The organism is Nonomuraea sp. NPDC049400 (assembly GCF_044466425.1).
Classification (GTDB): domain Bacteria; phylum Actinomycetota; class Actinomycetes; order Streptosporangiales; family Streptosporangiaceae; genus Nonomuraea.
Genome location: NZ_JBITMP010000065.1, coordinates 1 through 57671, shown reverse-complemented (window position 1 = coordinate 57671; position 57671 = coordinate 1). Strand labels below are relative to the sequence as shown.

Sequence of the window (57671 nt, the reverse complement as noted above, 5' to 3'; positions counted from 1 at the left end):
GTCGCGGGCGAGGTCGAGATCACGCTCCGCTGCACCAGCGTGCGCGGCGCCGCACCGGTGAACAGCGGCGTCCCGGAGCCCAGCACGACGGGCGCGAGGCGCAGCGTCAGCGCGTCGACCAGCCCGGCGTCGATGGCTGAGGCGATCGTGGCGCCGCCGCCCATCGGGACGACGCCGAGATCCTGGCCGTGCCAGGGGGGCGGAACGAGGTTGCTCAGCCCACCCTCTCCAGCCCCGGCGAGGTCCTGGTCGGTTGCGCCCTTCTGCTGTATTCGCCAATCTCCGGCCGGCCGAATTCAGCGCCGGACGCCCATGCGGTGCCGCCAGACGAGGGCGATCAAGGCCGCGAGGGCGACGAGCGGCACCAGGACGATGATGCCCATCTTGAGGGGAGTCCCCATCGCACCTTGGTCGTCCATCACGGTCGCCGGCGCGGCGGTCTTGTTCCGCGCGGGCGCCGTCGCCTGGCCTGTTGCGGGGGCGGTCGCCGCCACGGGTGAGGCGGCGATGACGCCCGCCTTCACCTTCACCGTCGCTTTCGCCTTGGAGGGCTCGGTCGCGGTCACGGTGACCCGCCATTCGCCGCTCGGCAGCGGCTCGGCGGAGTGGTAGAGGTTCTGGCCCTCGGGCCCCGACCTGAGCGGCACCGGCCCGAAGGAACGGCCGTCTGCCGAGGTCGCCTTCAGCGTGGCCTCGACGATCTCCGTTACGGGATGGCCGTCCTTCTTGTACGTGACCAGCACGTTGACGTTGTCGGCGCCGTCTCCCGTCACCTCCAGCTTGATCGGCCCCCCGTGGGCGGAGGCCGCCGGTGCGCCGAGCACCAGCGTGAGCCCGGCCAGCAGGACGGTGAGGACGTATGCCGGTGCCTTGTTCACGAGTCGTGACTCCCCTCGGGTTCGGTGTCGGGGGTGAGCGCCCCTTCGCCGGGTGATGTCGGTAGGAACACGTGCTGGTGGCCGTAGCCCGCGTCGATGTTCACGGCGTCGAGAGCGGTCGCTCCGATCGACCAGGTGAAGAGCGCGTCGGCGCGTTGCCGTACGGCCAGTTCCATGGCGGCGGCGCGGGCCGGTCCTGGCAGACCCCGCGCGGCCGCGTAGGTGTCGACGGTCGTGGCGAGCTGCCGTACGGCGGAGGCGAGACTCGACCGCGCCACGTTGGTGGCGGTCTCACCGGACGGCGGGTCGGCGAAGCCTTGGACCGCCGCGGCGGCCGCCTGCTGCCAGGACTCGACGTCGGCGGCGGTCACCGCGGCGGGTCCCGTGGTGGCGTCGGCCGGCATGGCCCGGCTCAGCCCGTCGAGCACGGGGAGGAGCCGGGCCCGCGTGCTGCGGGCCAGCTCGGTCAGGGTCTTGATCTGCGTTCTGTCGCGGAGGGCGGACTCGGCACGGAGGCGGTCGGCCGTCTGCTCGATCGAGTCCGGCCGGGTCAGCGTGAACACCACACCGCCGGCGAGGATCGCGCCGAGCGCGAACGCGACCGCGAGGGCGAGCACGCGGGCCCACGTCGCACCCTGTGCGGGGGCCGGTTGCCTTGGTCGGTTGATGGTCGCCACCTCCTGAGGGCGGATGTCGATGGCGCTCACGCCTCCTGAGGCGTGCCTTTGCCGTGGAGCATGATCAGCTTCTTGATGCGCCTGCGGCGCCAGGCGGCGACCAGCCGGATGGCGAAGGGGGCGAGGACGAGGAGGACGAGGAGGGCGAGCTGCGGCCACGGCAGGGCCCAGACCGTGGTGTCGATGGCCGTCCGCTGGGCGGTGACGCCCGGGATCGGCTTGCCCGCGGGGGAGGGGATCACCGTGACCGTCGTGCCGACGGGACCCAGCGGCCAGGCGCCGGGCACCCGTGCGACGAACGTGCGGCTGCCGCCCGGCATGAGCTCCCTGGCCTTGGCCGCGGACGGGTCACTCCAGTTGTTCTCGCCCACGAACGTGGACGTCAGGACCCGGTTGTCCGCGACCAGCCGGACGTTGCCGACGTTGGTCACGGTGTAGGTCACCTCGACGGATCCGGCGGCGAAGGGATTCCACGATCCCGTGTACTCGGCTTGCACGTCGGTTACTGCCACCTTGGCCACATAGTCGCCGGTGACGCGGATGTTCAGGCGGACGCCCACCCGGTTCTGGACCCGTACCTGGCCGGAGACGGTCTCCAGGGACGCGGTCACACCTGCGGGGTGATCGCCAGGCGTCGCGTTCTGGGGGATCGACACCGTCACCGGCACGACGGAGGTGGCGCCGGCGGCGATGGTCACCTTCTCGGGAACCGCTATCCAGGAGCCGCCGTCGGTCGGTTTCGCGTCCGAAGGCCGCATGTCGAAGTAGCCCTTGGCGGTCAGGTAGCCGTCGTTGGCGTCGATGGCGAAGTCGACCGGCTGAGTGGAGCGGTTGATGACCGCCACATGCTCGACCACCTGCTGTCCGCCGGCGAGTTCGAGGTCGATGGCGCTGCGGCCGTCAGGACCCTCGGCGTTGGCCGGAACGACCGACCAGGTGGTGTCGGCGTCGGACGGGGTCGCGAACGCGACCGTGGTGCCCAGGACGGCGACCAGCAGGGCAACGCCGACAGCGGGTAAGGCGGCGAGGCGGGCGAGGGCGCCTCGCGAACGGCTTGTGGTCAACAGAGGTGTCTCCAGTCTCATCGTGGTCGTCCGGGACCTGCGCCAGGCCGGCGCAGGTCCCGGGCGCCCACAGCGGGCGATGGCGTCCTGCCTCCGGTTCAGGACTGGTTGAAGAGGGAAAGCGTCAGAGTCGTGTGGTACTCGCCGGCGGCGACGTCGGCGGGAGTGCGCAGCGCGAGGTCGGCGTTGACCTGCCAGGTGCCGATCTCGTCGGCGGAGTTCGCCGTCGAGACCAGCAGCTCCTGCCCCTGCAGGCCGACGGTGGGCGCTCCCGAGCCGTCTGAGATGACGCTGGAGACGGGCTCACCGGCCGCCACCGCCCCGGAGGAGGAGTCGCTCAGCAGGCGCGGCCGCCAGCCCAGGTACTGCGGGCCGATGGGCGGCGCCGAGCCGCTCGTCGCGGTGAATTCGCCGGCCTGGCCGACGACCGCCCAGAAGTCACCGGCGGGGATGTCCTCGGGACGGCGGGTGTCGGTCACCGTGACCGTCGGCAGGGTGCCGACGAACTGGCGGGCGGCGGCGTTGGAGCCGTTCTCCTGCAAGGCCACTCCGCCGTTGTCGGCGACGGTCATGGACACCTGGCCGGGAGTGGTGTTGGGTTCGATCGTCACCGACACGTCGATGCCGTTGTCGGGGTCGTCGTCCGCCGCCGCGGGACCGGCCACGCCGACGCCTGCGGCGAGCGCGACACCGAGCATCGCCGCGGCGAGTATCGGCGTAGTCCTGTTCATTTTCATGTGTTCGCTCCATCGAGGGGGGTGGGGCCGGTCGGCTGCTCGGCCGGCCGGCCCCGGTTCTGCTGTCGGCGGTCAGCGGCAGCTGATCGCCGGGTAGGCGGCGTCGTAGGACGAGGTGACCTGCTCGCCGCCGATCGTCGCGGTCCCCTTCACGGTCACCGTGCCCGCGTCGATCTGCCCGGCCCGGCTGTTGAAGGACTGGTACGCCTGCTTGCCCGGGGCCACGTCGGCCACGGTCTTCGAACCGAACGGGGTGGTCAGCGTCACCGTCGCCGGCACGTCCGAGCCGTTGACGGCCGTGACCGCCACGTACGCCGAGGTGCCGATGCAGCGGGACGAGGCGGAGACCGTCAGCTTGACCTGCGGCGCGGACGCCGAGATCGTCAGCGTCAGCGTCTTGGCCTCTTCGAGGTTGCCCGCCTTGTCGGCCGAGCGGTACTTCAGCTCGTGCTGCCCGTCGCCGGTCACGGTGACCGGTGCGGTGTAGGCGGTCCAGTCGCCGCCGTCGAGCTGGTACTCGGTCTTGTCGACCCCGCTGCCGCCCTCCTCGTCGGTGGCCTTCAGCGTGACCGACACCGGACCGGTGAACGTGCCGCCCGCCGGCTGCTCCGGATCGGTCGTCGCCGTCGTCACCGGCGCGGTCTTGTCCTGGTCCGAGCCTGCCTTGGTCAGGTGGAAGTAGTCGAACGTGACCGTCTTCGACGCCGACTGGTTGGTGCCGATGGCGTACACGCCGACCTTCGCGCCGGTGGCCACCGCAGTGTTCGCCACCGTCGCGGAGAGATCCGTCCAGGTCTGGCCGTCGGAGGAGTAGGAGCCGGTGAAGGTGGTGCCCGCCTTCTTCAGCCGCAGCCACCACACGCCGCTGGTGAGGTTGTTCACCTGCGGCTGCGGGTTCTGCACGGTGCCGCCGACCTCGCTGCGCAGTTCGATGCTCCGCGCCACCGTCGAGCCTGCCGCGTTGGTGGTGAGGAAGTCGAGCTTCACGTAGTCGTCGTCGCCGGTGTACACCATCAGGCCGCCCTGCTGGTACTGCTCGTTGAGCGCAGAGGCGTCCACCTTGGTCTCCAGCGTCCAGTCGCCGCCCGGCGCCGTCTGCAGGATGAAGTTCTTCGGGCCGCTGTTGCCGGTCCCGTAGATGTCACCGGTCGTGGTGTCGAGCTCCAGCTTGCCGTCGCCGACACGCGCCGCCGTGGCGTCGGGGCGCACGACCGCGTTCCAGCGGCAGGAGTCGAGCGCGGTGCCGTCGAACTCGTCGTCCGGGTCCGGCACCGTCGCCTTGTCGTCCGGCGTGATGTGGAACCAGTCGAAGGACGCGTCCACCACCGGGTGGTTGGCCCCGGCCAGCGAGATCAGGCCGATCTTGGGGTTGGCGATCCCGGCGAGCGGCTTGGTCTGCGGCATCGCGGTGAACGTGGTGCCGTCCGAGGAGTAGTGGGCGGTGATGTTGGTGCCGTCGCTGACGAACCGCACGTACACCGTGTCGGGGTAGGAGTCCCCGAGGTTGGCCGTGTTGCTCTGCGACACCTCGTTCGGGCTGCCGTTCTCCTCTCTGATGAACTGGAAGATGCGGCTGGCGTGGTTGGGACCCGAGGTCGACCGCGCCTGGAGCACCATCTTGGCGTAGTTGTCGTCGTCGCCGTAGATGATCAGGCCCGCCTGCTGGTACGCGTCACGCGCGTCCAGCGTGAGCTTGGCGGTGGCGGTCCAGGCACCAGACGGCGCCGGCTGCAGGACGATGTTCGGCGTGTTGCCGCCCGTGCTGTAGATGTCGGTGGTCGAGGTCGGGATCACGAGCTTGCCGTCCGCGACCTTGAGGTCCTGGTTCTCCCGGATGACCGACCAGCGGTCACGGTCGAGCTGGCTGCCCAGGAAGTTGTCGGAACGGCCGGTGAAGCACACCGTGGCCGCCGCGTCCACCTTGACCGGGACCTGCGCGGTGGCCGACGCGCCCTTGGCGTCGGTCGCGGTCACCACGGCCGTGTAGCTGCCCGGCGCGGTGTAGGTGTAGCTCGCCTCGGCCGTGGTGGGCTCCGGCGCGCCGGTCACCCCGAAGTTCCACTTGTAGGTGACCGCGTCGCCTTCGGGGTCGGTGGCGGTCGCCTTGAAGTCGACCTTCAGCGGAGCGACGCCCGTCGCCGGGGTCGCCGTCGCCGTCACGGCCGGATGCTCGTTGTCCGTGGCGCCCTTGCCGACGAAGTCGACCCAGTTGAAGTTGGCCAGGTAGGCGTTGTCGGCCGCGCTCGCCGGCTTGCGCACGACGAAGTACAGCGGTCCGCTCTCGGTCGGTGGGCTGGTCAGGTCGAGTGTGACGTCGGTGAACGTCTGCCAGCCGCCGGTGGGCGTCACGTCGACCGAGCCGACCAGCGTGCCGGTCTCGGGGTTGCCCGCCCGGACCTGCACGGTCCCGCCGGCGCCGCCCGAGGAGGCCCGGAGCCGGATCGCGGTGACGTTCGTCAGGCTCACCGGGTCGAACGACCACCAGTCGCCGTCCTGGACGAACCCGATGTGCTGGTTGCCGCCCTGGGTGTCGGTCGTGGTCTCCGCCTGGACACCTGCAGCGTCGGTGCCCTTGCCGTCGGGCACCCGGCCGGTCTGCGAGAAGTGCTCGGCCTGCTTGCGCTTGGGCTGCAGGAGGACCTGGCCCCGCCCGGTCAGCGGCTTGGCGCCGCCGGCGCCGCCGTCGGTGTAGCTGGCCTCGATGGCGTAGAAGAGGTTGTCGTACTCGCCGTGGCCCACCAGCTGGGTCTGCAGGGTGCCCTCACAGCCCTTGAGCTGGTCGAGCGGGTGGGGGTGGCTGTCGTGACCGAGGATCGCCTGGATCTGGACCTTGTCGCAGTCGATCGTGCCGTCCTCGGGGTCGGTGACGGTGACCTTGAACTTCACCTGGTCGCCGAACTCGAAGAAGGCGCCGTTCGGCGGGACGTTCACCGAGACGGTGGGACGGGTGTTGCCCGCGCTGATCGCCACGCTGGCGTTGGCGGTCTTGCCGTCGGGGGTCTTGACGGTCAGGACCACGCTGTAATCGCCCCCCTGCTCGTAGGTGAAGGTGGGGTTGGGGTCGGTGGAGTCGGTGTCACCGTCACCGTCGAGGTCCCAGGCGTAGGTGAGCGTCTTGCCGTCCGGGTCCCGGCTGCCCTCGCTGGAGAACTTGACCGCCAGCGGCAGGGGCCCGTCGGTCTTGTCGGCCGTGGCACGGGCGATCGGCGGGCGGGTGCCCTTGGCGTACTCGATGCGGTAGATGCCGGAGTCGGCGTTGTCGCCGCCGAAGCCGGAGCCCCACTCGATCATGTACAGCGCGCCATCCGGGCCGAACTTCATGTCCATCGGCTTCTTGAACTGCAGCGAGCCGAGGATCGGGTTCATCTCGACGAGCTTGGTGCCGGTCTCGTCGAGCTGGAACGACCACACCTTGTCGTTGTTCCACTCACCGAAGACGGCCTTGCCGTCCCAGTACGCCGGCCACTTCACGTCCGACTGCAGGTTCGGGTCGGAGCGGTAGACCGGGCCGCCCATCGGCGCGCCGCCGCTCAGCTCCGGGAAGTTCTGCGGGTCGGCCGCGTAGTGGTACCAGATCGTCGCCGGGATCACCGGCGGCAGGCTGGTCAGGCCGTCGTTGTTGGGCGAGTCGTTGACCGGCGCGGCACAGTTGAACGGCGACCCCGACTGCTTGGTGGCGAAGTTGTAGTCGACGTACGGGGTGTTGTTGCCGACGCAGTACGGCCAGCCCAAGTTGCCCGGCTTCGAGACGAGGTTCCACTCGACCGTGTTCTGGGGGCCCCGGGTGGGGCTCGCCGAGCTGGCGTCGGGACCGTACTCGCCGAGCATGATGTTGCCGGTCTTGGGGTCGAGACCGATGCGGAAGGGGTTGCGCAGGCCCATGCCGTAGATCTCCGGCTTGGTCTTCGCCGTGCCCGGCGCGAACAGGTTGCCGGACGGGATGGTGTAGGTGCCGTCGGCCTCGGGGTGGATCCGCAGCAGCTTGCCGCTGAGGCTGTTGGTGTTGCCCGAGGTGCGCTGGGCGTCCCAGCTGGAGCGGCCCGACTGCTCGTCGATCGGCGTGTAGCCGTCGGAGGCGAACGGGTTGGTGTTGTCGCCCGTGCCCAGCCACAGATTGCCGGTCTTGGGGTCCATCACCATGCCGCCGCCGTGGTGGCAGCATTCGGCCCGCTGCACCGGGACGTCGAGGATCTTCTTCTCGCTCGTCAGGTCCACGGTGTCACCGGTGACGGTGAACCTGCTCAGCCGGTCGACGTTCGTGCCGGTGGGGGAGTAGTAGAGATACACCCAGTGGTTGGAGTCGAAGCCGGGGTCGAGCGCCAGCCCGAGCAGGCCGCTCTCGTTGGCGGTGAAGACGTTCAGCTTCGCCGCCGTCACCGTGCCGCCTGCAGGCTTGATGATCTTGACCTCGCCGAGCCGGTCGATGTAGAAGACCCGGCCGTCCTTGGCGACGTCCACCATCATCGGGTTCGACGTGTTGTCGTCGAGGGTGACCTTCTCGAAGCTCCCGCTCTGCGAGGCCGAGCAGTCGGCCTTGACCGCGCCGGCGGCGGTCTGGATGCCGCCGAGCAGCAGCTTCAGGAAGTTCGGCTCACTGTAGTTCTCCTTGAGGTGGCCGAGCCCGGTGTACCACGAACGGCCGCCGTCGTAGTCCTGACACCACGTGTTCGGGTGATCGGCGCCCATCGTGGCGCCGGTGTAGGACTTCTCGTCCATCGACGTCAGCACGTGGACCGTGCTGCGCGGGTTCGCCTGATAGTCGTACCACTCGTCGGTACGGGTCCAGGTCGTCGGGAGATCCTTGGTCGCCGGGTGGGCCGGGTCCTCGACCTTGACCGTGGCCTGCTGGATCGCCGGGTGCTGCTTGAAGTACGCCCCGACCAGCTTGCCGTACCAGGCCCAGTTGTAGCCGCTGTCGGCGGCGGCGTGGACGCCCACGAAGCCGCCGCCGCCCTGGATGTAGCGCTGGAAGGCGTCCTTCTGGGCCTGCGTGCCCAGCGGGTCACCGGTCGTGGACATGAAGACCACGGCCTGGTACTGCGCCAGGTTCTGGTCGGTGAACAGGGCGCTGTCCTCGGTCGTGTCGACCGCGAAGTTGTTCTCCTGGCCGAGCTTCTGCACGGCCGCGATGCCCTCGGGGATCGAGTCGTGCCGGAAGCCGGTCGTCTTCGAGAAGACGAGCACCTTGAAGGCGGGCTCCGCCGCCGTGGCGGCCTCGGCGCTCACGGGCGCCGCAAGGAGCGTGAGGAAAGGGGCGACGAGGGCTAAGGCCATCGTGGTAGCGGTTTGACGTCTCGGGCGTCGTCCGCTTTCTGGCAGGACCGCGTTGAGCAGCCCCACCGCCTGCGCCCATATTCGAGGACGTGGTGACATGGAAAACCCTTCCTGACCGGGGGGACGTCAGGCAAGGCGCGCGCCGCCGCGCTTGTTGCCACTTAGGTGGTAGCGGATGTTGCGGGTTGCTGGAGGGTGCCGTCTCCAGGTCTGTGGGGCCGTCAGTGAAGTGCCGGCCTGGGGAGCGAATCCATGATCGTCGTCGGGTCGTCGATGAGGTGGTTCACCACCATGCTCGCGGCGCCGCGGGAGGCGGCACCGAAACCGAGCGTGGAGGCGACGAATCGGCACTGGGCGGCGGGAGCGGCCACCACGAGCCGTTGCAGCTGATCTTGCGCGTGCGGTAGCAGCCACTGGGCCAGAGAGGCGAAGTAGCCGCCGATGACGATCACTCGCGGGTTGAACAGGTTGGCCAGGATCGAGCCGCCGAGCCCGAGCCACTCGCCGACCTGCGCCACCGCCATCATCATCCGCCGGTCTCCCGAGGCCAGGCCCCTGGCGATGTCGGCCACCCGTTCGCCGGGATCGGGGACCGGCATGCCGGGCAACCCGTACGCCTGCTCGGGCATGGCCGCGCGGACAAGTGCGGCCAGGCCGACCTTGGTCTCCCAGCAGCCGATGCGGCCACAGCCGCACTGGTCGCCGTTCGGGTCGACCCGCAGATGTCCGACCTCGCCGGAGAATCCGTCCGCTCCGCGCAGCAGTTCGCCGCCGGAGATGATGCCGCCGCCGACGCCCACCTCTCCAGTGAGATAGACGAGGTGGGGCGTGCCGGCGGCGACGCCGGAGGTGTATTCGGCCAGGGCGGCGAGGTTCGCGTCGTTGTCCACCCGTACCGGCACGCGCGGCCGGCCGAGTATGGCGCCCAGCCGCTCGGCCAGGGGCAGGTCGCGCCAGTGGAGGTTCGGTGCGAGTGTCACGACGCCGCGTGTCACGTCCACGAGTCCGGGGACGGCCACCGCGATGCCGGTCGGGACTGCTCCGGCCCGCCGCATCGCCTCCACGGCCTCCTTGGCCACGAGCCCGAGTCGGCGCACGGCGCTGTCCGGGCCACTGCCCATCGCGTCGTGGACCACCCGGCGCTCGACCAGGCTCCGGCCGCTCAGGTCGGTGCCGTGGACCGCGATGTAGTCGACGTTGATCTCCATGCCCAGGGCGCCGACGTGCGCGCCGTGCAGCGCCACCGCCCGTCTGGGACGCCCGATCGCGCCCACGTGCTCGACACCGACCTCCCGCACCAGCCGCCGTTCCAGGAGCTCGGCCATGAGGTTGGAGACGGTGGCCCGGTGCAGCCCGGTCGCCTGCGCGATCTCGGCACGGGACAGGGACCTGTGGTCGCGCAGCTCGCGCAGCACCAGCGAGAGGTTCGCCCGGCGCAGCGTGGCAGGACCCGTCGGCGCGGCGCCGCCCGGGGCGCGGGAGCGGGACGCCCTGTACGTCACCGGCACCACCTGCCCCTTTGTTTGTCTCTGAGATCAATTAATCAGGGTTGTAACACGGCGATGTCGGACCACGCACCCCTCAGGTTCGTAACGAGTTGGCATCGCTCACTTCCGTGCACTTCAGCCACGTTTCGCACCCCAGTTATCGGAACGTTACGCAAAATGCGAACGATTTAATACTTGTGCCCGCAGGAAGTCGTGCCTTTAATTCGGCTAGCCATCCGAACTAATCGAGGAGGAGCGTGGACCACAGCCGGTCCGACGGCCACGCGACCGACTCGATGAGTCGCGGCGGATCCGCGGGAGTTCCCGCGGATCAGGCCACCGTGCGCCGTTCCAACCTCGCCCTCGTGCTGCGTCACGTCAGCGCGCGCGGCCCGTGCACCCGGTCGGCCGTCGCCGCGGCGACCGGGCTGAACAAGGCCACCGTCACCAGTCTGGTGAGCGAGTTGCAGGCGCGCGGGCTGGTCATGGAGATGGGGCCGCAGCACGCCGGCTCCGTCGGCCGCCCGGGTGTCGCGCTCACCCTGGACGGCTCCCGGGTCGGCGCCCTCGGCATGGAAGTCAACGTCGACTACATCGCCGCGATCGCCACTGACCTGGCCGGCAGGGTGATCATCGACCGGCGAATCGGTTTCGACGCCATGGGCTCCGGCCTGGAACGCTCACTAAGCGAGCTCGCCCGCATGGCCGAGAGGACCGTCGCCGACCTGGACCGGCTCGGGATCACGCCGGCCGGGATCACCGTGGCCGTCCCCGGCCTGATCGACACCACCACCGGCACCGTCGTCGTCGCCCCGAACCTCGGCTGGCGCGGGGTGGCGGTCGCGGAGCGGCTGTCCCGCGCGAACATCGCCGCGGACATCCCCGTCGCGGTGGACAACGACGCCAACCTCGCCGCTCTCGCCGAGTACACCTCGGGCGTCGCAGCGGGCACCTCCGACCTGGTCTACCTCACAGGCGAGGTGGGCATCGGCGGCGGCGTCATCGCCGGCGGCCGGCTGCTGGGCGGAGCGGACGGATTCGCGGGGGAGGTCGGCCACGTCATGATCGATCCCTCCGGCGAGTCGTGCCGCTGCGGCCGGGTCGGCTGCTGGGAGACCAAAGTCGGGCTGGCCGCGCTGGTCCGCATGGCCACACCTGACCGCGCGTACGGTACCGGCCCGCAGGTCGTCCGCGACCCGGAGGAGCGGCTGGCCGAGATCGAGCAGCGACGGGCCGAAGGAGATCCCCGCGTCGACGCCGCCGCCGCGGAGGTGGGCCGGTGGCTCGGAATCGGGGCGGCCATGCTGGTCAACCTCTTCAACCCACGGGTGATCGTGCTGGGCGGGTACTTCGCGCGACTCGCCGACCTGCTCATCCCCGCGGCGCAGCAGGCGTTGGCACGCCTGGGCATGAGCGACGCCGTCGAGCGCTGCCGGTTCGTCGCCTCCGACCTCGGCTTCGGCGCCGCCTCACGCGGAGCGGCCGGAGTCGTCGTCGAGCGAGCACTGTCCGACCCCACAAGCATCTCGATCCGAACGTCTCCAACCATCGGGGTCATCGAGGGAACCCCGATGGCCTGATCGCCACAGTCAGCCTGACCCGCGTGTCCGCCACGCGGTCCCGATCTACCGCCCGCTACCTGAACCTCCCGTCCGCCTGACCGTCCTGTTCCGCACCGCCTCGGCACATCCCGCCCATCTCGCGTGCCGCGGCCATGGGGCATGCGGTCAGGCGGACGGGAAACCCCGTGCCCCTTTTCCCGTGCCCTTTCCCCACTCAGAACGTCCCGCCCGCCTGATCGGTCGCCCGGAGCCGCACCGGCACCGTTGACGCCGACCTCGGTGCCGTCGCGGCGGTGCCAACCGGCGCCGTCAGGCGGGCGGGGCAACCAGGCGGGCACGGCCACACCGTAACCAAGGGAGGCCCCTGTGCCGCGGTCACCATCCGACTCGTCATCGCTGCTCGTGATGCGAGGAATCGTCAAGCAGTTCCCGGGCGTGCGCGCCTTGGACGGTGTGAACCTTGAGGTCAGAGCCGGAGAGGTGCACTGCCTGCTCGGCCAGAACGGCGCCGGGAAGTCCACGCTCATCAAGATCCTGTCCGGTGCCCACGAACCCGACGAGGGCGAAGTGCTGCTCGACGGCTCGCCCGTACGGCTGGCGCCGCCGACCGCGGCGATGGGTCACGGGATCGCTACCATCTACCAGGAGCTCGACCTTGTGGATGGGTTGAGCGTGACGGAGAACATCTTCCTCGGTCACGAGCCGGCGACCTTCGGCTTCTCCCGCCGGGCCGAGGGCGACCGGGCGACGGCTGAGCTGCTCGAGCGGCTGGGGCACGGCGAGATCCGCCCTCGGACCGAGGTGGGCCGGCTGTCGCCGGCTCACAAGCAGATCGTCAGCATGGCCAGGGCGCTGTCACACTCGGCCCGGCTGATCATCATGGACGAGCCGTCGGCCGCGCTGGACCACGACGAGGTCGGCAACCTGTTCCGGGTGATCCGCGACCTCACCTCCCAGAGGGTGGCGGTGATCTACATCTCCCACCGGCTGGAGGAGATCCGCGAGATCGGCGACCGGGTCACCGTGCTGAAGGACGGGCGCACGGTCGCGGTGGGGCTGGCGGCCAAGGACACCCCGACCTCGAAGATCGTGGCGCTGATGACCGGCCGCAACGTCGAGTACGTCTTCCCGCCCCGGCCCCGCAGGACCGCCCCCGAGGAGCGGACCGAGGTGCTGCGGGTGGAGAACCTGACGCTGCCCGGCCGGTTCGCGGACGTCTCGTTCAGCATCAGAGCCGGGGAGATCGTCGGCCTGGCCGGCCTGGTCGGCTCCGGTCGCAGCGAGATCATCGAGGCGATCTACGGCGCGCGGCGGGCCCGCGGCCGGGTCGTGCTCGACGGGCGGACGGTGCGGCCGGGCAGCACGACCCGCGCGGTGCGGATGGGCATGGGCCTGGCCCCCGAGGAGCGCAAGGCGCAGGCGTTGCTGCTGGACCACCCCGTCGCGCAGAACATCACGCTGGCGAGCCTGAGCCGCTACACCAGGCCGCGGTGGCTGGGCTGGCTCGACCGCCGGACCGAGTTCGCCGAGGCCGAACGGCTGTCGCAGGCGCTGGACATCCGTCCGCCCGATCCGCGCCGGCCGATCAGGACCCTGTCGGGCGGCAACCAGCAGAAGGCGGTGCTGGGACGCTGGCTGGCCGAGGACCGCAAGCTGCTGCTGCTGGACGAGCCCACACGGGGTGTGGACGTCGGCGCCCGGGCCGAGCTGTACGTGCTGGTGCGCAAGCTCGCCGACGACGGCATCGGCGTGCTGCTGGTGTCCAGCGAGGTGCCCGAGGTGCTGGGCCTGGCCGACCGGGTGCTGGTCATCCGCGAGGGCCGGATCGTCCATGAGGCACCGGCCGAGGACCTGGACGAGCACCGGGTGCTCGACCTGGTGATGGTCTCCGCAGGACAGAGGCCCGGATCCGATGTGGCGAATCCCCCCACCGAAGGAGCATCGCATGACCGAGGTTGATCGGGCCGCGCCGACAGGTCCGCGATTGAAGGCGGCGGGACCGGGCGGGCGGTTCGGCCGGCTGGGTGAGGTCCGGCATCTGGGACTGGTCGCGGCGTTGATACTGCTGGCGATCGTGGGATTGGTGACGAAGCCGGAGAACTTCGCCACCTCCTCCAACGTGGTGAGCATCCTGGCGCTGGCCTCGACCATCGGGGTGATCACTGTTGGCATGACGTTCGTGATTATCGGTGGTGGCATCGATCTGTCGGTGGGCGCGCTGATGGCGTTGGCGTCGGTGTGGGCGACCACGCTGGCGACCCAGTCCTACGGGCCGGTCGTGATGATCGTGTGCGCGGTGCTGGTGGGCACCGGCGCGGGAGTGGTGAACGGCATCTTGATCGCCTACGGCCGGATGGTGCCGTTCATCGCGACGCTGGCGATGATGGTGGCCGCGCGCGGTCTGGCGCAGCGGATGTCCAACCAGCGCACACAGCTCGTGCAGCAGGACAACTCGATGATCGTGAGCCTGTCGACCACCCGGGTGCTCGGGCTGCCGCTGCTGGTGTACGTGTTCGCGCTGGTGGTGCTGCTCGGCTGGCTGGTGCTCAACCGCACGACGTTCGGCCGGCGCACCTACGCGGTGGGCGGCAACCCCGAGGCCGCCCGCCTGGCCGGCATCGACGTGCGCAAACACACGCTGCTGCTGTACGCCCTGTCGGGGTTGTGCTGCGGGATCGCCGCGGTGCTGATCATGGCCAGGACCACGACCGGATCGTCCACGCACGGCGACCTGTACGAGCTGGACGCGATCGCCGCAGTGATCATCGGCGGGACGCTGCTGAGCGGCGGCCGGGGCACGATCATCGGATCGATCCTCGGTCTGCTGATCTTCACTGTGATCACCAACCTGTTCATCCTGAACGGCCTGAACACCGCCGACCAGCTCATCGCCAAAGGCGCGATCATCGTCGCCGCCGTGCTGCTGCAGCGGCGAAGCCTCAGAACGCACACCTGACACCAGGGCCGGATCGCAAGCCTTCCGGCTTCAGCAAGGAGAGCAGACATGGACAAGAACGTCGCCCGGCGCGGCTTCCTCTTCAGCGGCGCCGCCCTCGGCGCGGGTGCCCTCATCAGCGCCTGCACCAGCAACGAGCCGGTCGCCAACCAGCAGGCGAGCGCGCCAGCCGCCGCTCCCGCGGCCAAGGAAGGCAACGACGCCCCCGGCGAGAAGGTCGTCATCGGCTTCTCGGCCCCGGCCGCCGACCACGGCTGGATCGCCGCCATCAGCAAGAACGCGGCGGACGCGGCCAAGCAGTACACCGACGTCGAGTTCAAGCCGGTCGAGCCGACCAACGACATCAACCAGCAGATCTCGGCGGTGGAGTCGCTGATCCAGGCGAAGGTCAACGTGCTGGTGATCCTGCCGAACGACGGCCAGCAGCTCAACCAGGTCGCCCGGCAGGCCATGGACGCGGGCATCCCGGTGGTCAACGTGGACCGCGTCTTCCCGGACAAGCTGTCGTACCGGGCCTGGATCGGAGGGGACAACTACGGCATGGGTGTGGCCGCCGGACACCACATCGGCAAGACGCTGAAGGACAAGGGCGTCTCCAACCCGGTCATCCTGGAGATCCAGGGCATCGCCACGCTGCCGCTGACCCAGGACCGCAGCAAGGGCTTCGCCGACGCGCTGAAGACGTACGGCTTCAAGGTGACCGCCCAACAGGACGCCAAGTTCACGGTGGAGTCCGGAACGCAGGTGGCCGCCAACCTGCTCCAGGCGCACAAGAAGATCGACGCGATCTGGAACCACGACGACGACCAGGGCATCGGCGTGCTGGCGGCGATCAAGGAGGCCGGTCGCAACGAGTTCTTCATGGTCGGCGGCGCGGGCTCGGCCAACGCGATGCGTGACATCCAGGCCGGCAGCGGCGTGCTGAAGGCCACCGTCACCTATCCCCCCACCATGGCCGCCTCGGCGATCAAGATTGCCCGGTTGATCGCCCAGGGCAAGGGCATGAGCGATCTGCTGGAGCAGCAGGTGCCGCAGTCGATCACACTGGCTTCGGAGACCATCACCAAGGACAACGCCGCCCAGTACCTGCCTCTCGGGTTCGAGTCATGAGGCCCGTCATCGGGATCGGCATGGTCGGCTACGCGTTCATGGGCCGTACCCACTCCCAGGCGTGGCGCAGCGTGGACGCGTTCTTCGACCTGCCGTTCAGGCCCTCGATGGTGGCCGTGGCCGGCAGATCCGCCGAGGCGACCGCGCAGGCCGCCGAGAAGCTGGGGTGGGCCGGCGCGGAGACCGACTGGAAGCGCCTCCTCGATCGCGACGACGTGCAGATCGTCGACATCTGCACGCCCGGCGACTCGCACGCCGAGATCGCCGTCGCGGCGCTGGCGGCAGGCAAGCACGTGATCTGCGAGAAGCCGCTCGCCAACACCGTCGCCGAGGCCGCGGCCATGGCCGTGGCGGCGAAGGAGGCGGCGGCGCGCGGTGTGCGCAGCATGGTCGCCTTCAACTACCGCCGCGTGCCCGCCGTCGCGCTGGCCCGGCGGTTCGTCGAAGAGGGCATGCTCGGCGATATCCGGCACGTGCGGGCGCAGTATCTGCAGGACTGGATCGTCGACCCGGAATTCCCCCTGGTCTGGCGGCTCCAGAAGGACAAGGCCGGCTCTGGGGCCCTCGGCGACATCGGCGCCCACATCGTCGACGTCGCCGAGTTCATCACCGGTGAGTGGCTGACCGGGGTGGCGGCGCTGACCGAGACCTTCGTCAAGGAGCGTCCCCTGGCGGCCAGTTCGGCCGGGCTCTCGGCCGGCGGCGGAACCGGGAGGGGCGCGGTCACCGTGGACGACGCGGCGCTGTTCATCGGACGGCTCAGCGGCGGCGGGCTGGCCTCCTTCGAGGCCACCCGCTTCGCGACCGGTCGCAAGAACGCGCTGCGCATCGAGATCAACGGCGCCCTGGGCAGCCTGGCCTTCGACTTCGAGTCGATGAACGACCTGTGGTTCCACGACCACACCATCGACAGCGCCGAGCACGGATTCCGGCGGGTGCAGGTCACCGAGCCGGACCACCCGTACGCCGGGGCGTGGTGGCCGCCTGGTCACGGCCTCGGGTACGAGCACGCCTTCGTCCACGAGATGAAGGACTTCCTGGAGGCGATCGCCGCCGGCACCGACCCCGCACCGTCCTTCGAGGACGGCCTGCGGGTGCAGCGGGTGCTGGCGGCTGTCGAGCAGAGCGCGGCTGAGGACAGCCGCTTCATCACTGTGGAGGGTTCATGACGAGGCCGGTCACGTTGTTCACCGGGCAGTGGGCGGACCTGCCGTTCGAGGAGGTCTGCCGGCTGGCGTCGGAGTGGGGCTACGACGGCCTGGAGATCGCCTGCTGGGGCGACCACTTCGAGGTCGACAAGGCCCTCGCGGACGACTCCTACATCGAACGCAAGAAGGAGACCCTGGCCAAGTACAACCTCGGGGTGTGGACGATCTCCAACCACCTGGTCGGCCAGGCGGTTTGCGACCACCCCATCGACGATCGCCACAAGGGCATCGTGCCCGCCCGCATCTGGGGCGACGGTGAACCCGAAGGCGTACGGCGGCGCGCCGCCGAAGAGATCAAGAACACCGCCCGCGCGGCGGCCGCGCTCGGCGTCACGACCGTCGTCGGCTTCACCGGCTCGTCCATCTGGCACACGCTGGCGATGTTCCCGCCGGTGCCCCCGTCGATGATCGAGGCGGGCTACGCTGACTTCGCCGACCGGTGGAACCCGATCCTCGACGTCTTCGACGAGGTCGGGGTGCGCTTCGCCCATGAGGTGCACCCGAGCGAGATCGCCTACGACTACCACACCACGGTCCGGACGCTGGAGGCCATCGGGCACCGGCCCGCCTTCGGGCTGAACTGGGACCCCTCGCACATGGTGTGGCAGGACCTGGACCCGGCGAACTTCATCCTCGACTTCGCCGACCGGATCTACCACGTGGACTGCAAGGACGCCCGGGTGGCCACCCGCGACGGCCGGCGCGGCCGCCTGTCCTCCCACCTGGCCTGGGCCGACCCCCGGCGTGGCTGGGACTTCGTGTCCACCGGCCGGGGCGACGTGCCGTGGGAGGCGTGCTTCCGCGCGCTCAACCACATCGGCTACGACGGCCCGATCTCCATCGAGTGGGAGGACGCGGGCATGGACCGGCTGCACGGCGCGCCGGAATCCCTCGCCTACATCCGCTCGCTCAACGCCATCACTCCACCGGCCGCCGCTTTCGACGCCGCCTTCTCCTCCGAATGACCCATCACGCCGGGCGGCGGCCGCACAGTGGCCGCCGCCCACCGTCCCGGTGAACGATCGCGAGAGGAGACAGGAGAGAACCGGAGTATGGCTGATCGGAGCATGAGGATCGGTCGCGGTCAGCAGCATGCTGGGGGCATTGGCGGTGCGGGCGGGCCTGGCCGACCCGCCCCGCTGGCCGGGGCCGTGCGCGACGCGCTACTGGAGGGCGGGTGGCGCGACGGAGTGGCGCACCACGAGGTGGGTGCCGAATACGGTGTGCTGCTCCGAGCCGCTGCTCGCCCGCCCCTCCTTCAGCTCCAATGCCAGGCGCACGGCGCTGCGGCCCAGCTCCTCGTACGGCACGCGCACGGTCGTCAGCTGCGGCCGCAGGTCCGTCGCCAGCGGTATGTCGTCGTAGCCCACGAGCGAGATGTCCTCGGGCACGCTCAGACCCGACTCGAAGACCGCGGCCATCGCGCCGCCCGCGACGATGTCCGTCTCGGCGAAGATCGCGGTGAACGGCGGCCCCGAGCTCAGCCACCGCCGCGTGTGCTCATAGCCGGACGCCCGGCTGAACTGCACCTTCGTCTCGATCAGCTCGGGGTCGACGGGCACTCCATTGTCCTCCAGCGCCCGCCGGTACCCCGCCAGCCGGCCCGCGGTCGTGGTGAACCCCGGCGGCCCGCCGCCCAGGAAAAGGATCCGCCGATGCCCGCGGGACAGCAGGTGAGCTGTCGCGGCGTAGGCGCCGGCCTCGTTGTCGTACTCCACGACCGTGACCGGCATGTCGTTGCCGATCGGCGGCCTGCCGCACAGGACCAGCCGCGACCCCGCCGCGTCCAGCGAGCGTGCGATCTCGGCCATGCGCGCGTGGTAGGCAGGCCCGTCGACCGTCCCGCCGATGAGGATCACCGCCGACGCGCGCTGCTCGCGCATGAGGTGGATGGCGGTCAGCTCCCGCTCGGGATCGCCCTCGGTCGTGCACACCAGGCACAGCCGCCCGCGGCGCGCGGCCTCGTGCTCGGCTCCGTGCACGGCGGTGGCGAAGGCGGGCCCGCGCACGTCGTTGACGATGAACGCCACCGTCTGGGTGCTGCCCGCCACCAGCGCGCGGGCGTGGGTGTTGGCGACGTAGTTGAGCTCCTTGATCGCCCGCTGCACCCGCTGCCTGGTGGCCTGCGCCACCGGGTAGTCCCCGGCCATCACCCTGGACACCGTGGAGACGGACACGTCGGCCCGCGCCGCGACGTCCCGGATCGTGTTCGGGCGGTGCTCGTCTCTCCTGGCCATGATCCCGCAGTATAGACAACGTTTTCCAACAACCCTCTATTTGAGGCTGCCCAAGGTGACGCCGGAGCGCCAGTAGCGCTGCATGGACACCATCAAAGCCACCATGGGGATCAGCGAGACGATCGAGCCGACCACGACCAGCCCGGTCAGGTCCGTGGAGTTGTCCACCTTGACCTTGAGCCACGAGTAGAGGCCCAGCATGACCGTCCACTTGTCCTGGCTGCGCAGGTAGACCAGAGGGCCGAAGAAGGAGTTCCACGACCCCACGAAGCCGAGCAAGAAGATCGTCGCCGCGCCCGTGGACATCAGCCGCGCCCCGATGACGAAGAAGATGCGGTACTCGCCGGCCCCGTCGATCCTGGCCGCTTCCAGCAACTCGTGCGGGATGGCGCCCTCGGCGTAGACCTTCGCCAGGTATACCGAGAAGGCGCTGAAGAAGCTCGGCACGATGATCGCCCAGGGCGTGTCGATCATCCGCAGGTCCGTGTAGAGCAGGAAGGACGGGATGGTGAGCAGCGCGTGCGGCACCAGGAAAGAGCCGATGATGCAGCCCATCATCACGCCGCGGCCCCGGAAGCGGTACATCGCCAGTCCGTAGCCGCAGGCGACGCAGATCAGCGTCATTCCCGCGGTCCCGGCGAGGCTGTAGACCACGGTGTTCCACATCCACGTCAGGAAGATGCCGTCCTGGTAGGTGAACAACTGCCGGAAGTTGTCCAGCAGCCGGAACTCGGCAAACCACAGCCCGTTGGTCGTGTAGAGGTCGCTCTGCCCCTTCGTCGCGGCCACGATCAGCCACCACACGGGCGCCACGGAGTACACGGTGAAGGCGATCAGCCCGAACAGCACCGTCGCCTTCGTACGTTTGCTGTGCGGCACCACCGGTTGCCGCGGGGCGGAGTCGGTGACGGTACGGCGGTCGAGCGTCGTGGTCATGAGGTCGGCGCCTTGTTCGTGAACCGGTAGAAGATCGCCGACGCCAGGCCGACGACGAGGGCCAGGATGATGGAAAGGGCGGCGGCGTAGTTGAAGTCACCCTGTGCGAAGGCCCAGTCGTAAATGCCCATGATCGGCGTGAAGTCGCGAGTGACGGTCTCCGGCGCCATCGACCGGAAGAGCATCGGGTCGCTGAAGATCTGCAGCGTGCCGATGATGCTGAGCACAGTCGTCAGCACCAACGATCGCCGGATCAACGGCACCTTGATCGACCAGGCGATCCGCAGCTCCGAAGCCCCGTCCACGCGGGCGCCCTCGAAGATCTCCCGAGGCACGGCCTGCAGCGCGGCGTACACGATGAGCATGTTGAACCCGATGCCGCCCCACGCCATCAGATTGCCGATCGACACCCAGATCAGCTCGCCGCTGTAGAAGTCGGCGTCCACCCCGAACAGCGCGAAGAACGGCGTCAGCGGCCCGACGTCGGGGCTGTAGAGGTAGATCCAGATGAGCGTCGCCACGATCCCCGGGATCATGTACGGGATCAGCAGCGCCAGCCGGAACCGCGCCGCCACCTTCCGGGTGGCGGCGTCGAGCAGCAGCGCCACGGCGACGCTCGCGACCTGGATGAGCGGGATGCTGATGGCCGCGAACAGCGCCACCCGCCCCATCCCCGCCCAGAACCGCTCGTCGCCCATGCCCTTCAGCAGGTTGGCGAGCCCCGAGAACTCGATGGTCTTCTCGCCGAACCCAAGCCCGGAGCTCTTGGTCGTGTACATGCTCTCGCGCAGCGCCAGGACGATCGGCACCGCCGTGAACAGCACGAACCCGAGGAAGAACGGGACGGTGAAGGAGGCGCCCTTGATCGCCGCGATCCGCCGCCAGGTCATGACGGCGGGCGAGGCCATGCTGTCAGCCCTGGACATTGATGTTCTTGGCCTTGAGGTCGTCGACCGTGAACTTCTGCATGTGCTCCAGCGCCTCGCGCACCGTGATCTTCTTGGTGACGATCTGCGCCCACTGGTCCTGGAGCTCGGTGAACACGCCGGTGTAGTTGGGGCCGACCACCCAGGGGTCCTGGGCGCTCTTGACCGCCTTGAGGATGACGTCCTTGGCCTCGGCGCGGCGCTCGCCGAACAACTTCGCCGGCACCGCGGAGTCGACCCAGGGGCTTGGGTCGGGGATGGCGCCCGGCCAGGCGTACTGCTTGGTGTCCTCCTGGTAGCTGGCGTCGACGGCTTCCTTGCTCGTCGTCATCCAGACGGCCGCCTCGACCGCCTCCTTCACGTTCTGGCAGCCCTTCGGCACCAGGATGGCGCTGCCGTGCGCGTTCGTGACGAACGTCGGGGCGTCGGCGAACTGCGGAAGGTCGATGGGCTGCCAGTCGCCCAGCGACTTCTTGTAGTTGAGCTCGTAGTTGCCGAGTTGCCAGGTGGAGGTGGGCAGGGACACCATCTTGCCGGAGTCGAAGTAGGCGATGAGCGCCGGTCGGTCCTGGTAGGTCTGGTTCGCCACCAGATCGTTGTCCACCAGCTGCTGGACGACCTCAGCGGCCTTGAGTGACTCGGGCGAAAGGAAGTCCACCTTCCATGTGTCGCCCTCGACCTTGTACCAGGTGCCGCCGGCCTGCTGGGTCAGGTTGACCAGCGTGGAGGGGTCCTCGCCGGCGAGGTTCATCACGTAGACGCCGCGCTTCTTCAGCTCCTTGCCTGCCGCGATCAGCTCGTCCCAGGTCTTGGGCGGCGCGATGCCGTACTTGTCGTAGACGGCCCGGTTGATGATCATGAACGACGGGTTGAACCCCGACGGGACGCCGTAGTAGCGGCCGCCGGCCTGCGCGCCGGCGTGGGCCGGCTCGTTGTACAGGCCCTTCTTGGTGTACGGCTCGAACTCCTCCGTGACGTCCTCCAGCAGCCCTTCACCGGCCAGTCCTGGCACCTCGCCGAAGTTCTTGACCAGGCAGGGCACGTCCTGCTTCGCGGCCACGGCATTGCGCAGGTTCGCCGCGGTGCCCGGAAGGTCGGCCTGCTTGACCACCTTGAGCTTGATGTGGTCGTGGGTGGCGTTGAACTTCTCGACGATCGGGTCGAGGAACTTGTTCTCGTCCCAGGACCACCAGGTGACGGTGACCGGTCCCTTGCTCTGGGGCGCGGCGGGTTGCTCGCCGCCGCAGCCGGCCAGGGTGACGGACGTCGCGATGATGGTCACAGCTGCGGCTTTCAGCTGCTTACGGGTCATGAGGACACCTCTCCGTAAGGGGGAACGCGCCGCGCGCGTCGGCGGGGACGGGGAGTAGGCGGATAGAAAACGGTCTCTACGGAAGTTAGAACCTGGCGATGCCCCGATGCAAGATGTCACCCGCATAAATCTGATGTTTCGGGGACTTTGCCGGACTCATGCAGACAGATCGATTCAGACAACGTTTCCTAGATCCCAGGCGGTTCACACCAGCGAGGTCAGGCAGTGAGAAGGGGCTTGACGGGGGTGGCCATCCGATCAGATGTTCTCAGTCATCGGTTGTATCGCCTTGCTGGCATCCTTCCGACCGACGGTCAGATCGAGGCTTGGGCGCGGCACGCGTTGAGCTGCGCGGTGCGGTCCGCGCCCTCCGCTCCTCATCCAGTCCCGCTCGGATCCGAGCGACCTCCTTTCGTATTGGTGGGCGCTCGCCCTGGTGACGTCGTCGGTCGTGCGCGCCTTTGAGCCGAACTATGCGTCGTACTTGATGTCGCCGTAGAGTTCGACCTCGGAGAGGTCGCCGTACCAGCTTGTGGCGTTGTAGATCCGCAGGTACCGGTAATGCTCTTCGCCCGAGGTGGGCTGGTCGCTCCAGCCGTTTGCGACGGCGCCGGTGAGTGGCATGGTGAGGTCAGTCCAGGTCTGGCCGTCGTTCGACCCCTGCACGACGGTGCCGTTGGCCCGCTGGGGGTGGCTGGCCCGCGGCAGGATCAGGACCTCGTCGGGCCGCACGGTCGCGTGAGCGCCGAAGTCGATGTCGTAGTACGCGCCTGGTCCGGTGTTCAGGTCGCCGTACGTGTCGGGCTTGCGGTCGAAGAGCAGGTAGCCGACCTCGTCGGCGCCCAGTCCGTTGCCCGGCCACTGTTTGTCGGAGGCGGTGACGGTGGCCAGCTTGGCCACGTCGATGAAGTGCGCGGGGTCGCCCGCGATGTAGAGCTTCGATCCGTCGGTGGTGCCGTAGGCGGTCGGCCCGGGCTTGCCGTCGGCGTCGAGGTAGTCGACCGCGACCTGGATGTCGCCGGGGGCCACGTCGTCGAGTTTGACCGAGGCGGTCCAGTTGACGCCGTCGTCGGAGTTCGCCTTCCCCGTCACACCTTGGACGGTGACGGTGACCTGTTGGATCGGCTTCTTCGCGGTGACCGAGACGTCGACGGTGTCGCCTGTCATGATCTTGCCGGCGATGGCCTGGTCGGAGGCGATCGAGGTCGCCTTGACGAAATTGCCGATCTCGTGCCGGTCGCCGTAGATGTGGAACTCGGTCATTTCGAACAGGTTGCGGACGATGCCGTAGAGCACGTCCGGCAGGGGTTTGAGCATCTGGACCTTGATGTAGCGGAATTGCTGGTCGCGCAGAGCGGGGGCGACGTCGAGGGTGTTGAAGTCCTGGGTGAACCGGGTGACGCCCGGAGTCAGACGAGTCCAGTTCTTGCCGTCGTTCGAGCCGTAGACGGTGGAGTTCGCGAGCCGGTCGGCGAAGATGTTGCTCTGGAATCCGAAGCGGGTCGCCGAGACTCGGAAGTCGGGCCCGAAGTCGACGGTGTGGGAGAGGTTGACCGCCTGGGCGTACCCGGTTCCCGACTGGTTGTCGCCGTCGACGAGGTTGCCGATGTTGGCCCCGGCCGTGGAGCTGATCACGAACGAGGGATAGTCGAGGCTGCGGTCCACGGCCGTGTGCGGGGAGAGGAGGGCGAGACCGTCGACCGCCGTCACGAGGTGGGCCAGCGCGGCGAGGTACTCGTCGTCCGTACCCTTCTTGTCCAGGGCCTGGGCAGTGGTGAGCGCCTGGTCGAAGGCGGCCTCGGTGTCGGAGACGTACTCGGCGTCCGCCTCGTGGCCCTCCTGGGCGAGCGCGAGCGCGCCGGAGCGGTTGTGGTCGGCGGCGAGTACGACGTGGTGGCTCGCCAGGGTGGTGCCGTCGGAGACCGTCACGGTGATGCCGGTCGAGCCGGCTGCGGCGGGCGTCCAGGTCAGCTGCCCGGTGGAGGCGTCGAGGGTCGCCCCGGCGGGCAGTCCCCGCGCCGTGTAGGCGAGCTTGTCGGCGCCGGCGTAGTGCGCGGAGAGGTCGGCCGTGGCGGTCGCGCCCTTCCAGCTCACGATGCGGGCGGTCGAGGTGTCGTCGAAGGCGGGCGGTGTCAGTTCGGTGGCGGCATTCGTGTTGATGTGATCGATGTCGACGGTCGCCCCGTCGCCGGTGGCCTGGATGAACAGCATGTCCCCGATGGAGTGCGGGTACATGACGTACCGCCATTCGCCGCCGGTGTCCGGCACAAGGATCGTGCGGTCGTCGTGGCGGTCGATGCGCAGCCGGACCTCGCCGTCGGTGCGGACCCGGAAGGCAAGGAGCTGCTTGCTGCTCGAGCCGCTGAGGTAGGCGATCTCGGAGCCGGGGCGCGCGGTAGACATCCGCACGTATGCGGCGCCGGCGTCGGTTCCGTGCTCGACGTCGCCGGAGAGCCGGGTGTACTTGTTCTCGACTTCGAGGATCGTCGGGCTGTCCTGCAGCGGCGGCACGGTCTGCCCGGTCGCCGAGACGGGCGCGAAGAGCCACGAGTCGCCGCCGCCGTCCACGTTGTCCCACGCGTTGTTGAGGCGGCCGCCGTAGTAGAACAGGGGGCCGTTGCGCTTGGCGTACGCCTCGGCGAAGTACGGCGCGAGCTTTCTGAGGTCCTCGCCGCGGGTGAACGCGTAATAGTAATAGATGTCCCAGAAGCTCGCGGTGTTATAGCGCCCGCGGTAGCTGTTCGAGATGTGGTTGTAGGTGTCGCGGATGGTGCCGTCAGGCGAGATGGCGTACGCCATCGGGGTCCACGGGGTGTCGTGGCCGAGCATGAACCGCCAGAAGTAGTCGGCGGCGGCGAGGATCCGGTCGCCGAGGAACTCATAGGGGCCCACTGCGTTCGGGGCGTCGGAGACGGTGCCGTCGACGGGGTCGACCTTCGTCTGCTGCGCCAGCAGCATGCGGGAGATGATCGCGGCGTTGGTGAGGTCGCCACCGCCGTGGGCCTGGTCGCGTCCCATCTCGGCGTGCTGGACGTGCGGGTCGTCGATCGGCTCGCCGGTTGCGTCGTTGGTGTCGACCCATCGGAACAGCCGCTTGATGGAGCCGTTGAAGCCCTGGTCCTTCGCGGTGGCGTTGACCGTGAACCATTCGACCGACCGCTTGTAGAGGGCGGTGTCGTTCATGAAGATGGAGCCGGCCATCGCACCCATGAGCGAGTAGCTGTGCTGGTTCATGAAGTGGTTGTTGTCGTTCTGGAAGGTCTTGATGACCGGGACTACGAGGTTGTCGGTGAACGACCGCGTGTCCGCGTCGGTCCAGGGGTACGCCTCGTCGGCGCACGAGGTGTAGCGCAGCAGTTCGGCGGCGGAGACCATGCGGTTGAGGGGAATGCCGGTGTGGATGTGCGAGTCGGTGAAGTACTCGTACTTGTCGGGGTCCATCTGCTCCCAGATGCGGATGATGTCGAGGGCGTTCTTGCGGTGGACCTCCTCGCCGGTGAGTACGTAGAGGATCGCCTGCGTGTAGGACTTGAGGCCGTCGGCGATGAAGCGGCCGTTGAAGCCCTGGCTGTTGAACGCGTCGGAGGCGGGTTTGGTCGGGTCGGCGCTGCTGCGGTTGGACGAGGTCACCCCGGTCCCAGCCGCGGACGACCGCTGCATCGCCTTTAACGACGAGGTCCAGGGTTCGGCGCCCGCGGCGATCTGCCGGCGGGCGTTCTCCAGGATCGGCTGGGTCAGGCCGACGCCGGGGTGGACGAACCCCTGCTCGCTGACGGTGGACTGGAATGTCGGGGCGCACGTGCCGAGATCCTGTGCGGCGGCCGGGCGGGCTGCCGCGCACAGGAGTCCGGTGACGAGCAGGAGCGCTGCGGGGAACGCGCCGAGTCGTCGGACGTGTGCGCCTGCGGCGGCTGGAGTCGGATTCGGACGTCGACGTTTCCGTGCGTTCTGGTCGAAGCAGACTCTTCGCAGAACACCGAACATGGCACGGTCCTCCATTCAGGCGGCTACCCAGGAAAGCGCTTGCCTGCCTAGGCGTCGAGGATGCCGGGAGCGGCCGAACCGGTCAAGAGTTTAAAGCAACCGTTTTCTAATCCTTCGGTTCCGCATCATCGATGTAGAGCGCGGCTCCGATAGGGCACTGCGCGGATATTCATAACAGTTCGATAACGAGATCTGGTGCTGTCAAGCCTGTATCACTACGGTCCGCAGATAACGTTCTCTGCCTCGCTTTCATTGAGCCCCGACGTTGAGTTCGGCAGAGGGAAGCCCGGGAGCCTGCAGCGCCCACGCGGCCTCGTCGTCCCAGAGGACCGCAACCCGGCCTCGACCGGGCCTGCCGCCGCCGGGAGAGCGGCGAGGACCCGGCCCGTCTCGCACACCTCGCGGAAGATCCGCGAATCGGCGCCCGTGTGCGGGGCCATGCCCTGGTGCCGCTGCTCGGCGCCGCCCCGCGAGGCCCGCCACTGGAACGACACCGCCTCTACGGCTCCCCGGACGACATGCTGGAGGCTGTGCCGGCCCAGTTCCCCGAGGCTCCTTGGCCAACGGCCGCTTTGGTGTGCAGACCACGCCGGGAGCCTGCTCCATCAGCAGCCACGGCTTGCCCCTCGCCCATGATCTGGCCAGGTCGGCGGCGTAGGCGCTCTGCTCGGTGGCGTCCATGCCGGGCTCGTCCGGATAGTGATCGATCGCCACCAGATCGACCTGCGCGGTGTCATGATGGGAGGCGCCGCCGACGCCGTCATCCTCATGGACGTCGAGCTCGAGGACTCCCGTGTCGAACAGGTCCGCGGCACGCCGGTGCCGTGCTGATCGGCGAGAGCGAGGTCGTCTACCAGCGTGCACAAGAGCTTCGCCGACCGCACCGTCGACGGGGTTCATGCGCCGGGCGGAGGAACGCGGGATGAACGCCGTCTTCCGGCCCTGCGAAGGCACGTTCGAGTCGACCGCGGGCACGCTCGCCCGCATCCTCGGTGAGCGTCCCGGCACCACTGGCTTCGTCGTGCTGAACCAGTCGGCGATTCCGCACGTGCTGAGCCTGCTGCCGCAGCTGGGACGGGTGGTCACCGAGGACGCGTCGGTGGTCGCCATCTGCCCCGACCGGACGGCCGTCCAGACCTCCCCGCAGGTGACCAACGTCGCGGTGCCCGCGGCGCAGCTGGGCTCCCGGGCGGCTGAGCTGGTCGTGGCCCAATTGGCGGGCGAGACCGTCGAGGGCGTCACGTTGATCGCGCCGAGGCTGACCGTCCGGGGCTCCTCGGCTCCCATGCGGGCCCCGAGCGCGTGACCGGCCGGTCTTCTCAGCCGGTCACGCGCTCGCCCATTTGACGTTGTTCTCCGCCGAGGAGACGGGCGCTACCCCTCGCGCGCACATCGCAGGAAGTGCTCGACCTCGCCGATGAACCCGCGCAGGGCATAGATCTGGGGCTGCAACGGGCAGCCCAACCAGCAGTGGACCACCGTCACTTGACGGCTCCTCCGGTGATGCCGGAGATGATCCGTCTTTGGGCGACGACGAAGACGACGACCAGCGGCAGGCTCATGAGCACGACGTAGGCGAAAACGAGGTTCCAGTTGTTCTGATACAGGTTGCTGCTCGCCACCGAGTACAGGTTCAAGGGAAGTGTCGAGTACGTCCCTCCGCCGAGCACGAAGAAGGCGTAGAAGACGTCATTCCAGATGTAGAGGCAGATGAGGATCGTGGCGGTCGCGATGACCGGGCGCAGCAGCGGCAGGACGACCTTGATGAAGATGCTGAGCGGCCGTGCGCCGTCCATGCGGGCCGCTTCCTCCACCTCGACCGGTATGGTCCGCACGAAGCCGGTGACGAAGAAGATCACCAGGGACATGTACATGCCCATGTAGACCAGCACCATGCCGATCGGCGTGCTGGCCAGGTGGAGTTGCCGGAGCAGCAGCACGATCGTGACGACGGCCGGGGGCAGGATGATTCCGCTGATCGCAGCCGAGTAGAGCACAGCCATGACGCGCCCTGCCCGCCGAGCCAGCACCCATGAAGCCAGCGAGCCGAAGATCAGCACCCCGGCGACGGACGGCACCATGACCAGCAGGCTGCCGAACAGCGCCCACAGCATGCGGCCCTGCGCGAACGCCTGGGAGTAGTTGTCCCACAGGTGCCACACCCGTGGGAGGGACAGGTCGGGCAGGTTCGCCTCGCCTTGCGACTTGGCGGAGGTCACCAGGGCCAGCCACAGCGGGATTCCGATGACGACGGCGGTCAGGATGATGACGACGGCCGGGTGAACGAGGCGGGACCAGGCCCGGGCGGAGATCCTCACAGGACGCGCTCCCTCTTGCGCAGGTAGCCGATGACAGGGAAGGCCAGCAGAGCGACCAGGAGAAGAAGGGCGAGGCTCATCGTGGTCGCCTGGGCGAACAGGCCGTTGCCGTAGACCCGGAAGATGTAGATGTTGAGCACCTCGGTCTGCTGTGCGGGTCCTCCCCCTGTGGTCGCCAGGATCGTGTCGAACCCGTTGAAGGAGCCCAGCAGCGCGGTCGCGACGTTGAAGGTCACCGCGGGGGCGATCAGCGGGAACCGGATGGACCGGAAGGTCCTCCACCTGCCGGCGCCGTCGATCCTGGCCGCCTCGAGCACGTCGGCCGGGATCGTCTTGAGACCGGCGAGGAAGATCACCATCGCCAGCCCCATCCACTTCCAGGAGTTCACGAAGGCCACCGTCACCACCGTCCACGTGGTGCTGCCGAGCCAGGGGATCGTCACCTGCTGGCCGGTGAGAGCGCCGAGGAGCCCGTTGAGCGGACCGTCGGGTTTGAGGAGCGCCTGGAAGGTGTACCCCACCGCCAGGGCGGACATCAGCACCGGGATGAAGAAGACGACCCTGGCGAACCGGTTGATCCGGGTGTCGCGCTCCAGGAGCAGGGCGAGCCCCAGCCCGAACCCCGTCTGCATGATCGCCACCAGGACCGCGTAGACGATGGTGATCCGCAGTGACGACAGCAGGGAGCCGTTGGACAGCACCGCCTTGACGTTCGCCAGCCCAACGGGGCGGATGTCGTCATGGAAGGCCGACCAGTCCGTGAAGGCGTAGACGAAGTTGAAGACGGTCGGCAGGAAGAAGAACACGGCCAGTACGGCGAACGCCGGAGCGAGGAACGAGCTCGGGTACAACACCGCTCGCCGCGGCGAGCGACCGGAAGCGGCCGAAAGAGAAGGGATCATGGCGATCCTGCATACCTTTCAGTGTGGTGGTGGGCGGGAGGGGGGCCGTGCCCCCGCCGCCGTCAGAAGCCCTGGATCCCGAGTGCCTGGGCGAGCTGGGCGAACTGCGATTGTGTAGTGGAGGTCACCTGTTCGGGGGTCATGGTCCCGTTGACCATGTTCGCCAGGTTCACGTAGAAGTCCGGGTTCACCGCGGCGTTCTGCTGCATCGAGCCGGCCGCGTCCTCCAGCGCGGCCGTGGCCTGCTTCACGACCTCCGGCACCCCGGCGGGAGTCGGCACGGCAGGCTCGATCGACACGGTGCCGGCAGACTTCACGTAGTCGGGGTAGTAGGTCTCCAGCCAGAACCGCAGGAACTGCCGGGCGCCCGCCTCCCGCTTCGGATCTCCGGTCTTGAAGGCGACCAGGGCGTTGTCACCGCCGGGCACCGACGTGGCGATGTTGCCGTCCTTGGAGATCGGGAACCAGCCGATCTCCCGGTCTATGGTCGCCGTGTCCGCCGTCGACTGCATCAGCGACGCGAACGAGGTGAGCTGCAGCACCATTGCCGCCTCGCCCTTGAGCAGGGCCGGGCCGGACTCGGTGTACTTGGAGGTCTTGTCGTCCTTGTTGAACAGACCCTGCTTCACCATGTCTTGGAACTGCCGGACGGCGCCGAGGATCTCCGGATCGGTGAACTTCTCCTTGTTCTGGCTGACCCGCTCCCACAGGCCCTTCTTCGACGCCTCGGCCAGCAGGACCTGCGGCCACCACTGGGTGGGCCACTGGTCGCCGGCGGCGCCGAAGAACGGCGCCACGCCCTCCGCCTTGATCTTCTGGGCGTCGGCAAGCAACTCGTTGAAGTTCTTGGGCGTGCTCGTGATCCCCGCCTTCTGGAACACCGACTTGTTGTAGAAGACACCGAGGACGGAGGGGACGTTGACGAAGGCCGCGTAGTGATGCCCGTTCACCAGGCCCAGCTTCTGGATGGCCGGCGTCTGCTTGGCCAGCCACGGCGCGCCGTCCAGGCTCTGCAGGTCGGTGGACGGCTTGAGCAGCGCGAGCATGCTGCCGGTCGGCTGCCAGGTGGCGAGGTCCGGTTTGGCGCCCGTGGCCAGCTTGGTCGGCGCGTTGGTCTCGTAGACGTCGGGAATGACGACCTTGTTGATCTTCGCTCCGGTCTTGGCCTCGAACGACTTGATGACGTTGTCGGCCATCGAGGCGGTCTGCGTCGACATCCACAGGGTGAGGGTCACCCCCTGCAGGCCGGCGCCCGGGTCAGGCCAGGTCGTGGGAACCGGCCCGGCTGTGGCTGAGGACGTCCCGGGGTTGCCCGCCGAGCAGCCGGCCAGCAGCAGCGCCCCGCACGTGGCGGCGGCTGCCGCGCGGGAAAGGCCTCGCGTCTTCATGGATTCTCCTGGTGTGTGGTGGGAGGTGAGGGCTGCCACGTTGAAAGGGATCAGTTCTCCGGCCGCAGGCGGAGCAGGCGTGCGGACGGTCCGGGTACGGCAGGACGGACCGTGAGCCGCGCGGTGGAGGCGTCCCACCGGTGTTGCCAGCCGGGTAGTGTCGCCGGATACTCGGTCTCCACCCGCAGCCGGCGGCCGCGCAGGCCGGGTAGGTCCACCTGGATGTCGTGCGGCCCGCCGTCGCGTTGCCATACGGCCAGGCGCACCGTGTCACCGGTACGCAGGCCCAGCGCGACGACATCGTCGGACCAGGCGGGCAGCCCCAGCGGCCAGAACGGCTCGGCCGTGGCGACCTCGGTCCTGATCCGCTTGTGCACGGCCACCCCGTCCGCGACGAGCTCCCGCTCGGCCCGGCTCATCTTGTCGAGATGTCCCGACAGGTAGAGCCGCCCGGCCAGACCGTTGATCATGGTGAAGGCCAGAGCCTCCGCGGGCATCCCCGGCTGCGGGTAGGCCCAGTTGCCTGCCTGCTCGGGGAGCATCGTGGCGGGCGCGGACGCCGCGATGGCGGCGTAGAGCCGCCAGTCCTGCTGGTCGGAGGTGGACTGGAGCTGGAGGCGGGACAGCATCGCGTAGTCGGCCCGCATGGCTCCCGAGGCGCAGTTCTCGAAGATCACCTCCGGGTGGCGGCCGAGCAGGTCGTCCAGCCACTCCAGGTGGGCCCGGTTGTGCTCGAGCAGTCCCTCTCCCGGCTGGAGCGCGCCCCGGTCGGTGCCCGGCCCCGGGGTGACGTTGTAGTCGAGCTTGAAGAATCCGGTGCCGTAGTCGTGCACGAGGCGATCGACCACCTCGTCGAGATGCTTCCTGGCGGAGGGGTGGCGCAGGTCGAGGAAGTACCGGCCGTGCTCCACGACCCGCTCGCCGTTCCGGCTCAGGAACGCCTCGTCCGGCAGCATCGCGGCGACAGGGCTGCGCACCCCGATGACCTCCGGCTCCAGCCACAGGCCGGGGCGCATGTCCCTGGCTCTGATGTGGTCGAAGACCCGGGCGAGCCCGCCGTCCGGGAAGCGGCCGGTCGAGGGGCGCCACTCGCCGACGCTGTCCCACCAGTTCCCGCCGTCGTCGTACCAGCCCGCGTCGACGCAGAAGTACTCGGCGCCGGTCTCCGCGGCGGCGTCGATGAGAGGCAGCAGGCGCTCGGTGGTCGGGTCGCCCATGAGGGTGTTCATGTAGTCGTTGAAGATGACGGGCAGCGCGTCGCCTGTGGGATGCGCGCGGCGGATCGCCCTCCGCTGCCGGGTGAGGGCGGCCAGCGCTCCTTGGCAACCCTCGTCGGACACAGCGACGGACACGGGGACAGCGACGAAGCTCTCTCCCGGGAGCAGCCGGGTGCTCCACTGGTGGTCGAGGTCGGTGGGGCCGCTCAGCGCGAGGGAGACGGCGTTCGCCCCGTCGCGGCGGCGGTCCACCTCCCAGCGCCAGGCGCCGTTGTGCTCGATCTGCCAGCCCCAGGCCCGGCCGGTACGGGTGCTCGCCAGGACGCCGGTCGGCAGGTACTCGCCCGAGGACCAGGTGCTCTTGCTCACCGTGACGAGCGCGCCCCGGCCGTCGTGCTGGTGCAGTTCGCTGTTGATGTCCGCCAGCCCGTCCGGCCCCGACAGCGGGATGGCCGCCCACCTGCCCTCGGCGCACCAGTCGGCGCGCGCCCGCCACAGGACCAGGTCGCCGTCGTCCGCCGTCTCGGCCAGCGCGCCGGAGGCGAAGGACGACACCATCTGCAGCACCCGGGGCGCCGGCCCGGTGTTCGTGACCTCGGTCCAGGCCTGCAGAGCCGGGACGTCCGTCCTGGCGCGAAAGACACTGGTCGCCTCCAGTCCGGTCACCTCGTCACGCTGCCTCACCCGCAGCTCCCGCCAGTCGCCGTCCGCCTGCTCGACGGCGTCAACGAACCGGAGCCGCGATCCGGTGGCGGTGTCAGTGAACCGAGTGTTGGACAGTCCCCGGCCCTCCCCCAGAACCATCAGCTCGACCAGCGGCTGCCCCCGGAACGGGGCCACGGCGCTCGGTGCGGGCGACGCGGTCCCGAGCCTCGCGATGCGGGCCGGAGCGTCTTCGGGCCGCTCGAGGACCAGGTCGAGAGAGCCGGGACGCCACTGGATGGTTCTGCTCGTCATCACGTTCCTTAAGCCGGACATACGGTGCGGTTCAGCCATGAAAGCGTTTATCAAGCGATGTGACAAGGGGACCACGGGAAATGGGCTGATAACGCTTTCAACACGAGGTGTCATGAAGGAACATGACCACGCGTGCGCGGTCCAAGGGTTCCTGGGCCGAGGTCAGCGGGCGGGTGGAGCGGTGCTCTTGCGCACGACCAGGCGCGGGGTCGACCGCGGCGTCGCGACCGGCACTCCTGCCAGCCTGCCGAGCAGGAAGTCGACCGCCATGCGCCCCAGCTCGGCGAAGTCCTGGCTCATCGTGGTCAGCGAAGGAGTCCAGATCTCGGCCAGCGGGTGGTCGTCGAAGCCGACGACGCTGACGTCCTCGGGGACCCGCGAGCCCTCGTCCTGCAAGGCCTTGATCACGCCGAAGGCGACCTCGTCGTTGCCGCACAGCACCGCGGTCACGTCGCCGCGCCTGGCCAGGCGCGCGCCGGCCTGGAGACCCGAGCGCGGGGTCCCGTCGCTCTCCACGATCTCCGGAACCGGGGCTCCCGCCGCCTCCAGCGCCTCCCGCCAGCCCAGCAGCCGCCCGCTCGGCCGGCCGGAGGCCGGTATCCCCACGTGGTGCACGGTGCGATGGCCCAGTCCGAGCAGGTAGTTCGTCGCATCCCGCGCGCCGGCGTGGTCGTCGAACAGGGCCCGCGGGACGCTCCTGCCCTGCCCGGCGGAGGACACCGCCGCCACGGGGACCGTGTCGGGCAGTGCCGCCAGCGCCCGGCTGCCCTGGATATCGAACTCGAGCACGATCATCCCGGCGAGCGGCTGGTCGAGCGCGAGGTCCACGGCTACCCGCGCCGACTCCTCGTCGTCGCCGTCCAGCATCGTCAGGGCCACCACCAGGCCGACCGCGCGGGCGGCCTCCTCGATCCCCCGGATCGCGCTGGCATAACCGTACCGGGTGGTGTCGCTGGTCAGCACGCTGATGATGGAGCGCCGGCCAGTCGCCAGGGCGCGCGCCGCGGCGTTGGGGCGGTATCCCAGCTCCTGGATCGCGCGCAGAACCTGCCTGCGCTTATCGGCGCTCACCGGCGCGGACCCGCTCAACACCCGAGACACCGTGGGGACGGACACACCGGCGACCCTCGCCACGTCCGCGAGGACGGGAGGGCGGGTGTGCGGGCGGCGGGTCACACCGGTAAGCGTACATACCAGGAGGTGAAGGCCTGGACGGGCGGCTCCTGCGGCCGGATACGGCAGGCCGGCCCGCTCACGGCGCCACCACCTTGGCCAGGGCGCCCATGCACAGCGTCAGCGCCTCGTGCAGGGACACCCCGTCGGACCGGCTGTGCATCCACGCGCCGTAGAGCAGCGACCAGAGCACCTGCTGCAACCAGAATGGGCGTTCCACAGACTCCTCCGCCTCTGACAGGTACGCGAGCTGCGCGGCCAGGGTGGCTCGCCCGACGAGATCGCCCGCGCGCTCGGGATCAGCCGTCAGCGGCGGCCGCTGGCGTTGGAGAGCTGTCGCAGCGATCCCGGAGCGAGCGGGCGATGAGACTCTCGGCCAAGGATCAGGCATGGGTGAGTCCAGCAAGGGCGATAGTTCGCCACCGCGCCCGCGCGCGTACCTGCTCGTTGACCGCGGACTCCCCGCCCGCCAGGTCGGCGACCGTGGCCATCACAGGGCCGCCGCGCTCGTGGCCCCGCACCGAGAACTCGGCCTTTCACGGTTCCACCATGTGGGCGAAGAGCCCGGGTGACAGGTCGACAGTGGTGCGCGCGTAGGAGGCGACCCGCTCGGTCGCGAGGTTCCCGGCCCAGAGCAGCGCCTCGCCCCTGTCACCCCCCCGCGTCCGCAGCTGCTGGCGGAGGCCGTCAGCAGCATGGTGCCGAGCAGGGTGGGCCTTTTCAAGGTTCCGCTGAACAGACGTGCTTCCTTCCGGGGATGAATCGTCGTGCGCGAGGTGCGCAGGTGATCAGGAAGTGGCAGGTTTGAAGGTGCTGTCGGCTCGGAAGGCGGAGGTGCCCTGGTCCTTGTCGAGCCACAGCTGGTGGTGGCGGTGGCGGATGAACCGGCCGGGATAGTTGAGTGACTCCAGCCGCACCCTCCCCGCGCCCGAGGCCGGTCGGGCGAGGAAGGTCGCGTCCCGCTCGAACAGCTCGGTGCCGTTGTCGGCGTCGAACCGCAGCCGGTAATCCTTGTGCCGCAGGTAGCGGCCGTCCCCGTCCATGAACGAGTAGCCCTTGGCGTCGGCCAGGCCGGGTACGATCCGCAGCGGCGCCGCCTCCCCGAGCACGCCGAGAGCACCCGAGGCGGCGATCCCTTCCTTCGGGAAGTTGATCGACTGGAGGGTGCGCGTCACCCCGGTCGGCAGCGCGCCGCCGCCACCGCCGGAGGCGGCGGCGCGGGTGAAGAGCAGGGTTCCGAAGCCGAGCTGGTCGAACCCGCCGCTGTTCGGCCCGTAGTCGCCGCCACCGCCCTCGGCCCGCACCCGCTCGGCGTACGCCTTCGTGTACGGCAACGCCAGCCCGCGCCGGTTGGCGTAGTGGTTGTAGAGCAGCTCCCACACGGGACGGTCCTGGCCGCGCGCCGCGCTCGAGATGACCGTCTGCTCCCGGGGGGCGCACTTCTGGCCGTGGCCCCACTTGTACGTGGTGAACGGCACGTCGTGGCCCAGGTTGTACTTGGCGACGTACTCGGCCGCCTTCATGATCCGGTTGTCGGCGTAGCCGTACAGGTCGACGCCCTGGTTCCAGGCCATTTCCGCGATGGTGCCGATCAGGCCGATGCCCATCACGGTGTGCGCCTGGTCGCGCCCGCTCTCCTGCCACTGGGCGAGACCGCCCGGGTGGAGGAACGGGATGGCGTTCATGATGGACCCGTTGCCCTTGCCGTTCTTGAAGTAGTCGACGGCCCGCTCGAACTTGGCCTGGTCGTCGCAGAACAGCCCGATCGCCATGACCGAGGCCATGTTGCACAGGTCCCAGTTGGCCCAGTAGTTGGTGATGCAGGCACCGTTGTGTTCACGCAGGAAGCGGTCGTTCACCGGGTAGAAGACGTTCAGCAGCATCTTCTGGAACCGCTCGACGTCGAAGCCCGGGTAGCCGCGCATGAGCTCGGCGGCGTTGGCGAACTGGTAGCCGTAGATGCCCGCCGCCAGGAACCGGTCGGCGTTGCCGTTGATCGCCTTCAACATGCCCGACCAGGCGTTCAGGACGTCCCGGGCGGCGTCGCCGTGCGCCTTCTCGCCGGAGATCTTCCAGCGCAGCGCGTTCTGGTAGGCGGCGTGCACGTCGTTGTAGAACTGCCAGTAATTCTGCCCGGTCCCCCCGCGCACCACCGTCTCCAGCGGGCGCGCCTTCCACGTGCTCTTGGAGTGCCCGTTGGCGACGAGCTTGTCCCACCCGCTCTTGTACGGCTGCGCTCCCGCCTGCACCGCGGCCGCGATCCGGTCGAAGTCCGCCTGAGTGTGCAGCAGCCCCGGGTGCTTGAACGCCGCCGCCGCCGACGACGCCCGCGCCACGGAGGGCAGCGCCGGCAGCACCGCGATCCCGGCCGCGGCCTTCAGCAGGTTCCGTCGGCTGGTATGGAGAACCATGTGAGTCCTTTCGCGAGACGATCTCTCTTGTCCCGAGGAGACTGGCTGGGGGCGACCCCATAACACTTTTCCGGATGTCCGTTCCATCCGGCGGGCGCAGAATATCGCCGTTCGCCTGGTTTCTCCTGATACTCACTGGTTTACATAGGTTATGACGTTCCGCCTTGCTGAGCTGATCGCCGAGTGCGAGGTTCCCGGAGCCGCACTGGCGTACCTGCGCCAGGGAGAGCTGCACGAGTTCGCCGCCGGCACGCTCAACACCGCCACCGGCGTCAAGGCGACCTCGGACGCGCTCTATCAGGGCGGCTCGATCACCAAGGCGCGCTTCCTGATCCCGCGACACCGTCTACTGGGTGGAACTCTTTCCTCCGGGAAGGTCCTAACATCGCCGTTCGAGTGCAGCACTTGGTGGGGACGCTGGATCAAGAGAGCGCCGCTGACCGCAGGCGAGTTCAGGATCCCGACCACCGTGTTACCTCACCGGCGGAGGCGGCTGGGATCGGGCTCGTCGCGCGCGGCCTCGTCCTCGATTCGATCAGCGGTTGTCTCCAGTTCCTCCGCATCCACTGGAGGGAGATCGAGAACGGGGTGAAGTCACGGCTGCTGGCGGCGATGTTGCCTGTGTTGGTGCCGATGTGGAAGACGGTGCGTGGTCTCGGCTCTGACGGGACCTCTCTGTTGGGCGACCTCGGCACCTTTGATCAGCCCTGTTGCCTTGAGATGCTCAGCGGCACGATCAACTTCCTCCTCGCGAAGCTTGCTTCTGCTCCCACAGCCAGACCAAGAGCGCATTTCTCGCGGCAGCGGCCCTCAACAGCGGATCGGCCCGACGGCGCAATCGCTGCATGCTAGGCACCCGAACCTCCTTGGCTGCGGACTTGCAGCCTTACGCATGTAAGGGTAGCGTCTGTGGCGACCTTACAGTTGTAAGAGGGAGAGCGGCCGGCCGGCGCCGACATATATGGGGCAGCGTTATGAATACAAACAGGCGAGCAACTGTGCAGGCGTACTGGCCATCGTGGGCATGATCGCCGGTGTGTCAAGTATTGTTCCCGCTCTCGAGGAGCCACACTATCTCGATCTCATTTCCGCACATGAGAGCCAGGTCATCGTCGGCGCGGTTGCTCAGTTCGTCATGATCCCCGCCTATGTCGGGTTTGCGCTGTACCTGTATCCGGCGTTGAAGATGGAGAATGAGGTGCTCAGTCTGGGTTTCCTTGGATTCAGGCTGATCGCAGCGACGTTCCATTTCATAGGCGTGATTCTCCTACCCTTGTTTCTTGTGCTGGGTCAGGAATTTGCCCAGGCGGGCGCTTCGAGTGCATCCCACCTCGAGGCCTTGGGGGAGTTGCTGCGGACGGCGCGCGACTTGGTTAATCATGTCGCATTAATTCTCTCCCTGGGTGTCGGGGATCTCCTGTTGTTCGGCATCCTGTATCGATCGAGACTTGTCCCTGGGTGGTTGTCCGTGTGGGGGCTTCTTGGGATCGGATTAGCTATGTCGGCGAGCTTCTTGGTGCTGTCTCGTATGACTGATGTCGTTGCGCCACTCTACCTATCCATAAATGCACCACTGGCCCTACAAAGCTTGGTCTTGGCCATCTGGTTGATCACAAGAGGGTTCGATACAAAGACATTGACCGCGGGACACCAGCACGACGGTCCGCGCGGCTGACGTGCACGTCGTCCCACCTTGTTGCGACGGCCTGTGCGTGCCGAAGGCGAGCCGCCCCAAACGCGTCGCGGCGAGCCCGTACTACCAGCTGCGCAGGATCGAGGAGATCGCCGCTGTCGAGAGGTCCAGCGGGGACGACCGGCGCGCCCTGCATCGGGGATTCAACGTCGCCAGGGTCATCGAGCTGAGATGACGGCGGTACGACACCTACGTTCAGGTGGTATACGCGACCGCGGTGCGTGACCTGGTGGATCGGCTCAGCGATCCCGCTCGATGGAGGCTGTCCTACTATGCTGCCGCGGCTGTATCACGACAGCGCCCGAGCGACCGCGCGGCTGGTGCTGAAAGGCGGTGTGGGCGACCCGCCGGAAGAACGGCAAGGCACGGGCGGGGGCGTGACTCACCGTGACTCGCGGTCAGATGACGCGACTACAGGTACGCGTAAAACCGCAGGTCGACGTGGTAGGGCGGATGGGGACTTGAACCCACGGCCCACGGATTATGAGCAGGTTCCCTCGGTGCCATTCAGCGCCGCGGAGTGCTGTTTTCTAGCGCGCTGGCCGAAATTCTCGCCGCCGTCGTGTCGGGAAGTGGCGATGGATGCCGCGCTGTATCGCGTGCACGCGGGCAACCACCGAGCAACCGCGCGTTCTAGACGAGAGGTGCCGTGTCCGGCGCCCTTGCCGGGCGATGCGGCGCTGCTCATGCGGCGCGTCGCGGGCCTGATGAGCGCCACAAGCGCGCCCGAAATTTATGATCAATCCGCCTTTTCGGAACGTGATCTTCCCTGCTAGATTTCAGGCCGATTGCCCGGATTGGGGTGGCTCGTGCCTTTCTGCGCGAGCCGCGTTGCATGTACAGGAGAAAACGACAAGTGACATTAGACATGGGGCCACGCGGCTTATCCCGGCCCCAGCATCGATCCCACCAGAGAGGTGGGTTCGCCGGCGCCATGACGATCGGCATGGCGGCCACCCTCGTCCTCACCCTGGGCGCCGTCCCCGCATGGGGGCAGGAACCCACCCTGACCCCTCCGCAGCCGCAGCAGCAGCAGGAAGCACCCTCGTCGGCGGGCAGCAAGGTCGTCGACAAGATCGTAGAAGAGGCCAAGAGATCGGCCGCCAGAACGGGCAAGCGGGTGGAGATCCCCGCTCGCCACACGGAGACGACGACCCTCTACGCCAACCCCGACGGCAAGACGCTGCGGATGGAGATGCACGCGCAGCCCATCCGGGTCAAGAACGCCGAGGGCGATGGGTTCGTCCCCATCGACACCACGCTCGTCAAGGCCGACGGCGTCATCCGGCCCAAGGCCGTCCAGGGCGAGCTGACCCTTTCGGATGGATCGGACTCCTTCCTGCTGAAGAGCAAGGGCGCCAAGGGCACCGCGCAGATCCGCGCGACCTCGGAGGTGCCCGAGCCCACCCTCAGCGGCAGCACCGCGACCTATCCGTCCGTGTACGGCGACGGCGTGGACCTGGTCGTCACCGCCACGCCGGCGGGCTTCCGGCAGGAGATCGTGCTGCGGAAGAGGCCGACGGGTCCGGTCAGCTTCCGGATGCCCACCACTCTGCCCAAGAACATGATTCTTGCGAAGGACGCCGCTGGCACGCCCACGCTGCGGACCGGTGACAGCGGCGCGAAGATCGCCGCCTTGCCGCCGGCGCTGCTGCTGGACGCGGTGGCGGCCGACGCGAACGCCGACCTCGAGGCCGGCCGGGTGGGCAAGGCCACCGTCAGCGTCGAGTCCCGGGACTCCACGCTGGTCTACACGCCGGACCCGGCCTTCCTGGCCGACCCGGCCGTCGCCTATCCCGTGACGCTGGCCGCGTTCGACGACGACTGGTGGGAGCCCGAAGTGGGCAACGACACCTTCGTCAACAACGCCGACTATCCCGACGGCTACGCCAACAGCGGCCTCGACCGCATCCTCGTCGGCAAGTCCAACGACGGCGCCGTGCGCTGGCGCAGTTACATCCGCTTCGACGAGATCCCAGAAGGCTCGCTGCTCTGGGGAGCGAAGATCGACAATGCCGACCTCGTCCTGTGGAACCACCTGTCCAGCGACTGCGGCCTGTACGTGGAATCCGGCGTCACCGCCTACCGCGTCACCGAGCGCTGGGACGTGTCCACACTGACGTGGGGCTCCCAGCCGCGCATCACCACCACGGGCTCCGACAACGAGCTCGGCGGATACAACAGCGACAACTGCACCGGCTCGATGAACTACCCGTGGTACCTCATCCACTCCGTCAACGACATCGTTCAAGCCTGGGCCAACGGCGAGCCTAACTATGGCTTCCAGCTCACCGCGGGCAATGAGTCCGACCTGCGCAACTGGCGTCGTTACCGGACCAAGGAGCACACGGATCCCTACCCCGCCCACGGACCCATCCTGAAGGTGGATTTCACCCCTGACACCTACACGGTGTTCTACTGGTCCGAGGTCGGGCCCCGGCGGATGGACCCCACCTACGCGGAGGCGGTCCAGCTCAGCCGGCCCTCTCACGAGTCGGTCCCCGACCTGCCCGCCATGACGCCGCAGCAGGCGGCGGCCGAGCGCGAGGCCCCTGGCAATCCCAACCACTTCGGCTCCGAGGAACTCGTCCCCATGCCTCAGGACGAGGAGTGGCTGGAGCAGCCGGACTCCGATGACACGACGCCTCCGTCGGTCACGGCGGTCTCGCCGGCCGCCAACGCCTCAGGAGCCGACCCGGCCACCGTGGTCAAGGCGACGTTCGGCGAGCCCGTGTGGGAGCCGTCGCTGTCGCTCCGGGACTCGCAGGGCGCGGTGGTCCCCGGCACGTCCACCCTCTCAGCGGACCGGACGGAGCTCGTCTTCACGCCCACGGCGCCGCTGGCCCAGGCGACCACCTACACGGCCGAGGTCAGCCAGGCATATGACCAGGAGGGGAACACCATGACCTCCTTCTCCTGGTCGTTCACCACGGTCATACCCGAGAGCGGCCGCTGGACGTTCGACGAGGGCACAGGCGGCGTCGCAGGCGACTCCTCCGGCCGCGGACACAACGCGACGCTCAACGGCACCGCGCGCTGGGCCGAGGGCACAAAGGGTAAGGCGCTGTCGAACGGATCTCAGACGGGCACGGCCAGCACCGCGCGGGAGGCGGGGGCCTCCCAGGCACTGCGCGAGGCTGCCGACCTGGGCAAGCCGGTCGAGGTGGCTGGCGCGACCACGGCGACCTCCATCACCTACGCGCAGCCCGACGGCCGGTCGCTGAAGACCGAGATCGCGGCGGGCCCGGTCCGCGCGCGGGTGGACGGCCGCTGGGAGCTGATCGACACCACGCTCGTCGAGCAGGGCGGCAAGCTGCGGCCCAAGACCCTCGCCGAGGGCGCGGTCGTGGAGTTCTCCGCCGGCGGCACGGACCCGTTCGTGAAGATGTCCGCCGACGGCAAGTCATACGCCCTGCGCTGGCCGACGCCGCTGCCCAAGCCGACCGTCAAGGGTGGCGTGGCCACCTACACCGACGCCGCCGGTACGGGGGCCGACCTGGTGGTGACGGCGTTGCCGGCCGGGTTCCGGCATGAGGTGGTGCTGCGTCAGCGGCCGTCGAAGCCGCTGGAGCTGCGGATCGGCGTCGATGACGAGGGCCTGACCCTGACCGAGGGCAAGGGCGGCCGGCTGCTCTTGAAGGGCAAGGACAAGAAGACTGTTGTCTCGGCGCCGCGACCGGTCATGTGGGACGCCAGTGCCAAGGGACGGCGCCCGCTGGCCAAGAGCGCCCCGGTCAACACCGAGGTGACCGCACGGGACGGCCGCGCCGAGCTGGTGGTCAAGCCTGACCACAACTTCATTGCCGATTCCGCGACCACCTACCCGGTCCGGATCCAGCCGCTGGCGGCGTCGACGAGCAGCGAGGACGTCTCGCTGGCGAGCACCGACACGGTGGACTCACCGGCGTACCCCGACGGCCCGGTCATGATCGCCGGTGTGCAGACGGGGCAGAAGATCCGCTCGTACCTGCGCTTCCCCACGGGAAGTCTGCAGGGGCAGACCGTGACCGATGCGAAGCTGTCGCTGTACAACATCGTCAGCTCGGCCTGCGGGGCGTCGGTCAGTGACGGCCTCCAGGTTCGCCGGGTGACCGGTGCCTGGGACGTCAACAATCTCTACTGGGCGAACAAGCCGGCCGCGACCACCGAGGACGCGCAGATCAACAAGGCCGGCTACGACCAGTCATGCGCCGACGGCGCCAAACACCTGGGGTGGAACGTCACCGGCATCGCCCAGGACTGGGCCGCCGGCGCCGCCGACCACGGCCTGGTGGTGCAGTCGCCGACCGAGAGCACGGCGACCAACTGGCGCTACCTCACCGCGTCCGAGGACACCGACTTCAACCAGCCGCCCACGCTGACCATCACCACCAGCGGACCGGCCTCGCAGCCGGTCGTCTCCAACCTCGCCATCACGCCCGCGCAGAGCGTGAACGGCGTCACCGTGACCACCTCATTCACCCCGCAGCTTGCCGCGACCGTCGCCGACACCGCGAGCGGGCGTCTCAACGGCGAGTTCGAAGTCGAGCACGATCCGGCTGCGACCGGGCAGGGCAGCGGCCAGATCTGGGCCGGAGCATCCGCGGTGGTCACCTCCGGCGGCCAGGCCACGGTGAGCGTCCCCGCCGGGAAGCTGGCCGACGGCTGGAAGATCCGCTGGCGGGCCCGTGCGGCCAACGCCACCGCCGCCACCACCTCGGCATGGTCGGCATGGCAGACGGCCACGGTCGACGTGCCCAACCCAACGGTCGGCGCCTTCCAGGTCACCCCCTCACAAGTGGTGAACGGCGTCACCGTGACCCCGAGCCTGACCCCGGCCCTGCGCACCACGGTCACCGACCCGGCCGCCCAGCCGGTACGGGCCGAGTTCGAGGTCGAGCACGACCCGGCCGCCACCGGGCAGGGCAGCGGCCAGATCTGGACCGGCGCCATCGACAACGTCGCCTCCGGCACCCAAGCCTCGGCGACCGTGCCCGACGGGAAGCTGACCGACGGGTGGAAGGTCCGCTGGCGGGTACGCGCGATCAACACCGCCACCACGGTCGGCTCGCCGTGGTCGGACTGGCAGAACCTGACCGTCGACGTACCCGACCCGGTCTCCGAGCCGGCCGTCGGCGCGCTACAGGTCACCCCGTCCGAGCAGGTGGACGGCACCACCGTCACCCCCACCCGCACCCCGGCGCTGCTGGTCCAGGTGAACGACCCGGCAGGCAAGCCGCTACGCGCCGAAGCCGAGATCGAACACGACCCTGCCGCACCCGAAGGCCAGGGGACAGGCCAGATCTGGACCGGCAGCGCCGACAACGTCCCGGCCGGCACCCAGGCGAGCATCACCGTCCCGGCGGACAAACTGACCGACGGGTGGAAGGTGCGCTGGCGGGCCCGCGCCGTCTCCGGCACCGCCGCCTCTGCCTGGTCGGACTGGCAGTCCTTCACCGTCAGCCTGCCCAAGCCCACCGCCACCGGCCTGACCGTCACCCCGTCGAAGACGGTCGACGGCGTGACGGTGACCACAACGGTAATCCCCACGCTGCAAGCCACCCTCACCCACCCGACCGGCCAGGCGCTGCGCGCCGAGGCCGAGGTCGAGCACGACCCTGCCGCACCCGAAGGCCAGGGCACCGGCCAGATCTGGACCGGCGCCGTGGATGACGTCGCCTCCGGCACCCAGGCCGGCATCGCCGTCCCGGCGGGCACGCTCACTGACGGGTGGAAGGTCCGCTGGCGACTGCGCGCGGTCGCCGGAGAGGTCTCCTCGGCCTGGTCGGAGTGGCAGCAGGTCACCGTCGACGTCATCCACCCAGGCGAGGAGCCGCTGGCGGTGACGAGCGGACCGGTGATCCGCACCGACCAGAGCTTCAGCGTCGCCGCCTGGCTGCGGTGGAGCGACAAGGACGGCGACTACACCGTCGTCGAGCAGAAGGGTGCCCATCAGGCGCCCTTCCGCCTCGGCAACACCGCCGACCACGGTCTGGTGCTCACCTTCACCGATGGTGACACCGCGGACGCGACGTTCGAGGGCGTGCTGACCGGGGTCGAGCCGCCGGTGAACGAGTGGTTCCACCTCGCCGGTGTCTACGACGCCACGGGGAAGGTCGCGACCGTCTACCTCAACGGCAGTCCCGTGAAGTCCGCTCCCGTGAACGTGACCCCGTGGAACGCGGAAACGTCGATGACGCTGGGCACCAGCATGCTGGGCGACCTCGACGAGACGCGCGTCTACCAGCGGCCGTTGACTGCACAGGACGTCGCGGGGCTGCACGCGTCGGCCGGCGCCACCACCTCTGCGGTCGCGCCGGCCCGCGAGCAGACCGGCACGACCGAGGAGGGCAAGGACGGCAAGGAGGAGAAGGAGACCACGCCGGAACCGCGGACGACGGCCGGCTCCACGGTCGCCGCGGGAGAGTCCTTCCCGTACAACCGGGTGTCCACCCGGCAGTGCCAGAACCTCCGGGAAGCGAAGTTCCCCAACCAGCCGCAGGGCACGAAGAGCCACGTGATGGAGTACTGGCGGGTGCACACCTACTGCACCAGCCGTCACCACCACTGGCAGATCTACTCCGACAGTAAGAAAACGAAGGTCGGCGCCGTCATCATCTCCGCGACTGCGGTGATGAAGGCCTACGTCGGCGGCTGGAAGACCAACGGGGAACACGCGCGGGAAGACACGAGCAACCCCGGCACCGCCCACCATCCGAGGGACATCGACGTCTGGGTCAGGATCGACGACGTCGTCTACACAGAGTCGCAGTTCATGGCGCCCATCATGGAGACGGACGACCATGACGTCACGCTCGAAATCAAGGCGAAGTCGAGCACCCCGAACGGCGCCACCTGCAACCTGACGAACAGCAAGGTTAAGGACGGGGCCGGCCGGCCCGTCAGTACGATCACCAAGGACGCCGAGGACTGGAAGGCGGACTCCCAGGTCACGGGGAAGGACGAATACTGGTTCACCTTCCGCAGCACGGCCACCAAGGACAAGTCGGATGTGGAGAAGGAGGCATACCACGGCATCTCCTACTGCACCATCCGGCCGTACATCAGCATCGAGGACAAGGGCTGGCTTCCCGACGTCAGGAACACGGTCTACTCCTGGGTCGGCCTGCACGCCCCGACGGTCCCGATGTGGGACAGGCCCAGGGAGGCCACGGAGGCGACGGACAACGCCCCCACCCTCCGCTGCGACCTGTCCGACAACTACACGGCCTACTACGGAGGCTGCATCTTCAACAAGGTCAGCAGGATCTACCGGATGTCCAGGGTGGATCCGCCGGGCGCGAAACCCGTCTCGCTCGTGGCCGAGCACCTCTGGCACACGCGCGAGCTGCCCGACCAGACCGTCCCGGACGAGACCACGACGGACTCCCCACGCAAGCCGATCACCGGCAAGAAGTTCCCTGGGCACTGGCCTGGCACGGCCCTGCACAATGTGGACAAGAAAGCTAAGACGGCCGACGGCGTGTACGTGAGGGGCCGCAACAAGACCATGAAGACCAAAATCTGCAACCTCGACTACACCGCCGCCGAAAGGGTGGGCAAGGAATGTGACGAGTATCCGTTCAACAACACCAAGGAGGGGCCGGGATATCGTGCGAACGACCACGATCCCCACTCGCAGAGCTGGAACTTCTCCATCAGGCCCGTGCTGATCGAGCACAACAAGAACGCCGGAAACCATAAACAGCTCTTCGAAGCCCAGAATCGCGTCCTCCACAACGACGCCTTCTGGGTGAGCGTGATCTGAGATAGCCAGTCTGGTGTGCCGCTCCCCGCGACCGGGGAGCGGCACCCCCACGTTCGATCGGATGGACATGCCGAACCCCACCCACCTGTACGACCTGCTCGAGTCCCGCTGGGAGAACATCGCGGACGGCTTCGCCGCTGTCTGGGCCGAAGGACTGACGGTCGAGGAGACCGCCCGGCGGCTCGGCGCCGACCCAGCCAGCGCGACGGTGCTCACGCTGGAGGACATCGGACTCGGCTTCGAGGGTGATGAGATGCCCGGTGACGAGGATGGGATCATCCTCGTCGGCCCCTGCGACGCCTGGACCCTGGCGGTGCAGGTCCAGTGGATGGACGTCACAGAAGAACCCCGGTTGTCGGAGCTCTCGCGCGACGGCGGCAGGGCCATCGCGATCGGCTGGCACGGTGATGGCGCGCACCGCGTGGAGTACGCGATCGACGGCCGGCTCGCCTTCTCCGCGCCGTTGGAGGAGATCCTGGACCCGCTGCACGAGTACGCCGAGGGTCTGCGGATGCCCACCGATTGGGACGTTCCCGTGGACATGGGATCGCCCACCGAGGAGATGATCACGACGGCCCTCACGGCAATCGGCCGGCTCACCGGCAGGGAACTCGACGAGGAGTGGCTGGAGACGCCCCACGTCCGCTACCTCATCCGCCGAACCCGGTGATCCAGCGGGGGACCGGCAGCGAGGCGGGCAGGCCGCCCGAGCGCGGTGGCGGGGCGTCCTGCCGGACCGGGTCGCCAGGAGACGGGTTCGATCCACACGTTGCGGAAACCCTGCATCTTCAGCTGACGAACTGCGGCGTCCAGGTAGACAGTCGTCCATAGAACGACGCAATTGAGGACAAGTCCGAGCACTCCGAGTTGGTTCTCCAGGTCCGCGTGCGTAGCCGCGTGAAGGCAGGATCTTCCGTACAGGACCACGACGTGCTTATGTGATCGTCTCGTCCAGGGTCTGGTGGCGGCCGGCGGTGTATTCAGTGGTGAAGATCTCTTCGCCCAGGATCTGGCGACAGGTTGCGGCGATTCTGTCGGCCTCGGCACGTTCCGCTGGGGACTGCGGGAGGGCGGTGGCCTCGCGGGACGCAGCAGCCGCGCCGAGGAGCCGGGCGGCGTGGGCGTGGGCGCCCGCGAGGGCCACGGCCCCGGCCAGGCCCTCCGCGGCGGAGATTGCGCTGTGCGGGGCGTCGAGCTTGCGTGCCGCGCTGTACGCCTCCAGGTGCAGGGCGCGGGCGGCCTCGGCGTCGCCGCGTTCCTCGGCGGTGAAGCCCAGTTCGACCAGGACCATCGAGAGGTACAGGGGCTCGGCGCCGCCTCCTGACTTCGCCCGCCGTACCAGGTTGCCGAGGTGTTCCTCGGCGAGATCGAGCTCGCCCTGCCTGCGGGCGGCGCAGCCGAGGCCGATCTCGGCGAGGATCTCGCCGCCCGCGTAGTCCTGTTCCGTGGCGAGGCGGAGGGCGCGCTCGCACAGCTTCCAGGCCTTCGCGTAGTCGCCCAGTTGCACGTGGGTCCAGCCGAGCCAGGCGAGTTGACCGCTGACCTCCGGCCACAGGCCCAGCTCCTCCGCCATGTCCACGCCTTCCCCGTGCAGCCTGGCGGCGCGGTCGTTGTCGCCGGTCAGTTCTGCCAGGCCGCCCAGCCAGCCCGATGCCTGCAGTTGACCCCATCGGTCGCCGAGTTCGGCGAACAGCTCCGCGCTACTGGTCGCTGCCCGCTCGAGCACGGTCAGGTCGCCGCGTACGTGCGCGAACTGGGCGCGAGTGCTCAGCGCCGCCGCCTCGCCCCACCGGTCGCCCGCGGCGCGCAGGGCCTCCAGAGCCCTGTCGAGCAGGTCTTCAGCGGCTTCCATCTCACCCAGGTTCACCAGCGCGAAGGCCAGGAACCACGCGGCCCTGGCCCGCTCGCCCAGCTCTCCGGCGAACACCTCCGCTGCCTGCTCCCGGCGTGCCACCCACTCGGCACTCCCGCCCTTCAGCACGGAGATGCCCATAAGCCACGCCATCGCCACAGACCGCCCCCCGCCACCCGCCGCGGTGAGGGCGGTTTCGAGTGAGCGACTGGCTTCGGTCAGGCGGCCGCGGAGGTACCAGTACCAGGTGAGGGCATTGGCGAGACGGATGGTCAGGTCCGGGTGGGCGCCGTCCACGACGGCGCGGAGGTTGGCGGCCTCCGCGTCGAGCAGGCCAAGCCACTGGCGCTGATTGGGGCCGTAGAGGTGGGGGGCGGCCCGTTCAGCGAGATCGGTGTAATAGGCATGGTGACGGTGCCGCACCTCATTCAGGTCGCCTGCCTCTCGCATGCGTTCCACGCAGTAAGCGGCGACGGACTCCAGCAGGCGGAAGCGGTTTCCCGCCCTGGCCACCAGCGACCTGTCGACGAGGCGGGCGAGCAGGTCGAGGACGTCATCGGCGGCCACGCCGTCGCCGGGGCACACGGCCTCCGCCGCCTCCAGGATGCACCCGTCGGCGTGTACGGCCAGGCGGCGCAGCACGAGCCGCTCCTGCTCGGTCAGCAGCTCCCAACTCCAGTCGATCATGGCGGTCAGCGTCTTCTGGCGGGGAGGCGCACCCCGATGCCCGGTCGCCAGCAGCCTGAAGCGGTCGTCCAGCCGCTCCACCAGGCCGTCTACGCCCAGCGCCCGCACCCTGGTGGCGGCCAGCTCCAGCGCCAGCGGGATCCCGTCCAGCCGCCTGCACAGCAACGAGACGGCGGGGGCGGTCGAGTCGTCGAGCCGGAAATCGCTCTGTGCGGCCGCCGCCCTGGCTGCGAACAACCGGACCGCGCTGTCCTGCTCCAGCGGCGGCACATTCCACACCACCTCGCCAGGCAGCGCCAGCGGCTCCCTGCTCGTCGCCAGGATTCGGAGTGCCGGCGCGGCCCGCAGCAGCGCCTCCGCCAGATCCGCCACCTGTTCCACGACGTGCTCGCAGTTGTCCAGGACCAGCAGCACCCGCCGGTTGCGCAGCGCACGCGCCAGCCGGTCGCGTGCCGAGAGCGGCTCGCCGCCCGGGTCGCGGATCTCCATGACCGCCATCACGAGCTCGGCCACCTCGCCGGACCGGGGCATGGAGGCCAGCTCGACCAGCCAGACACCGTCGGCGTGGGCGGAGACCAGCCGGCCCGCCGTCTCCACGGCCAGCCGCGTCTTCCCCACCCCGCCGGACCCGCAGAGCGTCACCAGCCGATTCGTCCCGAGCTGTGCGGATACCACGGCCAATGACTCGTCCCGTCCGATCAGCTCGGTGAGCGGAGCGGGCAAGTTGGTGGCGTGCCGCAATGCTGGAGCGAGGTCAGGGTCCTGGGCGAGGATGGCCCGCTGCAACTCGGCCAACTCGGGACTGGGGTCCAGGCCGAGCTCCTCGCCGAGCCGTTCGCGCAGGTCGGCGTAGCTGTCCAGCGCCTCGCTCTGCCGTCCGGCCCGATACAGGGCCTTCAGGTGTACGGCCCGCAGTCGCTCGCGAAGCGGATGCCGCGCCACCAGGTCGGCCAGCTCCCCGGCGAGCAGGGCGTGTTCTCCCAGCTGTAGCCGGGCCTCGGCGTGCGCCTCCACGGCGGCCAGCCGGTGCTCCTCCAGCCGGGCGATCGCCGCCCTGGCGAACTCCTCGTCGGCGAAATCGGCAAACGCCGGGCCCCGCCACAGGGCCAGCGCATCGGCCAGCAGCGCGGCCCGCGCTCCCGGGTCTTTCGCCGCTTGGGCCTGCTTGGTGAGCTCGGTGAACCGGCGCGCGTCCACGGCGTCCGCCTCCACCTGCAGCAGGTAGCCCGCGGGCCGGTGCACCACCAGCTTCCGATCGCCCAGCGCCTTGCGCAGCTGCGAGACCCTGACCTGCAGCGTGGCCGATGGATTGGCGGGGGCGTCGTCTCCCCACAGGTCGTCGACCAGCCGGTCGGCCGACACCGGGCGGCCCTCGTGCAGGAGCAGGTCGGCCAGGATCGCGCGGACCTTCAGCCCACGGATCGTGACGGGCACGCCGTCCGCGTCCCACACCATCAGCGGGCCAAGCACCCCAAACCGCATGACCGTCACCCTATGCCGGAGCGGTAAGAGCGGTGGAAGGAACCGGTAAGGGCCGCCCAGCACAGTAGTCACATGGCAAGCAACGAACGGCTGCAGGTGGCGGTGATCATCGGCAGCACCAGAAGCGGCAGGTTCGGCCCGACGGTGGCCGAGTGGTTCGCCGCCCAGGCCCGCAGGCGAAGGGAGCTGGAGGTCGACGTCGTCGATCTGGCCGAGGCGCGGCTGCCCGAGGTCCTCACCGACGAGGACGAGGAGCTGCCTGCCGAGGTGCGGGCGCTGGCTCCGCGGCTGGCCGCGGCGGATGGCTTCGTGGTGGTGACCCCCGAGTACAACCACAGCTTCCCCGCACCGCTCAAGACCGCCATCGACTGGTACTACGCGGAGTGGCAGGCCAAACCGGTCGCCTTCGTGTCGTACGGCAGAGAGTCGGGCGGCCTGCACGCGGTCGCCCAGCTCCGTGAGATCTTCGCCGTGCTGCGGGCGGTGGCCGTCACCGAGGCGGTCAGCCTGCCCTGCTACTGGGATCTCTTCGACGCCGACGGCTCCTGGCCCAAACGGGGCGCGAGCTGCCATGCGGCGGCCGGAATCACGCTTGACCAGCTGTCATGGTGGGCCCGTACGCTGCGGGACGCCAGAAACGATCATCAATGGAGAGAACAATGAGGAAAGTCATCGCTTCGACCTACACCACGCTCGACGGCTACATCGACGAGCCGCAGAACTGGTCGTTCGACTACCGGACGGACGATGCCACCCAGTACGCCCTGGACCTGATGCGCAGGTCGGACGCCCTGCTGGCGGGGCGGGCCACCTACGAGGGGTTCGCGTCGGTCTGGCCGACCAGGCCCAGCGACGAGTTCTCCGACCGGATCAACGGCATGCACCATTACGTGGTCAGCGACACCCTGGAGAAGGCCGACATCTGGGGCACCTCCACCATCATCAGGGGCGAGAACCTCGTCGAGGAGGTCACCAAGCTCAAGCAGCAGCCGGGCGGCGACATCATCATCTACGGCAACGGGCGACTGACCGACGCGCTGTCGCAGGCCGGGCTGCTCGACGAGTACCACCTGTGGGTGCACCCCCTCATCCTCGGTGGGGGAGAGCCGCTGTTCAGGCATGAGTCGAAGGCCAAGCTGAAGCTGCTGGCGAACAAGACGTTCAGCTCTGGCCTGGTCATCCTGGTCTACCAGCCCGAGCAGTAGACCAGGATGACCATTGCGAACCCGCCTCGGTCAGCGGAATCCGCCGAAGGCCAACGCCGTGGTGGAGGGTGATCCAGGCCCGCTTGCTGGGATGACGGTCAGATCTTGTCGTCATCTTCGGCACCGTCCGGATCGCGCAGGTCGCGGATGGTGCCGGGGCCAGGCCGGGAAGCAGGAAATTGCAGGCGCCGTCCACGCCGAGGTGCCGGCTGACGAAGGGCGATAACCGAGGCGGACGCCGAGGGCGAACTGCTATGCCGAGCGCTGGGCCCGGACGGTGCGAGCTGAGTGCACCGGGCCGCATGTTGATCTACGGCGAGCGTCACCTGCGTTCGGCCCTGAACGAGTATCGCGATCACTGCAACGCGCATCGGCGCATCAGGCTCGTGGGCAGCGACCGCCCGATCTCGATGAGCACGTGGTGGTGCGGATGGAAGGCCGGATCGAACGCCATCAGGTACTTGGAGGAGTGATCAACGAGTACCGCCGAGCCGCATGGCCCTGTCGGAGAAACTCCCAGCTCAAACCATACGCGCGAGTTTTGACGCCCTACAGGGTCGTGGAGGTCGATCTCGACCGGTTCTTCGACCGGGTCAATTTCGACATCCTCCTGGCGGGTGGCGCGTAAGGCGCCAAGCGGGACAATCCCCGGAACACCGCCGAAGGACCCGTCGCGATCGCCCTGTACGGTTTGCGCCGCGACGAGCTGTACTACGCGCTTCTCGGCCTCCGGTGGCCTGCCTCGCCCCGGGGCGCAGGCGCCTCAGGCGGCGGTGGTTGCGGTGGTGGTTGCGGCGGCCCCTGACCGCCTCAGCGACAGAGCTCGCCGAGGTACACGCGGCCGGCGCCCCCACCACCGCGACGCCGACGGCGAAGCGGCACGGGCCCGCGCCGGATGGCTGCTCCAGCATTGCGGCCACCAGCCTGGCCAGCGTCAGGCCCGGGCGTGTAGTGCTCCACCCACCGCACCCTCACCCTGGTCGCCCGCGACGGCGCCACCGCCACCGCCTTCGCCACCACACTGCACACCCTGGTCGGCCAGGTGGAGCGGCAGACGGGCATCCGCCTCCACCCCGAACCCGCCGCGGTCGGCCATCCCTCAAGCGCACAACAGGCTCGACGCCGATCGGCGGCCTGAATCCCTCAGCGGGTGGTGGCCTTGCCGAAGAATTGGGGCGCGTTGTTCCCGAGCGGTCTCCGCGCGGGTACGGCCACCGGCCTGAGCAAGCACGCGCCTTAGGGCTGTGTTCGTGGCGGATGGGCGGCGTCGTAGTGGCGTCGGTTGCTGTTGATTTCTTGTCGGTGTGTGGTGGCCCATTCGGCAAGCGCGGCGACGGAGTCCAGCAGTGTTGCGCCAAGTGGGGTGAGCGCGTAGTCGACGCGCGGGGGAACGCTGGGGTGCACGGTCCGGGTGAGGAGGCCATCGCGCTCAAGTTGCCGCAGGGTCAGGGTGAGCATGCGCTGCGAGATCCCCGTGACTGCGCGGTGCAGTTCGCTGAAGCGCAGGGTTCGGTCGCGGAGCTGCCCGATGACCAGGATGCTCCACTTGTCGCCGATCAGGGCGAGGATCTGAAGCACCTGTCGGCATACCTCGTCATCAGGCTCGCGACCGCCCGCGTCTTCTGGCGCCGGTGGCGTGACGTCGCGGCGCCGCCCTGCTGGTGGGGTGCTCCTGGCGGGCGTCAAGGGTTACCTCCATGTACGTCACCGACATAAATGTGCCGTCTTGCCACCGACAGGGCAGTGACAAATCATGCTGTTGCGAACAAAGAGTAACTGCCGCTGTGATCGGAAGGGATGTTGTGGTGGCGAAGACGCTCGTTATTGTCGGTGCCGGCCCGGGGCTGGGAATGGGCGTGGCCCGGGCTTTCGGCAGGCACGGCTTCCAGGTGGGGCTGATCGCCCGGAGCAAGGACACCCTGGACGCTTTGGTGGGTGATTTGGGCGGGCTGGGCGTCACCGCTGCGGCTTTTCCCGCCGATATCCGAGATCGTGACGCGCTGGCCGATGCTCTCACCAGGGTCGGGGAGGCGCTGGGACCGGTCGATGTCCTGGAGTACAGCCCCAGCCCGACGGGGCCGATCACCCACGCCGCACAGACCACGGTGACATCCGCCGCCGCGCAGTTCGAGCTGCATGTGCTGGGCGCGGTGACGGCCGTGGGACAGGTGCTACCGCAGATGCGCGCCCGGGGCGAGGGGACACTGCTGCTGACAACCGGTGTGTCCGCCACGATTGCCGCGCCATTCCTGGCCAACGTGGGCCTGGCCATGGCCGGCTTGCGCAACTGGGCGCACGCGCTGCACGCCGAACTCCGTCCCCAGGGGATTCACGCGGCAGCGGTGACGATCGCCTCCGGCGTCATCCCGGGCGACGAGGTGGCCGACCCTGATGCCATCGGCGCCCGCTACTACAGCCTGTACCAGCAACGAGACCGTGTGGAAGAGGTCATCGGTGACCTTGAGGCGTTCCGCGCCCTGGTCGCCGAGCGGGCCGACGGGCACGGCTGACCGGCTCCGTCGGCGGCAGGCCAGGCGGCGTGCTCGTCGGATCGTTCGACGAGCACACCGCGTTCGAAGCGGGCTCCGGCGCGGGCGAGGGCGACGAGGTGGGGCGCGTTCACGGCCCGCCGGCGGGCTTGGGCGGACTCGATGAGTTCGAAGACCATCGCCAGAGCGGCGGTGCGGGAGCCGGCGCCGCGGGTGACCTTGGTGCGCAGGCGAACGGTGGCGAACGTTGACTCGATGGGGTTCGTGGTCCGCAGGTGGATCCAGTGCTCGGCGGGGAGGTCGAAGAACGCCAGTAGCTCGGCTGCATCGTCGGTGATCTTCTTGACCGCCTTGGGGAACTTCGCGGCGTAGAGCTGGGCGAACGTCTTGAGTGCCTGCACCGCGTGATCGCGGTCCTCCGGCGTGGTAGCTGTCTTGGATGGCCTTCTTTGCGCCCGCCTGCGCAGACTTCGGCATGGCATCGAGGACGTTGGCCGTTTTGTGTACCCAGCACCTCTGTTCGCGGGTGGCGGGGAACACCTCGGCCAGAGCTTTCCAGAAGCCCAGGGCGCCATCGCCGACCGCGAGGACGGGGGCACGCATGCCCCGGCGGGCACAGTCGCGCATCAGGCCGGCCCAGGACTCGCCGGACTCGCGGTAGCCGTCCTTGAGTGCGATCAGCTCCTTGGAGCCGTCGGCACGGACCCCGATCAGCACCAGGACACAGGCTTTGGCCTCCTCGAGGCAGACATTGAGTGGATGCCGTCGGCCCACACGTACACGTGGTCGACCTGCGCGAGGTCACGGTCCATGAAGGCGGCGTGATCGGCCTGCCACTGCGTCGTGAGCCGGGTGACCGTCGCCGGGGAGAGCCCGGCCGAGCTGCCGAGAAACTGCTCCAGGGCGGGGACGAAGTCGCCGGAGGACAGGCCGTGCAGGTAGAGCAGCGGCAGCACCTCGCTGATCTTCGGGGACTTGCGGCACCAGGGCGGCAGGATCGCGGAGGAGAACCGATTGCGCTCGCCGGTGGTCTCGTCGACGCGCTTGTCGTGCACCCGCGGCGCCTTCACCTCGACCGCGCCGGCTGCGGTGGTGACCTTCCGGGGCCGGTGACAGCCGTCGCGCACCACGAGACGACGGCCACGTTCGTCGCGCTGGTCGGCCAACTCGGCTATGTAGGCGTTGACTTCGGCCTCCAGCGCGGCGGCCGGCATGCATCGTGCGCCCTCCCGGACAATCTCGTCGATCAAGGAGGAGCTGTCGTCGTTCACTACGCTGAGCACGGGCATGCCTTCCCGGCCGGTGCCGCGAACACCGGTCTTGCTCGGTGACCTATCGATCAATCACTCGGGAAGGTACGTCCTCCCCGAGCCGATCCACAGGTCCTGAGCATTACTCCCTCGTTTGACGGGGATGAGTCCTTTCCGACGCGCGAGCCAACGTGACGGCCAGCGCTACGGTGAACTCATGCGATGGGCCCTCAATATGGTGATCCTCGGAGTCGTTGTCGTGGCCGTCTGGTCCGCTTTCCCCGTTAAGGATGCCGGCCTGATCGGCATGAGTTGCCGGGAACTCGCTATATGTGACGCTCAAATCGACCTGATAGTTCGCGAAGTGGACCTGCGGTCGAGACAGGTGACGGTGGGCGGCCGCATCTACCTGGCGTGGGGAGTGGCCGATGTGGACGACGGCGCCGTCGCCACCATGACCGTTCAAGGGCGGGACGACCTTCGGACCAGCGCCAATTCTGTCGAAATGAAGTTGCCCATCCCCCGAGAGGTGCGTGAACGGGACGGTGAGCTCGGACTGCCGACGTTCAAGGTGCCGCTTATGGGCACCATGAACAATTACCCGAACGATCGTTACACGGCGTTATTTCAGGTGAACCTCACCATTTCCCAAGGGATCACACTGCACCCCCATGAGCACAGGAGCGAGAAAGGCCGACTGCTCCACACCATCTCCTCAGTGCGGCTGGACGACAACCTCGGCGACTGGTCGCTGCCGTCGGTAGGCACCGCCAACAAAGGCAGTTTCACCGGAGGAACGCTGCGGCACCTCCAAGTTGACCTTGCCCGTTCCCCGAAGACCCTCACGTTCATCTACAGCGTGTTGCTCACGCCCATGCTGCTCGTCGTCGCGCTCCTGGTGTGGCGTCGGCGCTCCGACAACACCAGCCCGCTGGAGCTGGCGGCGGCACTGCTCGCGGTCGTGACGCTACGACAAGTGCTCGTGCCTCAGGACATCTCCGGCTTCACCCTGCTTGACAAGGTGCTCGGAATCGAGGTGGCAATCATCACCGCGGCCACGATCTTCACTCACACCCGCCCCGCACGAAGGTCCCCGCAGGGCCCGAACTCGGCGTGACCCAGGAGGCACGGGAAAGGCCGGGACCCGGCCGGTCGCCAGGCTGTGGCGGAAGATCGTACCTACAGCATCCAACGAGAAGTCATGCCGAGCCGCAGGCGCGGCGGGCCCGCGCGATGTCGGGCACGTCTGCGCTGACCCGGGAAGGCCGGCCGCCCTTGCGGCCCTGCGCGGCGGCGGCCAGGCCGTCCAGGGGGCGCTCGCGGATCAGGTCGCGCTCCGTCTCGGCGGCCATCGCGGCGACCAGGAACAGCATCTTGTCCGCGACGCTCTGCCCGCCAGGCCGGTGCAGGCCCCCCGTACGGCGGCGATCGTCACCGCCTATTACTACTCCCGCAGAGGCTCCGTGGGCAGCTCGGCTGAGAGTGGGGCGATCGAGAGGGCCATGTACTGTGCTCCCATGAAGGACCTTGGTCGTCAGATCGCGTACTGGGACACCGTCGGCGCTGAGAAGACGTTCACCCATCCGGTGAATCTCGGCTGGCTGGCGACCGTGAGCCGGACGGCGCGAATCTTGGACTACGGCTGCGGGTACGGCCGTGTCATGGCCGAGCTGAGCGATCATGGCTTCTCCGATGTATCCGGAGTGGATCTGTCTCCCGCTCTGATCGCGCGGGGCCGCCAGTTGCACCCTGACCTGCGCCTCGCAGTGCTGGAGTCCCCGCCATACCTGCCGTACTCGCCGACGAGCTTCGATGTCGTGCTGTTGTTCGCGGTGCTGACGTGCATTCCCGACGACGACGCACAGCGGGCACTCATCGCCGAACTTGTCCGCGTCCTGGCACCCGGTGGGCTCCTCTATATCAGTGACATGGTGCTGCAAGACGACGAACGAAACCGGGGCCGCTACGCCACCTATGCCCAGCAGTTCGGAACCCCGTACGGGGTGTTCGCCACCGATGACGGCGCTATGGTGCGACACCATGTCATAGTCGAATTGCACGCTCTCCTGCCTGATTTCGATCTCATGGACGAGCGTCAGACCTCCGTTGTCACGATGAACGGTCACCCATCGCAAGCAGTGCAACTGCTGGCCCGCAAACGGTGATCCAGTGAGCCGGCCGTCCTTTCGCCGCAAGAGCCTGAAGTGATCAATCGCGTGGCCCCCGGCTCCCCACCCCCATTCGCAGACGCCGATGCCCCGCGTGACCTGGGGTCCGGGCGTAGGTGTGCAGGGGCCGCTGGGATCAGCCGGGGTCTTCCAGCGCCCGGTACAGCGTGGAGCGCCCGACGCCCAGGCGCTTGGCGATCTCGCTGACCGGCTCCCCGCGCGAACACCGGGCACACCGCAACTCCTCTTGGTGCGGTCGAAAGTGGCGAACATGCGCGGTCGCCTCTCAGGATCTGGCGCAAAGTCCGTGAAGCGGTGACGGTGCGTAATGATCGTTAGGTTGTGAGGAGCACTCGTTTGCGGAGGAGGAGAAAGCCGGCACGG

General features: G+C 68.6%; 43 protein-coding genes and 3 pseudogenes (1 of these 46 running past the window's edge). 19 read left to right on the top strand and 27 right to left on the bottom strand.

Going from position 1 to position 57671, the window contains the following annotated elements:
* The 7 genes from ACIBVN_RS52945 to ACIBVN_RS52915 all read right to left on the bottom strand — a co-directional run.
* Window positions 1–164, bottom strand: partial view of a dihydrofolate reductase family protein gene (locus ACIBVN_RS52945; protein WP_397149199.1) — the 5' portion only. 25 nt of this gene lie to the left of the window's left edge; the window shows 164 of its 189 coding nt (coding positions 1–164); its start codon is at window positions 162–164; its stop codon lies beyond the left edge, outside the window.
* Window positions 165–296: 132 nt separating this feature from the next.
* Window positions 297–878 (bottom strand): hypothetical protein, encoded by a 582-nt coding sequence (locus tag ACIBVN_RS52940; protein ID WP_397149197.1) that lies wholly within the window; start codon window positions 876–878, stop codon window positions 297–299.
* Complete coding sequence (locus tag ACIBVN_RS52935) at window positions 875–1585, bottom strand: hypothetical protein (RefSeq protein ID WP_397149195.1); 711 nt, start codon at window positions 1583–1585, stop codon at window positions 875–877. Before ACIBVN_RS52935 ends, ACIBVN_RS52940 begins: the two co-directional genes overlap by 4 nt.
* Complete coding sequence (locus ACIBVN_RS52930; RefSeq protein WP_397149194.1) at window positions 1582–2619, bottom strand: hypothetical protein; 1038 nt, start codon at window positions 2617–2619, stop codon at window positions 1582–1584. Before ACIBVN_RS52930 ends, ACIBVN_RS52935 begins: the two co-directional genes overlap by 4 nt.
* A gap of 98 nt (window positions 2620–2717) precedes the next feature.
* The gene (locus ACIBVN_RS52925; protein ID WP_397149192.1) at window positions 2718–3356 is read right to left on the bottom strand and encodes a hypothetical protein; all 639 of its coding nucleotides are present in this window, start codon (window positions 3354–3356) and stop codon (window positions 2718–2720) included.
* 72 nt (window positions 3357–3428) lie between these two features.
* On the bottom strand, window positions 3429–8630 hold the full coding sequence (locus ACIBVN_RS52920; protein ID WP_397149190.1) for a ThuA domain-containing protein: 5202 nt from the start codon (window positions 8628–8630) through the stop codon (window positions 3429–3431).
* A 221-nt stretch (window positions 8631–8851) separates the two neighbouring features.
* Window positions 8852–10132, bottom strand: a complete 1281-nt coding sequence (locus tag ACIBVN_RS52915; protein ID WP_397149188.1) for an ROK family protein — start codon at window positions 10130–10132, stop codon at window positions 8852–8854.
* Between the two features lie 242 nt (window positions 10133–10374).
* On the opposite strand from ACIBVN_RS52915, the gene ACIBVN_RS52910 reads away from it, so the two are divergent.
* The 6 genes from ACIBVN_RS52910 (at window position 10375) to ACIBVN_RS52885 (ending at window position 17918) form a co-directional block, all read left to right on the top strand.
* Window positions 10375–11697 (top strand): ROK family protein, encoded by a 1323-nt coding sequence (locus ACIBVN_RS52910; RefSeq protein ID WP_397149186.1) that lies wholly within the window; start codon window positions 10375–10377, stop codon window positions 11695–11697.
* A gap of 387 nt (window positions 11698–12084) precedes the next feature.
* Window positions 12085–13638, top strand: a complete 1554-nt coding sequence (locus ACIBVN_RS52905) for a sugar ABC transporter ATP-binding protein (RefSeq protein WP_397149184.1) — start codon at window positions 12085–12087, stop codon at window positions 13636–13638.
* Entirely contained in the window at window positions 13625–14635 is a 1011-nt protein-coding gene (locus tag ACIBVN_RS52900; RefSeq protein WP_397149182.1) for an ABC transporter permease, read from the top strand. Before ACIBVN_RS52905 ends, ACIBVN_RS52900 begins: the two co-directional genes overlap by 14 nt.
* Before the next feature lie 48 nt (window positions 14636–14683).
* Window positions 14684–15745, top strand: a complete 1062-nt coding sequence (locus ACIBVN_RS52895) for an ABC transporter substrate-binding protein (RefSeq protein WP_397149180.1) — start codon at window positions 14684–14686, stop codon at window positions 15743–15745.
* On the top strand, window positions 15742–16914 hold the full coding sequence (locus ACIBVN_RS52890; protein ID WP_397149178.1) for a Gfo/Idh/MocA family protein: 1173 nt from the start codon (window positions 15742–15744) through the stop codon (window positions 16912–16914). The genes ACIBVN_RS52895 and ACIBVN_RS52890 overlap by 4 nt, the downstream gene beginning before the upstream one ends.
* Window positions 16911–17918 carry a sugar phosphate isomerase/epimerase family protein gene (locus ACIBVN_RS52885; protein WP_397149177.1) on the top strand — a complete coding sequence of 336 codons (1008 nt, stop codon included), beginning with the start codon at window positions 16911–16913 and terminating at the stop codon, window positions 17916–17918. Before ACIBVN_RS52890 ends, ACIBVN_RS52885 begins: the two co-directional genes overlap by 4 nt.
* A gap of 198 nt (window positions 17919–18116) precedes the next feature.
* On the opposite strand, the gene ACIBVN_RS52880 is transcribed toward ACIBVN_RS52885, so the two are convergent.
* From ACIBVN_RS52880 to ACIBVN_RS52850, 7 genes and pseudogenes are all read right to left on the bottom strand, one after another.
* Complete coding sequence (locus ACIBVN_RS52880) at window positions 18117–19190, bottom strand: LacI family DNA-binding transcriptional regulator (RefSeq protein WP_397149175.1); 1074 nt, start codon at window positions 19188–19190, stop codon at window positions 18117–18119.
* A 36-nt stretch (window positions 19191–19226) separates the two neighbouring features.
* Window positions 19227–20126 (bottom strand): carbohydrate ABC transporter permease, encoded by a 900-nt coding sequence (locus tag ACIBVN_RS52875; RefSeq protein ID WP_397149173.1) that lies wholly within the window; start codon window positions 20124–20126, stop codon window positions 19227–19229.
* Entirely contained in the window at window positions 20123–21052 is a 930-nt protein-coding gene (locus tag ACIBVN_RS52870) for a carbohydrate ABC transporter permease (protein WP_397149171.1), read from the bottom strand. The genes ACIBVN_RS52875 and ACIBVN_RS52870 overlap by 4 nt, the downstream gene beginning before the upstream one ends.
* A complete protein-coding gene (locus ACIBVN_RS52865; RefSeq protein WP_397149169.1) occupies window positions 21039–22364 on the bottom strand; it encodes an ABC transporter substrate-binding protein in 1326 nt (441 codons plus the stop codon). Before ACIBVN_RS52865 ends, ACIBVN_RS52870 begins: the two co-directional genes overlap by 14 nt.
* A gap of 471 nt (window positions 22365–22835) precedes the next feature.
* A complete protein-coding gene (locus tag ACIBVN_RS52860; protein ID WP_397149167.1) occupies window positions 22836–26348 on the bottom strand; it encodes a putative Ig domain-containing protein in 3513 nt (1170 codons plus the stop codon).
* 215 nt (window positions 26349–26563) lie between these two features.
* The gene (locus ACIBVN_RS52855) at window positions 26564–26890 is read right to left on the bottom strand and encodes a beta-galactosidase (RefSeq protein WP_397149201.1); all 327 of its coding nucleotides are present in this window, start codon (window positions 26888–26890) and stop codon (window positions 26564–26566) included.
* Window positions 26891–26981: 91 nt separating this feature from the next.
* Window positions 26982–27029: pseudogene (locus ACIBVN_RS52850) on the bottom strand (hypothetical protein); the annotation flags it as partial.
* A gap of 18 nt (window positions 27030–27047) precedes the next feature.
* Between ACIBVN_RS52850 and ACIBVN_RS52845 the strand changes: the two are divergent.
* Both ACIBVN_RS52845 and ACIBVN_RS52840 read left to right on the top strand, forming a co-directional pair.
* Window positions 27048–27179 (top strand): hypothetical protein, encoded by a 132-nt coding sequence (locus tag ACIBVN_RS52845; RefSeq protein ID WP_397149165.1) that lies wholly within the window; start codon window positions 27048–27050, stop codon window positions 27177–27179.
* A gap of 67 nt (window positions 27180–27246) precedes the next feature.
* Complete coding sequence (locus ACIBVN_RS52840; RefSeq protein ID WP_397149163.1) at window positions 27247–27654, top strand: substrate-binding domain-containing protein; 408 nt, start codon at window positions 27247–27249, stop codon at window positions 27652–27654.
* A gap of 175 nt (window positions 27655–27829) precedes the next feature.
* Here ACIBVN_RS52840 and ACIBVN_RS52835 read toward each other — a convergent pair whose 3' ends face one another.
* The 7 genes from ACIBVN_RS52835 to ACIBVN_RS52805 all read right to left on the bottom strand — a co-directional run bounded on the left by ACIBVN_RS52835 (window position 27830) and on the right by ACIBVN_RS52805 (window position 36714).
* On the bottom strand, window positions 27830–28666 hold the full coding sequence (locus ACIBVN_RS52835) for a carbohydrate ABC transporter permease (protein ID WP_397149161.1): 837 nt from the start codon (window positions 28664–28666) through the stop codon (window positions 27830–27832).
* Entirely contained in the window at window positions 28663–29568 is a 906-nt protein-coding gene (locus ACIBVN_RS52830; protein WP_397149159.1) for a carbohydrate ABC transporter permease, read from the bottom strand. The genes ACIBVN_RS52835 and ACIBVN_RS52830 overlap by 4 nt, the downstream gene beginning before the upstream one ends.
* A 62-nt stretch (window positions 29569–29630) precedes the next feature.
* On the bottom strand, window positions 29631–30956 hold the full coding sequence (locus ACIBVN_RS52825) for an extracellular solute-binding protein (RefSeq protein WP_397149157.1): 1326 nt from the start codon (window positions 30954–30956) through the stop codon (window positions 29631–29633).
* Window positions 30957–31006: 50 nt separating this feature from the next.
* Entirely contained in the window at window positions 31007–33130 is a 2124-nt protein-coding gene (locus ACIBVN_RS52820; RefSeq protein ID WP_397149155.1) for a glycoside hydrolase family 36 protein, read from the bottom strand.
* A gap of 162 nt (window positions 33131–33292) precedes the next feature.
* Window positions 33293–34306, bottom strand: a complete 1014-nt coding sequence (locus tag ACIBVN_RS52815; RefSeq protein WP_318786673.1) for a LacI family DNA-binding transcriptional regulator — start codon at window positions 34304–34306, stop codon at window positions 33293–33295.
* A gap of 76 nt (window positions 34307–34382) precedes the next feature.
* Window positions 34383–34523 (bottom strand): hypothetical protein, encoded by a 141-nt coding sequence (locus tag ACIBVN_RS52810; RefSeq protein ID WP_397149153.1) that lies wholly within the window; start codon window positions 34521–34523, stop codon window positions 34383–34385.
* Between the two features lie 568 nt (window positions 34524–35091).
* On the bottom strand, window positions 35092–36714 hold the full coding sequence (locus tag ACIBVN_RS52805) for an AbfB domain-containing protein (protein WP_397149151.1): 1623 nt from the start codon (window positions 36712–36714) through the stop codon (window positions 35092–35094).
* A 396-nt stretch (window positions 36715–37110) separates the two neighbouring features.
* Between ACIBVN_RS52805 and ACIBVN_RS52800 the strand changes: the two genes are divergently transcribed.
* From ACIBVN_RS52800 to ACIBVN_RS52775, 6 genes are all read left to right on the top strand, one after another.
* Window positions 37111–37566, top strand: a complete 456-nt coding sequence (locus ACIBVN_RS52800; RefSeq protein ID WP_397149149.1) for a hypothetical protein — start codon at window positions 37111–37113, stop codon at window positions 37564–37566.
* Window positions 37567–37675: 109 nt separating this feature from the next.
* Window positions 37676–38389, top strand: coding sequence for a DUF4386 domain-containing protein (locus ACIBVN_RS52795; RefSeq protein WP_397149147.1), 714 nt, complete (start codon window positions 37676–37678; stop codon window positions 38387–38389).
* A gap of 1 nt (window position 38390) precedes the next feature.
* Window positions 38391–38582 carry a hypothetical protein gene (locus ACIBVN_RS52790; RefSeq protein ID WP_397149145.1) on the top strand — a complete coding sequence of 64 codons (192 nt, stop codon included), beginning with the start codon at window positions 38391–38393 and terminating at the stop codon, window positions 38580–38582.
* A gap of 403 nt (window positions 38583–38985) precedes the next feature.
* Window positions 38986–39183, top strand: coding sequence for a hypothetical protein (locus ACIBVN_RS52785; protein ID WP_397149143.1), 198 nt, complete (start codon window positions 38986–38988; stop codon window positions 39181–39183).
* A 158-nt stretch (window positions 39184–39341) separates the two neighbouring features.
* Window positions 39342–46154, top strand: coding sequence for a DNRLRE domain-containing protein (locus ACIBVN_RS52780; protein WP_397149141.1), 6813 nt, complete (start codon window positions 39342–39344; stop codon window positions 46152–46154).
* 61 nt (window positions 46155–46215) lie between these two features.
* Entirely contained in the window at window positions 46216–46824 is a 609-nt protein-coding gene (locus ACIBVN_RS52775; RefSeq protein ID WP_397149139.1) for a hypothetical protein, read from the top strand.
* Between the two features lie 118 nt (window positions 46825–46942).
* Here the strand turns inward: ACIBVN_RS52775 and ACIBVN_RS52770 are convergent.
* Window positions 46943–47030, bottom strand: a pseudogene (locus tag ACIBVN_RS52770) (hypothetical protein); the annotation flags it as partial.
* Between the two features lie 58 nt (window positions 47031–47088).
* Window positions 47089–50175: a BTAD domain-containing putative transcriptional regulator gene (locus tag ACIBVN_RS52765; RefSeq protein WP_397149137.1), complete on the bottom strand. Its 3087-nt coding sequence runs from the start codon at window positions 50173–50175 to the stop codon at window positions 47089–47091.
* A gap of 72 nt (window positions 50176–50247) precedes the next feature.
* Between ACIBVN_RS52765 and ACIBVN_RS52760 the strand changes: the two genes are divergently transcribed.
* Both ACIBVN_RS52760 and ACIBVN_RS52755 read left to right on the top strand, forming a co-directional pair.
* Entirely contained in the window at window positions 50248–50838 is a 591-nt protein-coding gene (locus tag ACIBVN_RS52760) for an NADPH-dependent FMN reductase (protein WP_397149135.1), read from the top strand.
* Window positions 50835–51380 (top strand): dihydrofolate reductase family protein, encoded by a 546-nt coding sequence (locus ACIBVN_RS52755; RefSeq protein ID WP_397149133.1) that lies wholly within the window; start codon window positions 50835–50837, stop codon window positions 51378–51380. The genes ACIBVN_RS52760 and ACIBVN_RS52755 overlap by 4 nt, the downstream gene beginning before the upstream one ends.
* Window positions 51381–52616: 1236 nt before the next feature.
* On the opposite strand, the gene ACIBVN_RS52750 is transcribed toward ACIBVN_RS52755, so the two are convergent.
* Entirely contained in the window at window positions 52617–52958 is a 342-nt protein-coding gene (locus ACIBVN_RS52750; RefSeq protein WP_397149131.1) for a winged helix-turn-helix transcriptional regulator, read from the bottom strand.
* A 227-nt stretch (window positions 52959–53185) separates the two neighbouring features.
* On the opposite strand from ACIBVN_RS52750, the gene ACIBVN_RS52745 reads away from it, so the two are divergent.
* On the top strand, window positions 53186–53890 hold the full coding sequence (locus ACIBVN_RS52745; RefSeq protein WP_397149129.1) for an SDR family NAD(P)-dependent oxidoreductase: 705 nt from the start codon (window positions 53186–53188) through the stop codon (window positions 53888–53890).
* Here ACIBVN_RS52745 and ACIBVN_RS52740 read toward each other — a convergent pair.
* Window positions 53829–55152 (bottom strand): annotated as a pseudogene (locus tag ACIBVN_RS52740) (IS256 family transposase). The gene ACIBVN_RS52745 and the pseudogene ACIBVN_RS52740 sit on opposite strands and share 62 nt — an antisense overlap.
* 184 nt (window positions 55153–55336) lie before the next feature.
* On the opposite strand from ACIBVN_RS52740, the gene ACIBVN_RS52735 reads away from it, so the two are divergent.
* Window positions 55337–56236: a DUF4436 family protein gene (locus ACIBVN_RS52735; protein WP_397149127.1), complete on the top strand. Its 900-nt coding sequence runs from the start codon at window positions 55337–55339 to the stop codon at window positions 56234–56236.
* Between the two features lie 82 nt (window positions 56237–56318).
* Here the strand turns inward: ACIBVN_RS52735 and ACIBVN_RS52730 are convergent, their stop codons facing one another.
* Entirely contained in the window at window positions 56319–56492 is a 174-nt protein-coding gene (locus tag ACIBVN_RS52730) for a hypothetical protein (protein ID WP_397149125.1), read from the bottom strand.
* 144 nt (window positions 56493–56636) lie between these two features.
* On the opposite strand from ACIBVN_RS52730, the gene ACIBVN_RS52725 reads away from it, so the two are divergent.
* Window positions 56637–57284, top strand: coding sequence for a class I SAM-dependent methyltransferase (locus tag ACIBVN_RS52725; protein WP_397149123.1), 648 nt, complete (start codon window positions 56637–56639; stop codon window positions 57282–57284).
* Between the two features lie 139 nt (window positions 57285–57423).
* Here the strand turns inward: ACIBVN_RS52725 and ACIBVN_RS52720 are convergent, their stop codons facing one another.
* Complete coding sequence (locus ACIBVN_RS52720) at window positions 57424–57528, bottom strand: helix-turn-helix domain-containing protein (protein ID WP_397149121.1); 105 nt, start codon at window positions 57526–57528, stop codon at window positions 57424–57426.
* Window positions 57529–57671: the final 143 nt, after the last annotated feature.

Bases quoted from the DNA above. Each gene is read 5' to 3' on its own strand.
- ACIBVN_RS52805 (WP_397149151.1), bottom strand. From the start codon at position 36,714: ATGGTTCTCCATACCAGCCGACGGAACCTGCTGAAGGCCGCGGCCGGG.
- ACIBVN_RS52825 (WP_397149157.1), bottom strand. From the start codon at position 30,956: ATGAAGACGCGAGGCCTTTCCCGCGCGGCAGCCGCCGCCACGTGCGGG.
- ACIBVN_RS52730 (WP_397149125.1), bottom strand. From the start codon at position 56,492: ATGCTGTTCCTGGTCGCCGCGATGGCCGCCGAGACGGAGCGCGACCTG.
- ACIBVN_RS52765 (WP_397149137.1), bottom strand. From the start codon at position 50,175: ATGCGGTTTGGGGTGCTTGGCCCGCTGATGGTGTGGGACGCGGACGGC.
- ACIBVN_RS52795 (WP_397149147.1), top strand. From the start codon at position 37,676: ATGGGGCAGCGTTATGAATACAAACAGGCGAGCAACTGTGCAGGCGTA.
- ACIBVN_RS52900 (WP_397149182.1), top strand. From the start codon at position 13,625: ATGACCGAGGTTGATCGGGCCGCGCCGACAGGTCCGCGATTGAAGGCG.
- ACIBVN_RS52875 (WP_397149173.1), bottom strand. From the start codon at position 20,126: ATGACCACGACGCTCGACCGCCGTACCGTCACCGACTCCGCCCCGCGG.
- ACIBVN_RS52735 (WP_397149127.1), top strand. From the start codon at position 55,337: ATGCGATGGGCCCTCAATATGGTGATCCTCGGAGTCGTTGTCGTGGCC.
- ACIBVN_RS52830 (WP_397149159.1), bottom strand. From the start codon at position 29,568: ATGATCCCTTCTCTTTCGGCCGCTTCCGGTCGCTCGCCGCGGCGAGCG.
- ACIBVN_RS52755 (WP_397149133.1), top strand. From the start codon at position 50,835: ATGAGGAAAGTCATCGCTTCGACCTACACCACGCTCGACGGCTACATC.
- ACIBVN_RS52865 (WP_397149169.1), bottom strand. From the start codon at position 22,364: ATGACCCGTAAGCAGCTGAAAGCCGCAGCTGTGACCATCATCGCGACG.
- ACIBVN_RS52870 (WP_397149171.1), bottom strand. From the start codon at position 21,052: ATGTCCAGGGCTGACAGCATGGCCTCGCCCGCCGTCATGACCTGGCGG.
- ACIBVN_RS52885 (WP_397149177.1), top strand. From the start codon at position 16,911: ATGACGAGGCCGGTCACGTTGTTCACCGGGCAGTGGGCGGACCTGCCG.
- ACIBVN_RS52785 (WP_397149143.1), top strand. From the start codon at position 38,986: ATGGATGCCGCGCTGTATCGCGTGCACGCGGGCAACCACCGAGCAACC.
- ACIBVN_RS52890 (WP_397149178.1), top strand. From the start codon at position 15,742: ATGAGGCCCGTCATCGGGATCGGCATGGTCGGCTACGCGTTCATGGGC.
- ACIBVN_RS52860 (WP_397149167.1), bottom strand. From the start codon at position 26,348: ATGTTCGGTGTTCTGCGAAGAGTCTGCTTCGACCAGAACGCACGGAAA.
- ACIBVN_RS52775 (WP_397149139.1), top strand. From the start codon at position 46,216: ATGGACATGCCGAACCCCACCCACCTGTACGACCTGCTCGAGTCCCGC.
- ACIBVN_RS52905 (WP_397149184.1), top strand. From the start codon at position 12,085: ATGCGAGGAATCGTCAAGCAGTTCCCGGGCGTGCGCGCCTTGGACGGT.
- ACIBVN_RS52725 (WP_397149123.1), top strand. From the start codon at position 56,637: ATGAAGGACCTTGGTCGTCAGATCGCGTACTGGGACACCGTCGGCGCT.
- ACIBVN_RS52780 (WP_397149141.1), top strand. From the start codon at position 39,342: ATGACGATCGGCATGGCGGCCACCCTCGTCCTCACCCTGGGCGCCGTC.
- ACIBVN_RS52895 (WP_397149180.1), top strand. From the start codon at position 14,684: ATGGACAAGAACGTCGCCCGGCGCGGCTTCCTCTTCAGCGGCGCCGCC.
- ACIBVN_RS52920 (WP_397149190.1), bottom strand. From the start codon at position 8,630: ATGGCCTTAGCCCTCGTCGCCCCTTTCCTCACGCTCCTTGCGGCGCCC.
- ACIBVN_RS52840 (WP_397149163.1), top strand. From the start codon at position 27,247: ATGCGCCGGGCGGAGGAACGCGGGATGAACGCCGTCTTCCGGCCCTGC.
- ACIBVN_RS52820 (WP_397149155.1), bottom strand. From the start codon at position 33,130: ATGACGAGCAGAACCATCCAGTGGCGTCCCGGCTCTCTCGACCTGGTC.
- ACIBVN_RS52760 (WP_397149135.1), top strand. From the start codon at position 50,248: ATGGCAAGCAACGAACGGCTGCAGGTGGCGGTGATCATCGGCAGCACC.
- ACIBVN_RS52880 (WP_397149175.1), bottom strand. From the start codon at position 19,190: ATGGCCAGGAGAGACGAGCACCGCCCGAACACGATCCGGGACGTCGCG.
- ACIBVN_RS52925 (WP_397149192.1), bottom strand. From the start codon at position 3,356: ATGAAAATGAACAGGACTACGCCGATACTCGCCGCGGCGATGCTCGGT.